At 64.1% G+C, this 56,747-nt stretch carries 53 protein-coding genes (2 of these 53 running past the window's edge); 26 read left to right on the top strand and 27 right to left on the bottom strand.

Annotation, left to right across the window (positions count from 1 at the left end):
- Positions 1-992, top strand: the 3' portion of a protein-coding gene (locus AC0L2L_RS18480; protein ID WP_473579999.1) for a tetratricopeptide repeat protein. Its footprint begins 694 nt before the window's first position; the window shows 992 of its 1,686 coding nt (coding positions 695-1,686); its start codon lies beyond the left edge, outside the window; the stop codon is at positions 990-992.
- A gap of 36 nt (positions 993-1,028) precedes the next feature.
- On the opposite strand, the gene AC0L2L_RS18475 is transcribed toward AC0L2L_RS18480, so the two are convergent.
- Both AC0L2L_RS18475 and AC0L2L_RS18470 read right to left on the bottom strand, forming a co-directional pair.
- Positions 1,029-1,886, bottom strand: coding sequence for a hypothetical protein (locus AC0L2L_RS18475; protein ID WP_473579998.1), 858 nt, complete (start codon positions 1,884-1,886; stop codon positions 1,029-1,031).
- Between the two features lie 23 nt (positions 1,887-1,909).
- Positions 1,910-2,692 (bottom strand): hypothetical protein, encoded by a 783-nt coding sequence (locus AC0L2L_RS18470; RefSeq protein WP_473579997.1) that lies wholly within the window; start codon positions 2,690-2,692, stop codon positions 1,910-1,912.
- Positions 2,693-2,841: 149 nt separating this feature from the next.
- Here AC0L2L_RS18470 and AC0L2L_RS18465 point away from each other — a divergent pair, with 149 nt between their 5' ends.
- Genes AC0L2L_RS18465 through AC0L2L_RS18430 form a run of 8 tightly spaced genes read left to right on the top strand, consistent with a single transcriptional unit; the run spans position 2,842 to position 9,652 of the window.
- Entirely contained in the window at positions 2,842-3,468 is a 627-nt protein-coding gene (locus AC0L2L_RS18465) for a DUF4129 domain-containing protein (protein ID WP_473579996.1), read from the top strand.
- Positions 3,465-4,679, top strand: coding sequence for a DUF4350 domain-containing protein (locus tag AC0L2L_RS18460; protein WP_473579995.1), 1,215 nt, complete (start codon positions 3,465-3,467; stop codon positions 4,677-4,679). Before AC0L2L_RS18465 ends, AC0L2L_RS18460 begins: the two co-directional genes overlap by 4 nt.
- Positions 4,666-5,622, top strand: a complete 957-nt coding sequence (locus AC0L2L_RS18455; RefSeq protein ID WP_473579994.1) for an AAA family ATPase — start codon at positions 4,666-4,668, stop codon at positions 5,620-5,622. Before AC0L2L_RS18460 ends, AC0L2L_RS18455 begins: the two co-directional genes overlap by 14 nt.
- Positions 5,619-6,923, top strand: coding sequence for a DUF58 domain-containing protein (locus tag AC0L2L_RS18450; protein WP_473579993.1), 1,305 nt, complete (start codon positions 5,619-5,621; stop codon positions 6,921-6,923). The genes AC0L2L_RS18455 and AC0L2L_RS18450 overlap by 4 nt, the downstream gene beginning before the upstream one ends.
- Positions 6,920-7,936, top strand: coding sequence for a stage II sporulation protein M (locus AC0L2L_RS18445; protein WP_473579992.1), 1,017 nt, complete (start codon positions 6,920-6,922; stop codon positions 7,934-7,936). The genes AC0L2L_RS18450 and AC0L2L_RS18445 overlap by 4 nt, the downstream gene beginning before the upstream one ends.
- Positions 7,937-7,964: 28 nt before the next feature.
- Positions 7,965-8,801: an RDD family protein gene (locus AC0L2L_RS18440; protein WP_473579991.1), complete on the top strand. Its 837-nt coding sequence runs from the start codon at positions 7,965-7,967 to the stop codon at positions 8,799-8,801.
- Positions 8,802-8,828: 27 nt separating this feature from the next.
- Complete coding sequence (locus AC0L2L_RS18435) at positions 8,829-9,263, top strand: hypothetical protein (protein ID WP_473579990.1); 435 nt, start codon at positions 8,829-8,831, stop codon at positions 9,261-9,263.
- Positions 9,264-9,298: 35 nt separating this feature from the next.
- Complete coding sequence (locus AC0L2L_RS18430) at positions 9,299-9,652, top strand: hypothetical protein (RefSeq protein ID WP_473579989.1); 354 nt, start codon at positions 9,299-9,301, stop codon at positions 9,650-9,652.
- 9 nt (positions 9,653-9,661) lie between these two features.
- Here AC0L2L_RS18430 and AC0L2L_RS18425 read toward each other — a convergent pair whose 3' ends face one another.
- Positions 9,662-10,348 (bottom strand): D-lyxose/D-mannose family sugar isomerase, encoded by a 687-nt coding sequence (locus tag AC0L2L_RS18425; RefSeq protein WP_473579988.1) that lies wholly within the window; start codon positions 10,346-10,348, stop codon positions 9,662-9,664.
- A 202-nt stretch (positions 10,349-10,550) separates the two neighbouring features.
- Here AC0L2L_RS18425 and AC0L2L_RS18420 point away from each other — a divergent pair, with 202 nt between their 5' ends.
- The gene (locus tag AC0L2L_RS18420; protein WP_473579987.1) at positions 10,551-11,621 is read left to right on the top strand and encodes a D-TA family PLP-dependent enzyme; all 1,071 of its coding nucleotides are present in this window, start codon (positions 10,551-10,553) and stop codon (positions 11,619-11,621) included.
- A gap of 3 nt (positions 11,622-11,624) precedes the next feature.
- Here AC0L2L_RS18420 and AC0L2L_RS18415 read toward each other — a convergent pair whose 3' ends face one another.
- The 8 genes from AC0L2L_RS18415 to hutI form a co-directional block, all read right to left on the bottom strand.
- Positions 11,625-12,383 (bottom strand): heme ABC transporter permease, encoded by a 759-nt coding sequence (locus tag AC0L2L_RS18415; RefSeq protein WP_473579986.1) that lies wholly within the window; start codon positions 12,381-12,383, stop codon positions 11,625-11,627.
- A 208-nt stretch (positions 12,384-12,591) separates the two neighbouring features.
- Entirely contained in the window at positions 12,592-14,361 is a 1,770-nt protein-coding gene (locus tag AC0L2L_RS18410) for a glucan ABC transporter ATP-binding protein/ permease (RefSeq protein ID WP_473579985.1), read from the bottom strand.
- A 375-nt stretch (positions 14,362-14,736) separates the two neighbouring features.
- Positions 14,737-23,319, bottom strand: a complete 8,583-nt coding sequence (locus AC0L2L_RS18405; protein ID WP_473579984.1) for a glycoside hydrolase family 94 protein — start codon at positions 23,317-23,319, stop codon at positions 14,737-14,739.
- Between the two features lie 270 nt (positions 23,320-23,589).
- Positions 23,590-24,177, bottom strand: a complete 588-nt coding sequence (locus AC0L2L_RS18400) for a HutD/Ves family protein (RefSeq protein ID WP_473579983.1) — start codon at positions 24,175-24,177, stop codon at positions 23,590-23,592.
- Positions 24,178-24,181: 4 nt separating this feature from the next.
- Positions 24,182-25,855, bottom strand: a complete 1,674-nt coding sequence (hutU, locus tag AC0L2L_RS18395; protein WP_473579982.1) for a urocanate hydratase — start codon at positions 25,853-25,855, stop codon at positions 24,182-24,184.
- A gap of 25 nt (positions 25,856-25,880) precedes the next feature.
- On the bottom strand, positions 25,881-26,702 hold the full coding sequence (gene hutG / locus AC0L2L_RS18390) for an N-formylglutamate deformylase (protein WP_473579981.1): 822 nt from the start codon (positions 26,700-26,702) through the stop codon (positions 25,881-25,883).
- The gene (gene hutH / locus AC0L2L_RS18385) at positions 26,699-28,240 is read right to left on the bottom strand and encodes a histidine ammonia-lyase (RefSeq protein ID WP_473579980.1); all 1,542 of its coding nucleotides are present in this window, start codon (positions 28,238-28,240) and stop codon (positions 26,699-26,701) included. The genes hutG and hutH overlap by 4 nt, the downstream gene beginning before the upstream one ends.
- Positions 28,237-29,466, bottom strand: coding sequence for an imidazolonepropionase (gene hutI, locus AC0L2L_RS18380; protein ID WP_473579979.1), 1,230 nt, complete (start codon positions 29,464-29,466; stop codon positions 28,237-28,239). The genes hutH and hutI overlap by 4 nt, the downstream gene beginning before the upstream one ends.
- A 97-nt stretch (positions 29,467-29,563) precedes the next feature.
- Here hutI and AC0L2L_RS18375 point away from each other — a divergent pair, with 97 nt between their 5' ends.
- Positions 29,564-30,919 (top strand): formimidoylglutamate deiminase, encoded by a 1,356-nt coding sequence (locus tag AC0L2L_RS18375; RefSeq protein ID WP_473579978.1) that lies wholly within the window; start codon positions 29,564-29,566, stop codon positions 30,917-30,919.
- Positions 30,920-30,932: 13 nt separating this feature from the next.
- A complete protein-coding gene (gene hutC, locus AC0L2L_RS18370; protein ID WP_473579977.1) occupies positions 30,933-31,679 on the top strand; it encodes a histidine utilization repressor in 747 nt (248 codons plus the stop codon).
- Between the two features lie 45 nt (positions 31,680-31,724).
- Here the strand turns inward: hutC and AC0L2L_RS18365 are convergent, their stop codons facing one another.
- Positions 31,725-32,069, bottom strand: coding sequence for a RidA family protein (locus AC0L2L_RS18365; protein ID WP_473579976.1), 345 nt, complete (start codon positions 32,067-32,069; stop codon positions 31,725-31,727).
- A gap of 222 nt (positions 32,070-32,291) precedes the next feature.
- Here AC0L2L_RS18365 and aztA point away from each other — a divergent pair, with 222 nt between their 5' ends.
- The 4 genes from aztA (at position 32,292) to AC0L2L_RS18345 (ending at position 35,440) form a co-directional block, all read left to right on the top strand.
- The gene (gene aztA / locus AC0L2L_RS18360) at positions 32,292-33,107 is read left to right on the top strand and encodes a zinc ABC transporter ATP-binding protein AztA (RefSeq protein ID WP_473579975.1); all 816 of its coding nucleotides are present in this window, start codon (positions 32,292-32,294) and stop codon (positions 33,105-33,107) included.
- Entirely contained in the window at positions 33,107-33,982 is an 876-nt protein-coding gene (aztB, locus tag AC0L2L_RS18355) for a zinc ABC transporter permease AztB (RefSeq protein WP_027168037.1), read from the top strand. The genes aztA and aztB overlap by 1 nt, the downstream gene beginning before the upstream one ends.
- A 29-nt stretch (positions 33,983-34,011) precedes the next feature.
- The gene (gene aztC, locus AC0L2L_RS18350; RefSeq protein ID WP_473579974.1) at positions 34,012-34,953 is read left to right on the top strand and encodes a zinc ABC transporter substrate-binding protein AztC; all 942 of its coding nucleotides are present in this window, start codon (positions 34,012-34,014) and stop codon (positions 34,951-34,953) included.
- A 148-nt stretch (positions 34,954-35,101) separates the two neighbouring features.
- The gene (locus AC0L2L_RS18345) at positions 35,102-35,440 is read left to right on the top strand and encodes a protein tyrosine phosphatase family protein (RefSeq protein ID WP_473579973.1); all 339 of its coding nucleotides are present in this window, start codon (positions 35,102-35,104) and stop codon (positions 35,438-35,440) included.
- Between the two features lie 85 nt (positions 35,441-35,525).
- Here the strand turns inward: AC0L2L_RS18345 and AC0L2L_RS18340 are convergent, their stop codons facing one another.
- Positions 35,526-35,993, bottom strand: coding sequence for an Lrp/AsnC family transcriptional regulator (locus AC0L2L_RS18340; RefSeq protein ID WP_473579972.1), 468 nt, complete (start codon positions 35,991-35,993; stop codon positions 35,526-35,528).
- A gap of 139 nt (positions 35,994-36,132) precedes the next feature.
- Between AC0L2L_RS18340 and hppD the strand changes: the two genes are divergently transcribed.
- The 3 genes from hppD to AC0L2L_RS18325 all read left to right on the top strand — a co-directional run bounded on the left by hppD (position 36,133) and on the right by AC0L2L_RS18325 (position 37,908).
- On the top strand, positions 36,133-37,248 hold the full coding sequence (hppD, locus tag AC0L2L_RS18335) for a 4-hydroxyphenylpyruvate dioxygenase (RefSeq protein ID WP_473579971.1): 1,116 nt from the start codon (positions 36,133-36,135) through the stop codon (positions 37,246-37,248).
- A gap of 61 nt (positions 37,249-37,309) precedes the next feature.
- On the top strand, positions 37,310-37,534 hold the full coding sequence (locus tag AC0L2L_RS18330; protein WP_292471605.1) for a type II toxin-antitoxin system Phd/YefM family antitoxin: 225 nt from the start codon (positions 37,310-37,312) through the stop codon (positions 37,532-37,534).
- A complete protein-coding gene (locus AC0L2L_RS18325; RefSeq protein WP_473579970.1) occupies positions 37,531-37,908 on the top strand; it encodes a type II toxin-antitoxin system VapC family toxin in 378 nt (125 codons plus the stop codon). Before AC0L2L_RS18330 ends, AC0L2L_RS18325 begins: the two co-directional genes overlap by 4 nt.
- A 16-nt stretch (positions 37,909-37,924) precedes the next feature.
- Here AC0L2L_RS18325 and AC0L2L_RS18320 read toward each other — a convergent pair whose 3' ends face one another.
- The 6 genes from AC0L2L_RS18320 to hmgA form a co-directional block, all read right to left on the bottom strand.
- Positions 37,925-38,251: a BrnA antitoxin family protein gene (locus AC0L2L_RS18320; RefSeq protein ID WP_473579969.1), complete on the bottom strand. Its 327-nt coding sequence runs from the start codon at positions 38,249-38,251 to the stop codon at positions 37,925-37,927.
- Entirely contained in the window at positions 38,238-38,369 is a 132-nt protein-coding gene (locus tag AC0L2L_RS18315) for a BrnT family toxin (protein ID WP_473579968.1), read from the bottom strand. Before AC0L2L_RS18315 ends, AC0L2L_RS18320 begins: the two co-directional genes overlap by 14 nt.
- A gap of 162 nt (positions 38,370-38,531) precedes the next feature.
- Positions 38,532-39,068 carry a DinB family protein gene (locus AC0L2L_RS18310; RefSeq protein ID WP_473579967.1) on the bottom strand — a complete coding sequence of 179 codons (537 nt, stop codon included), beginning with the start codon at positions 39,066-39,068 and terminating at the stop codon, positions 38,532-38,534.
- 16 nt (positions 39,069-39,084) lie between these two features.
- Complete coding sequence (locus AC0L2L_RS18305; protein WP_473579966.1) at positions 39,085-40,098, bottom strand: fumarylacetoacetate hydrolase family protein; 1,014 nt, start codon at positions 40,096-40,098, stop codon at positions 39,085-39,087.
- Positions 40,095-40,997, bottom strand: a complete 903-nt coding sequence (locus AC0L2L_RS18300) for an MBL fold metallo-hydrolase (RefSeq protein WP_473579965.1) — start codon at positions 40,995-40,997, stop codon at positions 40,095-40,097. Before AC0L2L_RS18300 ends, AC0L2L_RS18305 begins: the two co-directional genes overlap by 4 nt.
- The gene (hmgA, locus tag AC0L2L_RS18295; RefSeq protein WP_473579964.1) at positions 40,994-42,307 is read right to left on the bottom strand and encodes a homogentisate 1,2-dioxygenase; all 1,314 of its coding nucleotides are present in this window, start codon (positions 42,305-42,307) and stop codon (positions 40,994-40,996) included. Before hmgA ends, AC0L2L_RS18300 begins: the two co-directional genes overlap by 4 nt.
- A gap of 158 nt (positions 42,308-42,465) precedes the next feature.
- On the opposite strand from hmgA, the gene AC0L2L_RS18290 reads away from it, so the two are divergent.
- Positions 42,466-42,948: a MarR family winged helix-turn-helix transcriptional regulator gene (locus AC0L2L_RS18290; RefSeq protein ID WP_473579963.1), complete on the top strand. Its 483-nt coding sequence runs from the start codon at positions 42,466-42,468 to the stop codon at positions 42,946-42,948.
- Between the two features lie 113 nt (positions 42,949-43,061).
- Positions 43,062-43,568: a DUF2380 domain-containing protein gene (locus tag AC0L2L_RS18285; RefSeq protein WP_473579962.1), complete on the top strand. Its 507-nt coding sequence runs from the start codon at positions 43,062-43,064 to the stop codon at positions 43,566-43,568.
- Here AC0L2L_RS18285 and tdh read toward each other — a convergent pair whose 3' ends face one another.
- Entirely contained in the window at positions 43,569-44,603 is a 1,035-nt protein-coding gene (gene tdh, locus AC0L2L_RS18280; RefSeq protein WP_473579961.1) for an L-threonine 3-dehydrogenase, read from the bottom strand.
- A gap of 49 nt (positions 44,604-44,652) precedes the next feature.
- Positions 44,653-45,840: a glycine C-acetyltransferase gene (locus tag AC0L2L_RS18275; RefSeq protein ID WP_473579960.1), complete on the bottom strand. Its 1,188-nt coding sequence runs from the start codon at positions 45,838-45,840 to the stop codon at positions 44,653-44,655.
- A 297-nt stretch (positions 45,841-46,137) separates the two neighbouring features.
- Between AC0L2L_RS18275 and AC0L2L_RS18270 the strand changes: the two genes are divergently transcribed.
- The 3 genes from AC0L2L_RS18270 (at position 46,138) to AC0L2L_RS18260 (ending at position 49,874) form a co-directional block, all read left to right on the top strand.
- Entirely contained in the window at positions 46,138-48,207 is a 2,070-nt protein-coding gene (locus AC0L2L_RS18270) for a putative bifunctional diguanylate cyclase/phosphodiesterase (protein ID WP_473579959.1), read from the top strand.
- 526 nt (positions 48,208-48,733) lie between these two features.
- The gene (locus AC0L2L_RS18265) at positions 48,734-49,663 is read left to right on the top strand and encodes an acyltransferase family protein (RefSeq protein WP_473579958.1); all 930 of its coding nucleotides are present in this window, start codon (positions 48,734-48,736) and stop codon (positions 49,661-49,663) included.
- The gene (locus AC0L2L_RS18260) at positions 49,617-49,874 is read left to right on the top strand and encodes a hypothetical protein (protein ID WP_473579957.1); all 258 of its coding nucleotides are present in this window, start codon (positions 49,617-49,619) and stop codon (positions 49,872-49,874) included. The genes AC0L2L_RS18265 and AC0L2L_RS18260 overlap by 47 nt, the downstream gene beginning before the upstream one ends.
- 184 nt (positions 49,875-50,058) lie before the next feature.
- Here AC0L2L_RS18260 and AC0L2L_RS18255 read toward each other — a convergent pair whose 3' ends face one another.
- Positions 50,059-50,466, bottom strand: a complete 408-nt coding sequence (locus tag AC0L2L_RS18255) for a MarR family winged helix-turn-helix transcriptional regulator (RefSeq protein WP_473579956.1) — start codon at positions 50,464-50,466, stop codon at positions 50,059-50,061.
- A gap of 167 nt (positions 50,467-50,633) precedes the next feature.
- Here AC0L2L_RS18255 and AC0L2L_RS18250 point away from each other — a divergent pair, with 167 nt between their 5' ends.
- On the top strand, positions 50,634-51,041 hold the full coding sequence (locus AC0L2L_RS18250; protein ID WP_473579955.1) for a hypothetical protein: 408 nt from the start codon (positions 50,634-50,636) through the stop codon (positions 51,039-51,041).
- A 96-nt stretch (positions 51,042-51,137) separates the two neighbouring features.
- Here the strand turns inward: AC0L2L_RS18250 and AC0L2L_RS18245 are convergent, their stop codons facing one another.
- Positions 51,138-53,183 (bottom strand): oxidoreductase, encoded by a 2,046-nt coding sequence (locus tag AC0L2L_RS18245; RefSeq protein ID WP_473579954.1) that lies wholly within the window; start codon positions 53,181-53,183, stop codon positions 51,138-51,140.
- 207 nt (positions 53,184-53,390) lie between these two features.
- Here AC0L2L_RS18245 and queF point away from each other — a divergent pair, with 207 nt between their 5' ends.
- Entirely contained in the window at positions 53,391-53,852 is a 462-nt protein-coding gene (queF, locus tag AC0L2L_RS18240) for a preQ(1) synthase (protein WP_027168055.1), read from the top strand.
- Between the two features lie 11 nt (positions 53,853-53,863).
- Here the strand turns inward: queF and AC0L2L_RS18235 are convergent, their stop codons facing one another.
- The 4 genes from AC0L2L_RS18235 to AC0L2L_RS18220 form a co-directional block, all read right to left on the bottom strand.
- Positions 53,864-54,448, bottom strand: a complete 585-nt coding sequence (locus AC0L2L_RS18235; protein ID WP_473579952.1) for a YqhG/Tai3 family protein — start codon at positions 54,446-54,448, stop codon at positions 53,864-53,866.
- Positions 54,449-54,452: 4 nt separating this feature from the next.
- Positions 54,453-54,926 (bottom strand): DUF3828 domain-containing protein, encoded by a 474-nt coding sequence (locus AC0L2L_RS18230; protein ID WP_473579951.1) that lies wholly within the window; start codon positions 54,924-54,926, stop codon positions 54,453-54,455.
- A gap of 99 nt (positions 54,927-55,025) precedes the next feature.
- A complete protein-coding gene (locus AC0L2L_RS18225) occupies positions 55,026-56,675 on the bottom strand; it encodes an ABC transporter substrate-binding protein (RefSeq protein ID WP_473579950.1) in 1,650 nt (549 codons plus the stop codon).
- Between the two features lie 65 nt (positions 56,676-56,740).
- Positions 56,741-56,747: the final stretch of a trimethylamine methyltransferase family protein gene (locus AC0L2L_RS18220; protein WP_027168059.1), read on the bottom strand. Its footprint extends 1,544 nt past the window's final position; the window shows 7 of its 1,551 coding nt (coding positions 1,545-1,551); the start codon falls outside the window, past its right edge; it ends in the stop codon at positions 56,741-56,743.

Genomic DNA, 56,747 nt, shown 5'->3' with positions numbered 1-56,747 from the left:
CGATGTGTCCGGATGCCGGCCATATGAACCACATGCCGGGGCACATCCATGTGCTGTGCGGCGAATATGAGAAGGCGAAGATCGCGAGCGAGAAGGCGGTGCGCGCCAACGACCTCTACCTCGCCTATGCCGGCGAGCCGACCTATTACCTGCTCGGCTGCTGCCACGACCTGCACCTGATGATGTTCACCTGCATGCTTCTCGGCCAGTACCGCCCGGCGCTGTGGGCGGCGGACAAGGTGCGCAGCCTGGTGACGCGCAACGTCATCGGCATTCCCGAACGGCCAAAGCTGACGCAGACGGTCGAGGGTTATCACGCGATGAAGTCGCATGTGCAGGTGCGCTTCGGGCGCTGGCGCGAGATCATCGACGAGCCGATGAATGGCGAGCCCGGGCTCTATGTGGTGACCACTGCGCTGCAGCACTACGCCAAGGGCGTGGCGCATGCGACGCTGCGTGAATTCGCGGCAGCCGAGCGTGAACGCGATCTATTCAGCCGGCAAATCGATGGCATTGCACCGGAGCGCCGCTTCCTCAGCAACCCGACGAAAGCCTCGCTCGCGGTGGGCGCCGCGCTGCTCGACGGCGAGCTCGCCTACCACAGGGGCCGGCACGACGAGGCCTACGAGCATCTGCGCCGCGCGGTCGAGCTCGACGACAATCTATCCTACACCGAGCCATGGGCCTGGATGCATCCGCCACGCCACGCGCTGGCGGCGCTGCTGCTCGACCAGGGACATGCGGCGGAGGCCGAACAGGTCTATCGCGACGATCTGGGCTTGAGCGGCGCGGTGCAACGCTGCGCCCAGCACCCGGACAATGTCTGGGCGCTGCATGGGCTGGTCGAATGCCTGAAGCGACGCGGCGAGAAAGAGGAACTGCCGCGGCTGCAGGCGAAGTTGGCCGCGGCCTTGGCCAAGACGGACGTGCCGATCACCTCGTCCTGCCTGTGCCGGACGAGCGTGCAACCGGACCATTGCTGCAGTCATTGAGGCCGAGCTGCCGCCGTCCTCGGCACTGGATGATTGCTAGGAAAAGATATCCACCAATTCGTCAACGCCTCCGCCTTCCTTTGCCCGCCGCAGGTCGATGTATGTGGCTGTCGCGGCGATCGACGCCACCGTCCATATGATCGCCGTAACGACGGCGCTCGCGGTCGCGCCGACGATCGCTATGGAAGCCGGGGCGACCACAGGCACTGCAAGGCTGAACCCGAGAAAAAACGCCACTCGCAAGGCCAGCGCCAGCACGAAGACAATCAGAAACAGGCCGAGTATCGGCCAGCGATATCCCTTGGTCAGGGCGCGGCTGCGTGCCATCGAAGCTATCGCTGCAGGGCCTTCGCGCATCGCGACGGGGATAGCTGCCAGGGCAGCCAGCACCCACACGATGCAGGGCACGACCAGCAGCACGAACGCCGCACCGCCACCGAAAGACGGAAACAGCAATTCGGCGCCGATCATCGCTTGCTGCGCGAAAAACCACACCAGATAGATCGTGAACCCTATGCCGAGCACGGGAACGGCTCGGCGGAAGGCTGCTCCAATAGAGCCTGCGATCGACGGGCGACGGCCCTTGATGTCGTCCAGGACGGCTCCCGACAGCACCGCATGACCCAGGAACCCCGGCAGGGCACCCAGTAGCCCGGCAAGCAGGGAAAACCCCACGTAGACCGCGACGGCGAAAGGTTCGACGTTACCGCCGCCGACCAGATATACCGCCCTCTCCCGGTAGGCGAAGGTCAACAGGCCGATCAAAATCGACGGCAGGGCGAAGAAGAGCGCGGCGACCGCCAGCGTGAGAACTAGGTTCCGTCCAATGAACGAGGCCGTATCGCCCACCACCCGGCCCAGTCGGAATTTTCCGGCCGCGCCAGGATTGCCCATGCCTTGAAGTCGATCCCTATCGTCTACGAGAAGATCTCCGCCAGTTCGTCGATGCTTGCACCTTCCTTCGCCTGGCGCAGTTCGACGAAGCTCACCGCCACGGCGATCGCCAGCACCATCGACAGCACGGTCTGCACCAGCGCGGCTCCGATCTCGGCAATGATGCCGCCGAACAGCACGAGAACGAGCAGTAACCCCCACTGGATGATCATCCCGATGATGATGAGAATGAGGAACAGGCCGAAAAGCGACCAGCGACTGCCCTTGGTCAAAGCCCGGCTGCGCGACATCGAGCCGAACACGCCGCGCCGCTCCTGGATCAGGACCGGCACCGCCATCGACCAACCGAGCCAGAGAATGATGCCGGGGACGATCAACAGCATCAGGCCCAGACCCGCGCCGAGACCGACGAGAAGGCTAATGGCCAGCGTCGGCAGCAGAAAGCGGATCGCGATCTGAATGCAGTCGCCGAAGGACGGCCGCTTGCCGTTGAGGTCCTCGATGGTCGCACGCACCAGCGCCGATTGCAGCAGCAGCGTGCAGGCAAACGAGATCAGCCCGGCGATGATGGTGATGTAGGAATTGCGGAACATGGCGCTTGGGTCGGCCATGGCGGCCGGATCTTGATGCCGCATTGCTTCGATTTGCGGCTGGGTCAGCAGCCGGATAATGAACGCCGGCAGGCCTGCAAACAAAGCCGCCAGTCCCACGCAAAGCCCGATGTTGCGGCCGATCACGCCGAAGGTGTTGCTGAATACCCTGCCGATCTCGAATCGGCCTGGTCGTCCCAATGTTGCGGTGGTCATGATAATTTCCCCCGAGTCACCGCCGTGTCCAATCGGCGACTTCAAAGTAAATTTGCCAAGATTGAAGGGCTACGTCCAGTGCGCTTGCAATTGTCACGGTGTATTGCCAGTGTCGGCCGCGAACCGCAGGTTGCAGGGGGAACGAGCGGGTGACAGCCGCAGGGACGGAAGACGCCGGACGGCTGGCACAGTTGCACAAGCAACTGCTGGCGGACGATTCAATCCAGTTTGCCCTTCCCACCTATGTGCAACCCGAGCCGCCGGAGTGGCTGAAGCCGCTTCTGCACTACCTGGCAAAGCTCGGTCCCTACATGATCTATATGTTCTGGGGCGCGGTGATTATCGGCGTCGCGATCATCGCGCTGCTTCTGCTCCTTGAAGCGAAGGGTGTCGCCTGGCGCCTGCCCTGGCGGCGGCAACGCCACGAGGCCGAGGCGAAGGAGGAATGGCGCCCGGATGCCGGTACGGCCCAGGTGCTGCTCTCCGAGGCCGACGCACTGGCCGCGCGCGGCGAATATGACGAGGCGGTCCATCTTCTGTTGCGCCGCAGCGTCGCCGACATCGCCAGCCGGTTGCCCGATTTCTTGCGTCCGTCGCTGACGGCGCGCGACATCGCGGCGGCAGGCTCGATCCCCACCCGCCCCCGCGCCGCGTTCAGCGAGATCGCGCGCATCGTCGAGGCGGCGCTGTTCGCGCGGCGTCCTGTCGGAGCCGCGGGCTGGCAGCAGGCGCGTGGCGCCTATGAGCGTTTCGCCTTCCGGGATGCCTGGGCATGAGCGCACAGCCAGCCGAAACAGCCGATGCACCGTTCAGCCGCAGGACCCTGTTCTGGGGCATTTTTGCCAGCCTGCTGGCAGCGGCCGGCTTCTTCTTGCTGTCCACCTATGCGCCCGATTTCCGCGCGCCCGAAGGCGGCGCCACGCCGCTCTCGAAAGGCGGCACCGGCTATGCCGGGCTCGTCGAATGGCTGAAGCTGACCAACGGACAGGCGCCGCCGATGGAACGTGGCGAGAAGGACTTTGCCTCCCCGCTGGCATCGACTTTCCTGCTCGTCGTCACCGTCGCGCCGGGCAGCGACCCGGCAGCCCTCGACCGCCTGATCAAGCTGCGCTCGGGCAAGGACACGCTTTTCGTCCTGCCCAAATGGCAGACCATGCCATTGCTCGGCCATGATGGCTGGGAAACGAAGATCGAGCGGTTACCGAACACCGTCGTCAACGAATGGCTCGGCCGCATCGCCAAGGCGAAGCTCGGCGAGGCAAAGAGCACGGTCTCGCAGATCAATATCGCCGGCCGCATGGTGGCCGCGCCGGACGAGTTGCAATGGGTGGCGGACGATCATCCGCTGATCGCGGCGGGCGACGGCAGGGCTATCCTCACCGAACTCGACAACGAACCCTTCTACATCCTCACCGATCCCGATCTCATCAACAATTTCGCGCTGAAGAACCAGCAGACGGCGGCGGCCGCGCTCGACATGATCGCCATGCTGGAGCCCGCCAAGGGCGCGGTCATGTTCGATCTGAGCCTGCACGGCATCGGCCAGAACTATGATCTTGCGAAGCTGCTGGTCGAACCGCCCTTCCTGGCTTTGACGCTATCGGTGCTGGTGGCGGCCGCGCTTGCCTTCCTGCACGGGCTCGGCCGCTTCGGCCCGCCGCGCGCGGAAGGACGCGCCATCGCCTTCGGCAAGCGGGCGCTGGTCGACACCACGGCGATGCTGTTGAAACGCGCTGGACGGCTGGGAGGGCTTGGCGATCGCTATGCGACGCTGGTGCGGCAGCGCGCCGGCGCCTTGCTTGGCGCGCCGCATGGGCTGCAGGGCGAGGCGCTCGACCGCTGGCTCGATTCCCGCGACAAGGGCGAGGCGCACGGCTTCAGCCAGCGCTTCAAGGCCGCGAACGAATCCAACAATTTGGCCGCAATGCATGAAGCAGCCGAACGGCTGCATGACTGGACGGCAAGGAGGCTCGGTGAACGTCGATGAAGTGAAGGCCCTGGCGAACGCGATCAGGGAAGAAGTCGCGAAAGCGATCACCGGCCAGCGCGACACGGTCGACCTGATGCTGACGGCGCTTTTCGCCGGCGGGCACATCCTGCTCGAGGGGCCGCCCGGCACCGCCAAGACCATGACGGCGCGCTGCTTCGCGCAGGCGCTCGGCGTCGCCTATGGCCGCATCCAGTTCACCCCGGACCTGATGCCCGGCGATATCGTCGGCTCCAACATCTACAATTTCCAGACCGGGCAGTTCACGCTGACGCGCGGCCCGATCTTCTGCGACCTGCTGCTCGCCGACGAAATCAACCGGACGCCGCCGAAGACGCAGGCAGCGCTACTCGAAGCCATGCAGGAGCACGCCGTCACCTTCGACGGCACCACGCATCCGCTCGGCAGGAATTTCATGGTGGTGGCGACGCAGAACCCGATCGAGCATCAGGGCGTCTATCCGCTGCCCGAAGCGCAGCTCGACCGCTTCCTGTTCAAGCACAGGGTGAGCTATCCGGACCTCAAGGAGGAGCGCGCCATCATCGTCCATCACGGCGGCGGCTCGGCCTCGCACGATATCGAGCAATACGGCATCAAGGCGCGGACCGACCGCAAGGCGCTCGAAGCGGCACTTGCCACGGTTGGCGACGTCACGCTGGTCGACGATGTCGTCGGCTATATCGCGGCGCTGGTGCGCGGCACGCGCGAAAGCCCTGACCTCGAGGTGGGCGCCAGCCCGCGTGCGGGCGCCATGCTGGCGAGAGCCGCGCGCGCCAGGGCGGCGCTCGACGGCCGCAACTACGTCATCCCGGACGACGTCAAGGCGCTGGCCGTGCCGGCGCTGCGTCACCGCGTCGTTCTCTCGCCAGCGGCGCAGATCGACGGGCGACTGGTCGAGCAGATCGTCTCCGACCTCGTCGACCACACGGAAGCGCCGCGTTGATCTATCCGAGCGGCCGAGCGGTCTGGGCAGCGGCGGCGGGGGCGATCCCCGCCTTCCTTATCGCGCTTGCGCTGCCGCATGTCTGGTATCTCGGCCTGTTGTGGATCTGCCTGCTGCTGGCATTCCTGGCGGTGGACGCAGCCGCCGGGCGGGGCCGCGCCTCGCTCGACGCGACGCTGACAGCGCCGCCGCAGGTTGGCGTCGGCGGGCGTTTCACGCTGCACATCGCGGCCGGCCTCGACGTGAAGCTACGCCGCCTGCAGGCGCGTGTCGGGCATGACCAGCGGGTTGAACCGATCGCAGGCACCGGCGGAGCGTTGCCGCCCGGCGGCGGCACGCTCGACCTCGAATTCGAGGCCATCCGACGCGGCATAGCCAGCTTCGACCACCTCTGGCTGCGCTGGCAGGGCCCGTTCGGACTGGTATGGAACCAGGTTATATTGCCGGTCGACCGTAAGGTCGTGGTGCTGCCAAATGTCAACAGCGCGCGCGACGAGGCGATCACGCTCCTACAGCGTTCGGCGCTTGCCGACGGCCATGCGCAGAAGCGCGCCGGCCAGGGCCGCGAGTTCGAGTCTCTGAAGGATTACCAGCCCGGCATGGGCCGGCGCATGATCGACTGGAAGCGCAGCGCCCGCCACGGCAAGCTTTTGGCGCGCGAATTCCGCATCGAGGAAAACAACAACATCGTTTTAGCCATCGATAGCGGCCGGCTGATGTGCGAGCCAGTCGACGGCGTGCCGAAAGTCGACCGTGCGGTGACGGCGGCGCTTCTGTCGGCGTTCATCGCGCTCAAGAGCGGCGATCTCGTCAGCCTGTTTTCCTTCGATGCCAGGCCTCGCGTCTCCAGCGGCGCCGTGCGCGGCTCGCCGAGCTTCACCATGATCCAGAAGCGCGCCGCCGAGATCGACTATTCGACCGAGGAGACCAACTTCACCCTGGCGCTGACGACGCTGTCGGCCAGGCTCGACAGGCGCTCGCTGGTCATCGTCTTCACCGATTTCGTCGATCCGATCAGCGCCGAATTGATGCTGCGCACCGTCGGCCGCCTGACCGAACGGCATCTGGTGCTGTTCATGCTGATGCGGGACGTCGAACTCGAAACGCTGGCCGACATGGCGCCGGCAACCCCCGAGGATGTCGCCCGCTCCGTCACCGCCGGCGATCTACTGAGGCAGCGGCAAGTGGTGATCGGGCGGCTCAGGCTGCTCGGCGCGCATGTCATCGAGGCCGACCATCAGCGGCTCGGCCCTGCTTTGGTCGAGCGCTATATCCAGCTCAAGGAGGAGAACTTCCTATGACGCTGTCCGCCGGCACAGATGCGGTGCGCCAGTCGCTGGCAAGCTTCCGCCAGGAGCGCGAGGCCGACTGGAAAGCGTTCGAGGCGCTGCTGGCACGCGTCGAGAAGCGCGCGCCGCGGGCGCTGTCGGAAGGTGAACTCTTGTCGCTGCCGCTGCTCTACCGCTCGGCGCTGTCGTCGCTTTCGGTGGCGCGCGCGACCTCGCTCGACAGCGCGCTGATCGCCTATCTCGAGGCGCTGTGCCTGCGCGGCTATTTCTATCTCTATGGCGCGCGGCGGAGCTTGAGAACGCGCATCGGCGACTTCTTCCTGCACGACTGGCCGGCGGCGATCCGTGACCTTTGGCGCGAGGTATGGACATCAGTCGGGCTGACGGTGATCGGCGCGATAGCCGGCTATCGGCTGGTCGCCTCCGACAAGCGCTGGTACGACGCCATCATCGCGCCGAGCCTGGCCGGCGGGCGCAATCCAGATTCGTCGGCCGAAACATTGCGCAGCGTGCTTTACGACGGCGGCGATCACTTCCTCTCAGGTTTCGCCGCCTATCTCTTCACCCACAACACGCAGGTCTCGATCCTGGCCTTCGCGCTGGGCTTCGCCTTTGCCGTGCCCAGCGTGCTGATCATCCTGATGAACGGCTGTATGCTCGGCGCCATTTTCCAGATCTACTCCGCCAAGGGCCTCGGCTTCGAGCTCGGCGGCTGGCTTTCGATCCACGGCACGACGGAACTGTTCGCCATCGCCATCGCGGGCGCTGCCGGCATGCGCATCGGCACCAGCATCGCCTTTCCCGCCGAACTGACCCGCATGGCGGCCGCGGCACGGGCCGGGCGCGTGGCGGCAACCGCCATGGTCGGCGTCACCGTGATGCTGCTTTTTGCCGGGCTGCTGGAAGGCATCGGCCGGCAGACAATCACCGGCGACATCGCCCGCTATTCGATTGGCGGCGGCATGCTGGCCTTCTGGCTCTGTTATTTCTACCTGTTCCGTATGGTGCGCCATGGCGACCGCTAGGACAGCGAAGCCCAAGAACCCTGCTGCCATGGTCCGGCCCTTGGTCACGCCGGAGGGCGTGGACCTGCGGGTCAAGCTGGCGGATGCCGGCACCCGCGCTTCCGGGTTCCTGCTCGACGTGGTGATCATCATTGTCGCGGCCGTGGTCATCTCCCTGGTGATGATCTTCGGCCTTGCCGGCCTCGGCTTCCAGGATGCGCAGCCGCTGTTCATCGTCTGGGTCATCTTCATCTTCTTCCTGCGCAACGTCTATTTCATCGCCTTCGAGGCAGGCCGGCGGGCCGCGACACCGGGCAAGCGCATGGTTGGCGTCAGGGTCGCTTCGCGCAACGGCGCCGGTCTCACTCTCGACCAGGTCATCGCGCGCAATCTGATGCGCGAGATCGAGGTGTTCCTGCCGCTGTCGATCCTCGCCGCGCGCGCCAGCGCCGATGTCGCCGACACGCTGACGACCATCTTCGGACTGGTGTGGGCGCTGCTGTTCTCGCTGTTCCCGCTCTTCAACCGCGACCGGCTGAGGATCGGCGACCTGCTCGCCGGCACCTGGGTGGTCGAAGCGCCGAAAGTGGCGTTGGTCGAGGATCTTTCGCTGCGCAAGGATCCGGTCGCGGCCCGTTTCCAGTTCAGCGCCGCGCAACTCGATGCCTACGGCATCGCCGAGCTGCAGAAGCTGGAAGAGGTGCTGCGCCGCAACGATTATTCCGCGCTGAAGGCGGTCGCGGAAACGATCAGCCGCAAGATCGGCGCCAGGGTCGAGCCGATCGATTCAAAGGCTTTTCTCACCGCGTATTACGGTGAGCTCAGAGCACATCTGGAGCGCAAGCTGCTGCTGGGGAACCGCAAGGCGGATAAGTATGCGCGGTGAGCCGCGTCTCTCGGATAGAGCCAGCAAATGAAGCGTTGCTTCCTGAACATAGTAGGCGAAAGAATTTTCGTAATTCCTATGGTCACTACGCGCGATGGCTGGGAGATGTTTGCCGGTCCGGTCATCCTGGTTGGCGAGCTACCTTCAGTCTCCGACAAAGAGATGGGGGCGGCAACACTGAGCGCGCTCCGCGCTCATGTCAGTGGCGTGCCCGACGAGATTGTTGATACGATTCTGCTCGACAGATCGGCCTGGCGTTTTGGTTTCAGATCATACAAGTCCTTCCTTGGGAAATCCCGACAAATGTCGGTCGACCAGGAAAGGGAAGACAGATACAAACTTACCCCCTACGCCAAAGTGAACAGAGAGAGTGCCCTACCGCTGGACGCCATCTTGTATTCAACAGGCGCGCCCGGGAATCTCGGACGCGCTGTTCGGGATTGCATTGAACTGTGTCGCTAACGGCCCGCTATATCGCAAGCGGGAGGGTCAACGGCGTGAAGGTTAGGGTCAGCGAAGCAGAAGCAGCTAGAATCGAGCGCGTCATTCAGGCCGCCGTTTTGGGCTCATGGAACGAGTTCGCCTCACTCACCGACGAACCGTTTCCAAACGATGCATCGATGAAGGAGCAGTTCGAAGATTCCTCTCCCCGACTTCAGCAGGCCGGCGGAAATTGGGAAATGACCTCGGGCATAGGTATCGTGCCTGAAGATGGGACGCGCGTGATTACCGTCATGATCAAAGCGCCGCCCACCGTGGATATAGTCTTGACGCTGCATAGCACAAGCGATCAGGATGACAGCACCATCAGCATCTGGACATTCTTTCAGCAGCTGAACTGGGACGACTAGGCCCTCGCGCTACCCCACCCACTTCTCGTAGTCCGACACCAGCAGGTGCACCGGCGCCACATCCTCTTCGATGTTGGAGAAGCGGCCGATGGGGTCGCGGAAGACATTGTCGGTGAGGTCGTCATTGACGGTCGAGACCTCGCCGATCAGCACGTCCTTGCCCTCGGCCCAGAAGGCATGCCAGACGCCGGGCAGCAGCGTCACGCTCTGGCCGGGATCGAGCTTCAGGAGCCCGCCCGCCGGCAATCTGTGGATGGTACCGTCGACCGGCACCGACACTTCGGCCTTCGGGTCGATGCCGCCGTCGCGGTCATGCATGAACAATTCCAGCACCAGCTTGCCGCCGCCGCGGTTGATGATGTCCTCGGCCTTGATGTTGTGGCGGTGCATCGGCGAGAGCTGATCCTTGCGCGAGATCATGATTTTCTCGGCATAGAGCATGCCCATGCCGAGCTTCATGTCCTCGTAGCGGCCGTTGCGAACGGTGAATAGGAACAGGCCGAGCTCGTCGAACTTCTCCTGGCCGTAGTCGGTGATGTCCCAGCCGAGGCGCGAGCTGAAAATCGCCGAGGAGTCGCCCTTGTGCGCCTTCATCTCTTCCGGCGACCAGTAGGCGAAGGGCGGCATGATGTAGCCGAAGGAGCGGATGAAGGCATCGGCTTCACGGATGATGTCATTGATTTTTGAGCGCTTCATGGTTGTGTTTCCTTCCGGCCGCTGCTTGCTGAAAATCTGCCCATCCGAATAGCCCAATGCCGGTCCGCTGTCGACGCAATCTGACCGCCCTGGCCCCGTGACATCCGGTCGGATCGGGACCATAAACCCAACCAGTCTTTTTCGATTTTATGCATGTCTTTGTGCCGAAACCGGTTCCCACTTTCGGAAGACATGCTTTGAGATGGTGATTTTCATGCCAAACATAGACGACCTCGATACGCCGGCGATCCTGATCGACGCGGCCCGCGCCGAAGCCAACATCAAAAAGGCGCAGGCGCATGCCGACGCCCACGGGCTGAAGCTCCGCCCGCACATCAAGACGCACAAGCTACCCTACTGGGCGAAGAAGCAGGTCGCGGCGGGCGCGGTCGGCATCACCTGCCAGAAGATCGGCGAGGCCGAGGTGATGGCCGATGCCGGGCTGACCGATATATTTCTCCCGTACAACATCCTCGGGCGCGCCAAATTGGAGCGGCTGAAGGCGCTGCATGGCCGCGTCACGCTCTCGGTGACGGCGGACAGCCATGAGACGCTGGAGGGGCTTGCCGCCATCTTCACCGATGCCGGCCATCCGCTGTCCGTGCTGGTCGAGTGCGACACCGGCATGGGCCGTTGCGGCGCGCAGAGTGCCGACGATGCGCTGGCGCTGGCGAAGGTGATCGACCAGGCCAAGGGCCTCGCCTTCGGCGGGCTGATGACCTATCCGGCCGCCGGTCGCGCGGCCGAGGCGGATGCCTGGCTGAAGACTGCGCGCAACGCGCTCGCCGCGGCGGGGCTCGAATGCGAACGCATCTCCAGCGGCGGCACGCCGGACATGTGGCGTTCGGGCGAGGATAGCGTCGTCACCGAATACCGGCCCGGCACCTACATCTATCTTGACCGCTACCAGGTCGCCAAAGGCGTCGGCACGCTGGACGACTGCGCGCTGACAGTGCTTACCACCGTCGTCAGCCATCCGACGGCGACGCGCGCCATCCTCGACAGCGGCAGCAAGGCGCTGTCCTCCGATACGCTGGGGCTGCCCGAATTCGGCGAGCTGCTCGGTATCCCCGGCGCTCGCGTCACGGGCTTGAGCGAAGAGCATGGCACCATCACGCTTGCGGAAGGCGCCAGCCTTCGCATCGGCGAACGCGTGCGCGTCGTGCCCGACCATTGCTGCGTGGTGACGAACCTGTTCGACCAGGTGCATCTGATCGACGGCGACAAGGTGCTGGAAACGCTGCCGGTGGTGGCGCGCGGCAGGATGGGTTGACGCCTACTGCCCCTCGGCCTGCCGGGCGGCAACTCTGCGCATCGCAGTCACGCGGCGGCGGAATATTTCCGTGCGCATCGCCATAAAATGCAGCGCGAAGAACAGCACCGTGAAGCCGAGCGCCATGACGGCGAGCGGCCACAGCATCGAGGGGTCGATGGTCGGGCCGCCGAGCCGAAAGACCGAGGCCGGCTGGTGCAGCGTGTTCCACCAATCGACCGAGAATTTGATGATCGGGATGTTGATGAAGCCGACCAGCGTGATGATGGCGGCGGCCCAGGCGGCGCGGCCGGCGTCGTCCAGCGCGCGGGTCAGCGCGATGATGCCGAGATACATCAGGAAGAGCACGAAGACCGAGGTCAGCCGGGCGTCCCACACCCACCAGGTGCCCCACATCGGCTTGCCCCAGATGGAACCGGTGATCAGTGCCAGCGCGGTGAAGGTAGCGCCGATCGGTGCCGCCGATTTCAGCGCGACATCGGCCAGCGGATGGCGCCAGACCAGCGTGCCGAGCGCCGAGATCGCCATGATCGTGTAGCACATCATGGCGAGCCACGCGAAAGGCACGTGGATATACATGATGCGCACCGTGATGCCCTGCTGGAAATCCTCCGGCGCGGTGAAGCTCATATACAGCCCCACGGCGAGCAGGATCGCCGCAACCGCTGCCAGCCAGGGAACGAACTTGTCGGCCAGCCCGACGAAGCGCGTCGGGTTGGCGAGATCGGTCCAGCCGGCCAAGCGTGAGGTGGTGTCGCTCATGACGACCTAAATAGCCCGGCAAGCGGTCAGGGGCAATCGGACGGATGTCGCACTTTGCCTTCTCCCCTTGTGGGAGAAGGTGGATCGGCGCGTAGCGCCGAGACGGATGAGGGGTGTTCCAGCGGAGTGAGACGCTGGTGTTCCCTGGAACACCCCTCATCCGTCGCCTTCGGCGACACCTTCTCCCACAAGGGGAGAAGGGAAGAACCTACGCCGCTTCGTTGACCGGACGGCTGAGGCGGCGGACCTCTTCGTCGTTGAGCAGGCCGCCGGCGCGCAGCAGGCTGGCGAAGCGGCCGTTGCGCAGCGACAGCTCGGTGAAGCCGCCCATCTCGACCACCTTGCCCTTGTCCATGAAGACGACGAGGTCGGCGTCGCGGACCGTGGTCAGGCGGTGGGCGATGATGAAGGTCGTGCGGTCGCGGCGCAGCTCGTCGATCGCCTCCTTGACGCGGTCCTCGGTCTCGACGTCGAGCGCGCTGGTCGCCTCGTCGAGCACCAGGATCGGCGCGTCCTTCAGCACGGCGCGGGCAATGGCGATACGCTGGCGCTCGCCACCCGAGAGCTGGCCGCCGCGCTCGCCGACGACGGTGTCGTAGCCGCAGCTCTTGGCCAGGATGAAGTCCTGCGCGGCGGCGGCATTGGCGGCGGCGTGGATCTCGTCATTGCTCGCATCGGCGCGGCCGACGCGGATATTGTCCTCGATCGAGCGGTTGAGTAGGCCGGCGTCCTGGAAGACGGTCGCGATCGAGTGGCGCAACGACTTGCGGGTCACCGTCTTGGTGTCGACACCGTCGATCAGGATACGGCCGCTGGACGGCGTGAAGACCCGCTGCAACAGATTGATGAGCGTCGTCTTGCCAGCGCCGGTCGGGCCGACGATGGCAACCGTCTGGCCGGCCTGGACCTCGAACGAGACGTCCTCGATGCCGTGGCCGGAATTGGCGAACTCGAAGCCGACGTTCTCGAAGCGGACATGGCCGGTGACGTTGGTGAGCTCGCGCAGGCCGTCCGGCTCGGCGGTTTCGGCAGCCGAGTCCTCGAGGCGATAGAATTCCTCGAGCTTGGCGCGGGCCTCGGAAATCTGAGTGGTGAAGGCCGACATCTGGTCCAGACGGGCGATCAGCATCCCTGCAAAGCCGATGAAGGCGACGACATCACCGACGCGCAGCTCACCACGGGTGACGAGATAGGCGCCGATCGAGAGCACGATCATCATCGAGATGGTCGAGGACAGGCGGTTCAGCGCATTGGCGATCGCCCACCAGTCGAGCACCGGGTTCTGCGCGTCGAGCAGGTCCTTGACGTAACGCTTCAACGTCGCGGTCTCATGGCCGATGCGGTTGTAGCTCTGCAGCACGGCGACATTGCTGACGCTGTCGGTCACATGGGCAAACACGGTGTGGTAGTGGCGTTCCACGGCAGTCTGCCCTGACTTGGTCCGGCGCATGACGATACGGCCGATGCCAACGTAAAGGATGCCGAGGCCAAGCAGCACAATGGACATGCGGATGTCCATGGCAAGCGCGGTCGGCACCAGAAGCACCAGCGCGATGGCCGTCGAGAGGTGCACGCGCATGAATTCGAGCCACAGGCTGAACAGGGTCTCGACAGCGCGCAGCAGCGTGTGCAGCGAATTGGAGGCGCCGCGCTGGTGGTGCCAGGCAAGCGGCATGGTGATGACGCGCTCGAAGGACTGGCACAGCACTTCAGAGCGGCGGGCATGGGCAAAGCGATCGGCACCGCGCGCCACCAGGACGAAGGCGATGACGTTGAAGGCACCGAGGGCAGCCCAGACGGCGAGCGTTGAAAACACCGGGCCCTTTTCTGAAATGGCACCGATCACCCGACCCAACAGGATCGGCTCGAGGATTGCGATCGCCGCCAGCACGATGTTGGCGGCGCAGATCAGCGCGACGCGCTTCTTGTCCGCCGCCAGATAACCCAGCGCTCTAAAGTAGATCTGCAGAAGGGACACTTCAGCTACTCCGCCAAACTCTTGTTCCGTGCTCGATGCCGATATTGTGCACCGCACCATTTTCTGACACGTATCGGTTAATGTGTCGCGAAACAATGCGCCGTCTATCCCTTCCGTTCCCATTTAGCGAACAAAAGATGACGACGGTGCGAAATCTGGCGTGATCACCTAACGGTTTGAGATAAAAGGTGAAATGTCAGCCTTGCGGCAAAATAATGGCAGCTGTCCCGCGCTGCCACATTTTTAATCACAAGCTGCTTGCTTAGCGGGCCCTAAAGAGCGGACGGGACCTGGCGCGGCATCCGCGCCAAGTAAAAGGCCAAGCTTGGCCGCGCACCCAGAAGGGTGTCCAGCCAACAAGCCAAGTCTTTGATATTACGCAGGTATCTTGACGACGACCTCGGTCTTGCCACCCGCTTTCGGCTCAAAGGAGGTCGATTTTTTCTTCGAACCGTCGACTTCAAGCGAGATCGACTTGGTCTTTTTGTCGCGGATGACGCGAACCTTGATCTCGCCGTCGAACATCTTGAGCGTCGCAGCGTAGCCGTCCCAGTGCCCGGGCAGCTTCGGCCTAAACGTGATCTCCTTGCCGCGCCGCTCGATGCCGAGGATGCCTTCCACCGCCGCGCGATAAAGCCAGCCGGCCGAGCCCGTATACCAGGTCCAGCCGCCGCGGCCGCCCTTGCCCTCGCCGGCATAGATGTCGGCTGCCACGACATAGGGCTCGACACGGTAGTGTTCTGCCGCCGCTTCGTCCGAAGCGTGATTGACCGGGTTCAGCATCGAGAAGCAGCGATAGGCCTCATCGGTGCGGCCCATTTCGGCCAGCGCGATGACGAACCAGGTCGCGGCATGGGTGTACTGGCCGCCATTCTCGCGCACGCCCGGCGGGTAGCTCCTTATGTAGCCAGGGTCCTTCTCACTCTTGGAGAAGGGCGGCGTGAACAGCTTGACGATCTTGAGCTCGTCATCGACCAGCATCTTGGTCGCCTGCTGCATAGCCGTCGTCGAGCGCGCGGGATCGCCCTCGCCCGACAGCACGCTCCAGGACTGGGCGATGGAATCGATCTTGCACTCGTCGGAATCGTGCGAGCCGAGCGGCGTACCGTCGTCGAAGCTGCCGCGCCGGTACCACTGGCCGTCCCAGGCGGTGCTTTCCAGCGCCCTTTTCAGTGCGTCGGCATGCTTCACCCAGGCCTGTGCCCGCTTGGTATCGCCTTGCCCCTTGGCGACAGGCGCGAAGTCCGTGAGCGTCTTCAACAGGAACCATCCCAGCCAAACGCTCTCGCCCTTGCCGCCCTCGCCGACACGGTTCATGCCGTCGTTCCAGTCGCCGCCGAGGATGAGCGGCAGGCCGGCAGGACTGCTGCGCTTGATCGCGAGATCGAGCGCCCGCGCGCAATGGTCATAGAGCGGTGCGGTGTTCTTGGTGATCTCCGGCGTGAAGAAGGCGTCATGCTCGCCCTCGCCGAGCTGCTGTCCGTCGATGAACGGCAATGGCTCCTTGAGGATCGCGGCGTCGCCGGTCACCTCGATATAGCGGGCCGTCGCGTGCGCCAGCCAGACAACGTCGTCCGAGATCATGGTGCGCACCCCGGCATCGGTGCGCGGCAGCCACCAGTGCTGCACGTCGCCTTCCGGGAATTGCCGTCGCGCGGCGTTGAGGATCTGGTCGCGCGCCAGCTTTGGGTCATGCGCCAGAAGGGCGAGTGTGTCCTGCAGCTGGTCGCGGAAGCCGAAAGCGCCGCTCGCCTGATAGAAGGCAGAGCGGGCGCGGATGCGGCAGGCCAGGCTCTGGTAAGGCAGCCAGTGGTTGACCATGGCGTTCATCGCCACGTCGGGCGTCTCGACCTGGATGGTGTCGAGGAAGCCGCGCCAGGCCTTTTCGTTGTCGGCCAGCCGCCGATCGAAATCCTTGCCGCGATGGGCCTGCACCAGCGCGCTTGCCTCGGCGGGCGTGGACGCGTCGCCAAGCAGCCAGAGCAGCGTGACGTCGCCGCCAGCCGGAATGTCGATGTCGCTGGCGACGACCGCGCACGGATCGTCGCCCGCCTCGATGCGGCCGGAGAGCGCAACCCCGCCAAGCACGGCCTGCGGATACTCGGTCGTGCCATGCCTGCCGATGAACTCGCTGCGATCTGCCGTCACCGAATGGACGGTGTGGGCGGCCGCCAGGAAAGCAACCCGTTCGCCGAAGTCGAGGCCATAGGGGTTCTGCGCCAAGAGCGCGCCTGTCGCCTCGTCCCGCGTGGGCACGATGGTCGCCGCAGTGCGCGAGCGGTGGCCGCCCAGCACCCATTCGGCATAGGCATAGACGCGCAGCCGCGCCGGCATGGAGCCGGAGTTCTGGATGCGCAACCGGGTGATCTTCACCGGATCGGCGGGGTCGACCACCTGCGTGAGGTCCATCGACAGAGGACCTCGCCTCGAGCGGAAAGTCGAGAAGCCCTGGCCGTGCCAGGTCTCATAGGTCATCGACGGATCGCGAACCGTCGCAGCCATCGGCGAGAACGCCTTGCCGCTGGCGTGGTCGAAGACATAGAAGCCCTCGCCCGGCCGGTTCGACACCGGGTCGTTCGACCATGGCGTCAGCTGGTAGTCGCGGCTGTTGCGGCTCCAGGTGAAGCCGGCACCTTCCGCCGAGACGTGGAAGCCGAAGGAGGGGTTGGAGATCACGTTGATCCAGGGCTGCGGCGTCGAACGCCTCCCGGTCAATCGCGTCACATAGTGGCGGCCGTCGCCGTCAAAGCCGCCAAAACCGTTCCACAGGCTCAGCCCGCCGCCGTCGGCGGCGATGTCGGCTCCGCCCTTGCTTGCAGGCACCGGCAAGGGCAACGGCGCAATGGGGTCGCGCGGCGTGCCGCCTTCCGCCTGAAGCAAGGCATCGCGGGCCTGGAGGGCCGCGGTCTCGGCGCGTTCGAGCTGGTCGAAGATCGTGCCATTGCGCGTATGCAGCACGACGCGCGCCACCGACAGCAAGGTCTTGTAGGTCGGCTCGTCCATCAGGTCGCGGCGCACCGCGAAGATGTGCTGGCGGGGGCCTAGCTCGCGGCCGCGCAGGCGGCTGTTCTCGCACAGCGTCTCCACCGCGCGCTGCAGGTCCTGCACATAGGACGAGGCCTGCTCGTTGACGACGACGAAGTCGATCATCATGCCGCGGGCGCGCATGTATTCCTGGAAGCGGAGCGCCTGAGCGACGATCTCGAGGTCGGCGACATCGCCGATGCGCACGAGGAAGATCGGGTAATCGCCGGAGATGCTGGTCGGCCACAGGCTCGACTGACGGCCAAGACCGGAGGCGATGGATTCCGCCGGCAGGCGCAGGAACGGATCGGGATAGATCAGATAGCGCGCCAGCTTCTGCACATTGGCGGCGTCGGTGAGGCTCAGGCCCAGATGACGCGTCTGCACCTGGCTGCGCGTCCAGGCAAGCATGGCCTGGCGGGCAAAGCTCTCCTGGTGGTCAAGGCGGGCGATCGCCTCGTCGAGATCGCCGCGATTGGCGCCGACTGCCGTCCAGAAGGTCAGCGAGATCTTCTTGTTGGCCGGCACGCGCACCTGGCGGCGCAGCGCCGCCACCGGGTCGAGCGTGAAGCCCTGGCTGCCGGAAAGCCTGACGCCGGGGTCGAAGGCGACGGCATCGGCGATGGTGCGGCCACGGCCGATGAAGGCGCGCCGATCGGTCTCGGCCTCGGCGTCGCGCGACGGACCCGCGGGGTCGGTGACGAAATGCACCATGGTGAGATCGGGATCGTTGTTGTCGCGCTTGCGCCTTGTGGCGAAGATCGCGCCATTGTTCGGGGCGATCTCGGTCTCGATGAACATCTTGGAGAACGCCGGATGCGCGTTGTCCGAGGCCTCGTTGCCGAGCACCAGCTCGGCGAAGGAGGTCACCTCGATATGCCGGTCGGTGGCGCCGTCATTGTAGAGCGTGATGCGGCGGCCCTCGCCATTGCCTTCGGAGATCACAATGCATTCGACTTCGGAACGCAGCGAGCCCACCGTCTTGGTGAAGCTTGCCTTGTCGTCGGCAAACAGCGTCTGGACGCGTTCGCCCTCGGCGCGCTTCGGCTCGGCGGTGGCCGACCACCAGTCGCCCGTCGTGATGTCGCGCAGGAAGATGTAGGAGCCGAGGCGATCCTCGCTCGGATCCGGCTGCCAGCGGGTGACGGCAAGCTCGCCGAAGCGGCTGTAGCCGGAGCCGGTGGCGGTGACCATGACCGAATAGCGGCCGTTGGACATGACGTTGGTCGCCCGCAGCGCCTTGATCGGGTCGAGGACAACGCGGCTGTCGGGGCTCTCGGTCTCGGTCTCGTCCTTTGAACGCTCGTCGGCTTCTGTCCTGACGGTTGCTGTCGGAATGTCGCGGGGCGCCTTCTCCTGCAACAGAAGCTCGGCGGATTCGATCACCGGGTCGCTGTGGAAACGCTCGCGCAGCCGGCCCTCGAAAATAGCGTCGGCGACAGCGGCGATCGACATGCCGGAATGGTGCGCCATGTAGTTCTGCACCACGGCGTGGTCGGTGCCTTCGGGCACGCGCTGCGGCGTGAAGTCGACCGCGTCGTAGAAGCCGTGGCGGCCAAGCGCCCCGATCGAGCGCAGCCGCTGCAGGTTCTGCACCGCCTCGCGTGGGCTGAACTGCGCCGCCAGGATCGTCGCATAGGGCGCGATCACGGTGTTCTGGCCAAGGCCGCGCTTCAGGCCGAGGCCGGGCACGCCGAAATTGGTGTACTGATAGGTGAGCTCGCGGTCGCGGGCGTTGTAGGCCGCTTCCGAAATGCCCCAGGGCACGTTCTTGGAACGCGCATACTGGATCTGGCGCTTGATGATGAGCTTGCTGGTCTGGTTGAGGATCGAGCCCTGGGGCTCCTTCATCACCAACGGCGGCATCAGGTACTCGAACATCGAGCCCGACCAGGACATCAGCGCGCCCTGGAAGCCGATCTCGACGATCGGCCGGCCGAGACGGAACCAGTGCTCGGTCGGCAAGTCGCCCTTGGCGATGGCGAACAGGCTGGTGAGCCGCGCCTCGGAGGCGAGCAGGTCGTAGCAGCTCTCGTCGAGCTGGCGGTCCTCGACCCGGAAGCCGATCGACAGCAGCTTGCGCTCCTGCCGCATCATGAAGGAGAAATCCATCTCGAAGGCATAACGGCGGCAGCGCTCGCGCAAAGCGAGCAACTTGGCGCGCAATGCGGCGACCGCGCTCTCGTCATTATGCGAGTCATGCACATGCGCCTCGCAGGTCGCTTCCAGCCGTTCCGCCCAGTCGGCGATGACATCGCTCTTCGGCGAGGCCGCCTCGGTGTGGATGGCGGTGGCGAGCTTGCGTATCTCACCCGCCAGCACGGCAAGGTTGATGGTGCGGATCGACGCCATCTCGGGCTGCGCCTTGATGGTCGCCACGGCGCGACGCATGCCGTCGAGACGATCGGCAAGGCGCTGGCGCAGCGGCCGCAGCTGCCTGCGGTCGTCCGGCAATTCGTCCAGGCTCTCGTCGAGAATGCTGACGGTGTCGATGATGCCTTCGAAATCGCCCTGCAGATGGACCGACGGCGCTTCGGCCCATTCGGCGCAGGACGCCGCCACCGCGACCAGATGGCCGGCGAGATTGCCGCTGTCGACCGCCGAGATATAGAGCGGATAAAGCGGCTTCAGCGTCGTCGTGTCATACCAGTTGTAGAGATGGCCGCGGTCGCGCGGCATGTTCTCGATGGTGGTCATCGTGGCGTCGATGCGGGTGATGGCGTCCGACAAGCTGATCCAGCCGAAATCGCGCGCCGACACCACCGAGAGCAGATAGACGCCGATATTGGTCGGCGAGGTGCGCGGCGCCACAACCGGCGCCGGGCTTTCCTGGAAATTGTCCGGCGGAAGATGATGATGCTCGGGCGTGACGAAGGTCTCGAAATAATGCCAGGTGCGGCGCGCGAAGGTGCGCAGCGCATGGATGTCGGCCGCCGAGATGCGCAGCCTGTCCTCGGTCTCGGCCGAGCGGCTGATCCAGCAGGCGACGGCAGGCGAAGCGATCCAGAAGATGGCGAAGAAGAAGGCGACGAAGGCGCCGGTGGAGTCGGCCAGCACAGGAATTGCAAGGCCGACGACGCCGATGATCACCGCGCCATACATCATGCTGTAGTAGGCGCTGATATCGCTGCCGCCGCTCTTGTGTGCTTGCGAGGCGGTGCGCCATTCGAGCATGTTCTGCCGGCTGACGAAGAGACGGTAGATGGTGCGGACGATGGCATCGCCCATCATCCAGGCGAGATGCGCCATCAGGAGCACCTTGAGCGCCACCAGGGCGGTGCCGAACACGGTGTCGCGGGCCAAAGCGGAGAAATGGCCGCGCGGCGTCTGGTCGCCGCTCTTCGGCAGGATGCCGTTCACGATGTCGAAGGTCGGCGCCATGAACAGGCTGAGGATCAAGAGCGCCTGCCATTGCGCCGCCTGGGTGAAGGGCAGCAGCGTCCAGCCGGCGACGCAGGCCATGACCCAGAAGATCGGGGTGACCGAGCGGCGCAGGTTGTCGACCATCTTCCAGCGCGACATCGCCGGGACGCCGGAGCGCGGATCGAAGATATAGCCGAGCAACTGCCAGTCGCCGCGCGCCCAGCGGTGGTGGCGCGAGGCGTCGACCGAGTAGCGGGTCGGATAGTCCTCGACCAGCTCGACGTCGGTGACCAGCGCCGCGCGCGCCAGCGCGCCTTCGAGCAGATCGTGGCTGAGGATGGTGTTCTCGTCGATGCGGTCCTTCAGCGCCGCCTCGAAGGCATCGACATGGTAGAGGCCCTTGCCGGTGAAGGAACCGTCGCCAAAGACGTCCTGATAGACGTCGGAGACGGCGAAAACATACGGGTCGAGGCCGCGATTGGCGGAGAAGACGCGCTGGAAGAAGGAGGCATCGTCGCCGCTGGTGAGCGAAGCGGTGATGCGCGGCTGCAGGATGGTGTAGCCGGCGCTGACGACGCGCTTGACCGGATCGAAATGCGGACGGTTCAGCGGATGGGCGAGCTTGCCGACAAGGCTCGAAACAGCGTCGCGCGTGGTGCGCGTGTCGGCGTCGAGCGTCATCACGTAAACGACCGTTTCCGGCAGTGGCACGTCTAAAGGCAGGAAGGTGGTGTCGCTGTCGCCGCGCAGCAGAAGGTTCAGCTCATGCAGCTTGCCGCGCTTGCGCTCCCAGCCCATCCAGCAGCCCTGCGCCTGGTTGTAGAGCCGGCGCCGATGCAAGAGATAGAAGCGCGGCGAGCCTTCCGACGGATAGCGGGCATTGAGCCTGGCGATTTCGTCGCGGGCATATTGCAGGATCTCGATATCGGCGGCGTCGATCTCCGTCTTTGAATCCGGCCAGTCGGACAATAGAGCGAAACGGATCTCTGCCGCCGTATTGGCGAGGTGATGCACCTCGATGTTGCGGATATTTTCCTCGACATCGTCGCGCGAGCCGATCAGCGAGGGCACAACGACCAGCGTGCGCGCCTCGGCCGGAATGCCGTGCTTGTTGTAGTCGTAGCCGACAAGCCTGGTCGGTCTCAGGAACAGCGCGACCACGGTGTTGAAGAAGGCCAGCGCGCCTTCGCTGGCCGGCACCGCGAACAGCGCCAGCATCAGCGTGATCGATTCCACCGACAGGCCGAGATTGGCCAGCGCCCTTCCCGACAGAACCAGCAGCAGCGCCGTCAACAGGAAGACCGGCACGACGATGCCCAGCCAGCCGGCACTGGCGAAGCCGCGCTTGAAGGTCACATAGAAAGGCGGCCGGTAGCCGATCGCCTTTTCCAGTTCCTGCCGGCGCGGACCGACCAGGAAGAAGCCGACGTCGGTGTGCACGGCGGGGTCGGCGGTTTCGGGCACGCCGGACGCGTCGGTGAGGCCGGGCGTGTGGCCGGCAAGCTCGATGGCTTTCTCGGCCACCCGGTATTCGGACAGGTCGGAGCGGCGCGCCAGCTGCTCGATCGCCGTGCGGTACTGGTCGCGCGAGAAGAAATCGAGGTCGGCGAAATCGGTGCGCTCGCGCAGCAGCGTGTCGATGCGGCTGACGCCTTCGAACCAGACCGTCCAGTCGACGTCGTTGATGAGGCGCAGGCCGCGGATGATGTTGCCGGTGGTGACATTGCCGCTGGAGAGCGTCTGATGCTCGGAGATGATGATCTCCTCGGCGTCGGAGCCGGTCTTTTCCAGCTCGCCTTCCAGCCATTCCAGCGCGCGGCCGGCATTCTGGGACCCGTCGCGCAGGCGGTAGAGCAACTGGGTGGCGAAAGTGGTGTCCTGTGCATGCGCGCTGTAGGTCGACAGGATTCTTGTCCGGTCGGCATTGTCGTCGGTCGCCAGCACGCGGTCGGCGATCTCGTTGGCGATGTGTCGCATCTGCCTGGTGCGATCGACGCGCACGGCGATGCGGCGCAGGTTCTCGATCAGCACGAAACGCAGCAGCGACGGCAGCGCCCAGAGCTCGCCGATCTTCATCGGCTCGATCGACTGGAAGCCCTCGACGATGGCCTTGAACATGTTGGCCGAGACCGAGCTGTCGGAATGCTCGACATAGCTCCAGGCAACGACGAAGGCGCGTGGCAGCACCGTGCCGTCGCCGAGCGTGAGCGTCGGCAACTGCCGATAGAACCTGCGCGGCAGGTCGCGCTTGACCTGGAAGATGGTCTCTTCGACCAGGTAATTGTTGTCGAGCAGCCATTGCGCGGCCGGCGTGATGGTCTCGCCCTTGGCCTGGGCGGCATTGGTCGAGCGGTAGACTTCGAGGATCTTCTTGGCGCTGTCGCGGATGCGGGCCTGGAATTCGAACGGGGCGAGGCCGAACAATTCCTTGACCTCGCCCTTGGCCAACGCGACGCCCAAGGCGCGCAACCGGTCTTCAGGCAGGAAATTGGAGCGTATCGGGGCGTCCGTCGCCATCGGGAAGCCGGCGCTCGTCTGTTCGATCTTGTTGGGATTCGTCTGAATGTTCATTGAAAATTCCGTAAGGCGGGGCGCAATGCGGCGTCACCGCCACGGCAATGCCCCTAAAACCGGCTCAATTGCAATTGGTTGCATGACTGCTTGGCCGAAAGTTTGTCTTGCGCACCACGACAGGGGCGTGCCCTTTCGACAGCTTGTGGGCGAACGCCCCTCGCTCTCCGCCCCCGGTTGGATCAGGGCAAGGATTCGGGCTTTTTCGTGATACATGCAAGGGGCCGGGCGATAATTCGCCCGAGCAGCGATCATGTTTGGCAACAGCCGTTAATGGTTAGCGGCGAGGCGGTGCAGCTCGATCACGAAAAGCAGGCCCTGCCCCTTGGGTTGAAGCCGCAATTCCTGGCCGCCCCGATCGAGGATCAGCGTATCGAGCGGTCCGAGGCTCGGCGCATCGTCCGTGGACAGCGTGACGCCGCCGTCGACGGCAAAAACGAGCGTGATGTCGGCCTGCGGCGTAAGGCGAAACTCGCCGGAGAACACCCTGCGCTCGACCTTATGGGCCATGCGGCCACGGCGGGTCATGACGTTGAGGTCGGTGATCGGACCGCCGATCAGCGCCGCACCGGTCGGCACGTCGCCCGGAAAGGCGAGCGGCACTGAGGCCGCGGTCAGCCGCGCCGACGGCCGGCCGGCGATGTCGAGGACAATCCCCTCGCCTTCCAGCACCGACAGCGTGCGGTCGATGCCGGCGAAGCTGGAGAACGGCCCGCTGGTTTCGACGCGGGCCATCGAGACGCGCCATTCGAAATCTTCGAGCCCGGCGCCGTCGGGCGAGACGGCGATCTCGGTGGTCGTGCCGCCGCCATTCTTCCACGGCATGACGCGGTAGCCGGCGGCACGAAGGATGCGCATCGTTTTAGCCCAGAATGCCCGGCAGGTTGAGCTGGTGCTCTTTCGCGCAGTCAATCGCGATGTCGTAGCCGGCGTCGGCATGGCGCATGACGCCGGTCGCCGGATCGTTCCATAAGACGCGCTCCAGGCGCTTTGCCGCGTCAGCCGTGCCGTCGGCGACGATGACCATGCCGGCATGCTGCGAGAAGCCCATGCCGACGCCGCCGCCATGGTGCAGCGACACCCAGGTGGCGCCCGACGCGGTGTTGAGCAGCGCGTTGAGCAGCGGCCAGTCGGAAACGGCGTCGGAACCGTCCTTCATCGCCTCGGTCTCGCGGTTCGGCGAGGCGACCGAGCCGGAATCGAGATGGTCGCGGCCGATGACGACAGGCGCCTTGAGCTCGCCCTTGGCCACCATTTCGTTGAAGGCGAGGCCGAGCCGGTGGCGGTCGCCGAGGCCGACCCAGCAGATGCGCGCCGGCAGGCCCTGGAACGAGATGCGCTCGCGCGCCATGTCGAGCCAGTTGTGCAGATGGGTGTTGCCGGGGGTGAGCTCGCGCACCTTGGCGTCGGTCTTGTAGATGTCTTCCGGATCGCCGGAGAGTGCTGCCCAGCGGAACGGGCCGATGCCGCGGCAGAACAACGGCCGGATATAGGCCGGCACGAAACCCGGAAAGGCAAAGGCGTTCTCGAAGCCTTCGTCCTTGGCGACCTGGCGGATGTTGTTGCCGTAGTCGAGCGTCGGCACGCCGGCGTTCCAGAACGCCACCATCGCCTCGACATGCTCGCGCATCGAGGCGCGGGCAGCCTTTTCGACGGCCTTCGGATCCGAGCTGCGCTTCTCGCGCCACTCGGCCATGGTCCAGCCCTTGGGCAGATAGCCGTTGATGGGGTCGTGCGCCGAGGTCTGGTCGGTGACCATATCCGGGCGGATGCCGCGCCTGAACATCTCCGGCACGATCTCGGCCGCGTTGCCGAGCAGGCCGACCGACTTCGCCTCGCCGGCCTTGGTCCAGCGCTCGATCATTGCCATCGCCTCGTCGAGCGTCTCGGCCTTCTCGTCGAGATAGCGGGTGCGCAGGCGGAAATCGATCGAATCCGGGTTGCATTCGATGGCGAGGCAGCAAGCGCCGGCCATGACGGCGGCCAGAGGCTGGGCGCCGCCCATGCCGCCGAGGCCGCCGGTCAGGATCCACCTGCCCTTGAGGTTGCCGTGGTAGTGCTGGCGGCCCGCCTCGACGAAAGTCTCATAGGTGCCCTGAACGATGCCTTGCGTGCCGATGTAGATCCAGGAGCCGGCCGTCATCTGGCCGTACATCATCAGGCCCTTCTTATCGAGCTCGTTGAACTTCTCCCAGGTCGCCCAATGCGGCACGATGTTGGAGTTGGCGATGAGCACGCGCGGGGCGTTGGCATGGGTTTTGAAGACGCCGACCGGCTTGCCCGACTGCACCAGCAGCGTCTCGTCCTCGCCCAGCGTCTTCAGCGAAGCGACGATGCGGTCGAAATCGTTCCAGGTGCGCGCCGCCCTGCCGATGCCGCCATAGACGACCAGCTCGTTCGGGTTCTCGGCGACCTCCGGATCGAGGTTGTTCATCAGCATGCGCAGCGGCGCCTCTGTCGTCCAATAGCGGGCATTGAGCTTGTCGCCGCGGGGGCTGCGCACTTCGCGGATGTTGTGGCGGGGATCGTTCATCATTGTCCCTTTCGAATAGGGCGGCGCGTCAGCGCCCGGCCCATTCAATGGCGGTTTCGAGGATGGTCTTCAGCGTGGCGCGGATCGGCGCGGCATAGGTCTCGTCATAGGGCACCGGCCAGCTCTCGGGCGTGCCCTTCCCGGCCGGCTCGCGCATGTAACCGCGATTGGAGAGCTCCATCTGCAGCGCGTGGACGCCGTTCCCGGGTTGGCCGAAGCTGCGGGTGATCCAGCCGCCCTTGAAGCGGCCGTTGACCACCCAGGTCTCGCCGGTCGCGGCGAGGATCGTGGATACCTTCTCCTGCAGCACCGGATCGGTGCTCTTGCCGTCATTGGTGCCGAGGTTGAAGACCGGCAGCGTGCCTTCGAACAGGCGCGGCAGGACAGAGCGGATCGAATGGCAATCATAGAGCACGATCTTTTCGTGCATGCCGCGCAGCCGGTCGATCTCGGCCTGCAGGGCAGCGTGGTAGGGCACGAAATAGGTTTCGCGGCGCTGGTCGATCTCGGACGGCGTCGGCTCCTCGCCCATGCGGTAGAGCGGATCGCCGTCGAAAGTCTCGGTGGGGCAGAGACCGGTCGTGGTTTGACCGGGATAGAGCGAGACGCCGGACGGATCGCGGTTGACGTCGATGACGGTGCGCGAGATGGCGGTGTGCACGACGGTCGCGTCGAGCCCGGCGGCGAAATCATAGAGCTTGTCGATCCACCAGTCGCAGTCGCGGCGCCCCAGCCAGGTCGAGACCAACCGGGAGTCGAGGCCGGCAAGGTCGATGCCGGTGTGCGGGATCGAGACCAGCAAGGGGGCGGTGCCGCGGGTGACGGTGAGCCAGGATGGCGTGACCATCATGCCGCTCCCGCAATCGACGGCAACGCCACCGCACTCGCCGCCTTCACCGCGGCGCCGCTGCGCACCATGGCGATTGCCTTTTCCATGTCGGGATGGAAATGCCGATCGTTGTCGAGATGCGGCACCTCGGCCCGAACCAGCTTGCGCACGGCTTCCAGAGCTTCGCTGGACGCAAGCGGCTGGTGGAAATCGCAGCCTTGGGCCGCGGCCAGCAACTCGATGCCGATGACGGCGGTCGCATTCTCGATCATGCCGAGCAGCCGGCGCGCGCCGTGTGCCGCCATCGAGACATGGTCTTCCTGGTTGGCCGAAGTCGGGATCGAATCGACGCTCGCCGGGTAAGCCTTCTGCTTGTTTTCCGAAACGAGGGCCGCCGCCGTCACCTGGGGAATCATGAAGCCGGAATTCAGGCCGGGCTTCGGCGTCAGGAAGGCAGGCATGCCGGACAGCGCGGGATCGACCAGCATGGCGATGCGCCGTTCCGACAGCGAGCCGATCTCGCAGACCGCAAGCGCGATCATGTCGGCGGCGAAAGCCACCGGCTCGGCGTGGAAATTGCCGCCCGAAAGTGCTGAGTCGTCCTCGGCGAAGATCAGCGGATTGTCGGTGACGCCGTTGGCCTCGGTCTCGAGCGTATCGGCAGCCTTGCGCAGCACGTCGAGCGCCGCGCCCATCACCTGCGGCTGGCAGCGCAGGCAATACGGATCCTGCACGCGCTCGTCGCCGACGCGGTGCGATTCGCGGATGGCGCTGCCGGCCATCAGATTGCGCAGCGCGTCCGCCGTCTCGATCTGGCCGCGATGTTTCCTCAAAAGATGGATGCGCGGATCGAAGGGCGCGTCGGAGCCCTTGGCGGCGTCGGTCGACAGCGCGCCGGCAACCAGCGCCGACTGGTAGAGCACCTCGGCCTCGAACAGGCCGGCGAGCGCGAAGGCGGTCGAGAACTGGGTGCCGTTGAGCAGCGCCAAGCCTTCCTTGGCGCCGAGCGTCACCGGCTCAAGCCCATGCGAGACGAAGGCCACCTTGGCCGGGAAACGGCCATGCGGCGTGAAACACTCGCCGACGCCGATCATGACGGCCGTCATATGCGAAAGCGGCGCGAGGTCTCCGGAAGCGCCGACCGAACCTTGCGCCGGCACGACGGGGATGACGTCGTTGGCGAGCATGGCTTGCAGCAGTTCGATGGTCTGAGGCCGCACGCCGGACGCGCCCTGGGCGAGGCTGGCGAGCTTCAGCGCCATCATCAGCCGCACCACCGCGACCGGCATCGGCTCGCCGACGCCGGCGGCATGCGAAAGCACGATGTTGCGTTGAAGCGTTTCGAGATCGTCAGCCGGGATACGGACGCTGGCGAGCTTACCGAAGCCGGTGTTGATGCCATAGACCGGCTCGCCCTTGGCGACGATGCGGGCAACCGCTTCGGCACTCGCCTTGATCTTCGGCCGGCAGGCTTCGTCCAGCCTCGGCATGACGCCGCGATAGATGGCGCGCCAGTCGGCAAGCGTCGCGCTGCCGGGCTTCAGGGTAAGTTCGGTCATTGTCCTCTCCAGATACGGGCATGGAGCGGGTTGAAGCCCATGCGGTAGACGAGTTCGGCCGGGCGCTCGATGTCCCAGATGGCGAGGTCGGCCGATTTGCCGGCTTCCAGCGTGCCTGTGCTATCGAGCAGACCAAGCGCGCGCGCCGCTTCGCGGGTGACGCCGGCCAGGCATTCGTCGACAGTCATGCCAAAGAGCGTCGCGGCCATGTTCATGGTGAGCAGCAGCGAGGTGAGCGGCGAGGTGCCGGGATTGCTGTCGGTGGCGACAGCCATCTTCACGCCGTGGCGGCGGAACAGATCGACCGGCGGCTTCTTCGTCTCGCGGATGAAGTAATAGGCACCGGGCAGGATGGTCGCCACGGTGCCGGCCTTGGCCATCGCTTCGGCGCCTTCCTCGTCCGTGTATTCGAGATGGTCGGCCGACAGCGCGCCATAACGCGCGGCAAGTGCTGCGCCATGCAGATTGGAAAGCTGGTCGGCGTGGAGTTTTACGGGCAGACCCAGCGCTTTGGCCTTGTCGAAGACGCGCGCCATCTGTTCCGGCGAGAAGGCAATGCCCTCGCAAAAACCGTCGACAGCGTCGGCGAGCTTTTCGGCGGCGACCTGCGGCAGGATCGTGCCGGCGACGAGGTCGATGAACGCATCCTTGTCGCCCTTGGCTTCCGGCGGCAGGGCGTGGGCGGCCAGACAGGTGGCGCGGACCGTGACGGGACGCTCGGAGGCCAGACGGCGGGCGGCGCGCAGCGACTTCTTCTCATTGTCGGCATCGAGGCCGTAGCCCGATTTGACCTCGACGGTGGTGACGCCTTCAGCCATCAGCGCATCGAGACGTGGCAGCGTCTGGGCTACCAGCTCGTCTTCGCTGGCAGTGCGCAGCGACTTGACCGAGGACACGATGCCGCCCCCGGCGCGGGCCACTTCTTCGTAAGTAGCGCCGGCCAGCCGCATCTCGAATTCGTTGGCGCGGTTACCGGCATAGACAAGATGGGTATGGCAGTCGATCAGGCCGGGCGTGATCCAGCGGCCCGCGCAATCGACGACCTCGGCGCCCTGCCCGACTGAGGCCGGCATATCGGCCTCAGGACCGGCATAGGTAATGATCCCGTCGCGTGCGGCGACCGCGCCTTTCTCGACGATACCGAGACCGGCCGCGCCGTCGGCCATGGTCGCCAGACGCGCATTGCGCCAGACCCGAAGGCCGCTCTTCTTGCTTGCTCCACCCATCATCTTTTCCATTTGAAAGGATGACGATTATGTATATACATATTGAAACGCGACGCAAGTGCTATCGTCGCCCGCGCATCGAGATTTGGAGGGCCAAGTGACGGCGATCTTTGCGGAACAGGCGCTGCTGCCCGGCGGCTGGCAGGGCAATGTGAGGATCTCCTTCGATGGCGGCCGCATCGCCGCAGTAGAGGCCGGCGCTTCCGCGCAAGCCGGCGACGAGCGCCATGCCATCGTCGTGCCCGGCATGCCAAATCTGCACAGCCACGCCTTCCAGCGCGGCATGGCGGGCCTCGCCGAATTGCGCGGTCCTTCGGCGGACAGTTTCTGGAGCTGGCGCGAGGTGATGTACCGCTTCGCGCTGTCGATGACGCCCGACCAGGTCGAGGCGGTCGCGGCGCAGCTTTATGTCGAAATGCTGGAGGCCGGCTTCTCGCGCGTCGGCGAGTTCCACTATCTGCATCATGACCGCGACGGACAGCCTTACGCCAATATCGCCGAGATGGCCGAGCGGGTCGCGGCTGCCGCCGCCGACACCGGCATCGGCCTGACGCTGCTGCCGGTTTTTTACGCTCATTCGTCCTTCGGGGGTGCCGCGCCAAACGAAGGCCAGCGGCGATTCATCAATGATGTCGAGCGTTTCGGGCGCCTGCTTGAGAAAAGCCGCGAGGCTGTTCGTTCGCTGGAGCAGGCTGTCGTCGGCGTCGCGCCGCATAGCCTGCGCGCCGCAACGCCGGACGAACTCAATGCAGTCGCCGCTATGGCGCCGGACGGGCCGGTCCATATCCATGTCGCCGAGCAGGTAAAGGAAGTCGAGGACTGCGTCGCCTGGTCGGGCAAGCGTCCAGTCGAGTTCCTGCTTGGCCAGGCATCAGTGGATAAGCGCTGGTGCTTGATCCACGCCACGCACATGACCGAGGCCGAGACGACCGCCATGGCCCGGACCGGCGCGATCGCCGGGCTCTGCCCGATCACCGAGGCCAATCTTGGCGACGGCACTTTCGCGGCCCCCTTGTTCATCCAGCATGGCGGGCGCTTCGGCGTCGGCTCCGATTCAAATGTGCTGATCGGTCTGCCGGACGAGCTGAGGCAACTCGAATATTCGCAGCGCCTCGCCCACCGCGCCCGCAACGTCATGGCGCGCGCCGGCGGTTCGACGGGGCGCGCGCTGTTCGACGCTTCGCTCGACGGCGGCAGCCAGGCGCTCGGCGCCGGCCCGTCGCGGATTGCCGCAGGCGGTCCGGCCGATTTCGTCTCGCTCGACCAAAACCATCCCTCGCTGGCCGGCAAGACGGGCGATGCGATCCTCGACGCCTGGATTTTTGCCAATGGCAGCAGGGTCGATTGCGTCTGGGTGCATGGCAAGAGGCAGGTCAGCCGGGGCAGGCATGCCAAGCGCGAGGCGGTTGCCGCGCGGTTCCGTGAAGTCATGACCGCATTGTCGCAGGGCTGAACAGGAACATCCGATGAGCCTTGTCGAGGCAGATGACATCGAGGGCGGCGAGAGCGTCTCGCTGCACCAGCGGATCCTGTCCGACATCCGCGAAAAGATCCTGTCAGGCGCCTGGGCGCCGGGCCATCGCATTCCCTTCGAGCACGAACTGACGGCTCACTATAATTGCTCGCGCATGACGGTGAACAAGGCGCTTTCGCAGCTCGCCAAGGCCGGATTGATCGAGCGCCGCCGCCGTTCCGGCAGTTTCGTACGCCAGCCGCAATCGCAGGCGGCGGTGCTCGAACTGCATGACATCAGGATCGAGGTCGAGGCGCTCGGCCTGCCCTATCGCTATGAGCGGCTGGAGCGGCTGAGACGGCGCAGCAGCGCCGAGGATCGTTCGCTGCTCGGGCTTTCCGCACCGGGTCCGGTGCTCGCGCTCGAAGGCCTGCATTTTGCCGGCGAACGGCCATTCGCGCTCGAGCAGCGGCTGATCAACCTTTCAGCCGTGGCCGAGGCTGCCGAGGAAGAGTTTCTCGATATCGCTCCAGGCCCCTGGCTGATCGGCCGCGTGCCTTGGAGCGAGGCCGAGCACCGCATCCGCGCCATGGCCGCCGACGACACCATCGCCGATGCGCTCGACATCGACGCGAGCGCGCCCTGCCTGGTGGTCGAGCGCCGCACCTGGAGCGCCGAGCATCCGGTGACGCATGTGCGGTTTGTCTATCCGGCGGAAAGCCACACGCTGGTGGCGCGGTTCACGCCGTCGCAGGGATGAGTGATCTCCCCCCTTGTGGGGGAGATTGGCAGCTGCAACGCCGCCTTACAGCGCCGCCGTAACAATAATCTCGACCAGATATTCCGGGCCGGCGAGCTTGGCTTCGCCGGTGGCGCGGGCCGGGGTGTGGCCCTGCGGCACCCATTTGTCCCATTCCGAGTTCATCTCGGCGAAGGTGCCCATGTCGGCCAGCCAGATGATTGTCTGCACGATCTTGGTCTTGTCGGTGCCGGCCTTGGCCAGCAATTCGTCGATGGTCTTGAGAATGTCGCGCGTCTGCGAGGCGACGTTGCCGCCGGGCTCGCCGACCTGGCCGGCCAGATAGACGGTGTTGCCGTGGATGACGATCTGGCTCATGCGCGGGCCGACATCGATGCGACGAATGCTCATTCGAGAGGTTCCTTCTTTTCAGCGTCGCGCCTGTTTAGAGTCCATGCCGGCTTGGAGCAAGGCCGGCGGAGGTGAAACCAATTGAGCCAATCGTCTGATCCGCGCCCACCCGCATACACGGCGAGTTGAGCGGCGGTGACACAATTCCGCCGGACCGCCATGTTGACTAATGTAATAACATCACATATCGACGACACACTCGATTTCGCGGACCGACGCCTGATGACCAATGCCTGCCTGACCTTCCGCGACCTGACGCTTGGCTACAACAGCCATCCCGCCATCCATCACCTGAACGGCGTCGTCCGCAAAGGCTCGCTGACCGCGGTGGTCGGCGCCAACGGCTCGGGCAAGTCGACGTTGATGAAGGGCATTGTCGGGGTGCTCAAACCGATGGAAGGCGCGGTGGTCCGCATGCCTGGCGTGCGCGCTGCCTACCTGCCGCAGCAGTCGGAGCTCGACCGCAGCTTCCCGGCGCGGGTGGTCGACCTCGTCTCGCTCGGACTATGGCCGAAGCGCGGTATGCTCGGCCGCTACACCAGGGAAGACCGCGAGTCCGTCAGCAAGGCGCTGATGGCGGTCGGGCTGGGCGGCTTCGAGAAGCGGCCGATCGACACGCTGTCCGGCGGCCAGTTGCAGCGAACGCTGTTTGCCCGCGTGCTGCTGCAGGACGCCGACCTCATCCTGCTCGACGAGCCTTTCAATGCGGTCGACGCCAAGACGGTCGGCGACCTGATCCAATTGATCAAACGCTGGCATGGCGAGGAGCGCACGATCATGGTCGTGGTGCACGACCTCGATCTCGTGCGGCAGAATTTCCCGGAGACGCTGCTGCTTGCCCGCCAGCCGGTCGCCTGGGGAGACACAAAGGAAACGCTGCGGCCGGAAAACCTGCTCAAGGCGCGGCGCTTCCACGAGGCGTGGGAAGAGAACGCGCCATGGTGCGAGCCCGACGATCATGATCATGGCGACGGGCACGATCATGCTCACGATCACCACCACGACCATCAGCATGGCTCAGGACCGAGGGCGGCGTGATGGATTTCCTCTACGGCCTGTTCATCGCGCCCTTTGCCGACTTCGCTTTCATGCAGAGGGCACTGTTCGGCTCGCTGATGCTGTCGCTCGGCGCCTGCCCGGTCGGCGTCTTCCTGATGCTGCGGCGCATGAGCCTGTCGGGCGACGCCATGGCGCATGCCATCCTGCCGGGCGCCGCCGCCGGCTTCCTGCTCTATGGCCTCGAAATCCTGCCGATGACCGTCGGCGGGCTGATCGCCGGCATCATCGTGGCGCTCGGCGCGGGCGCCGTATCGCGCTTCACCATCCAGCGCGAGGACGCCTCGATGGCGGCCTTCTATCTCATCTCGCTTGCCGTTGGCGTGCTGATGGTGTCGATCCGCGGCTCCAGCGTCGATCTGATGCATGTGCTGTTCGGCACCGTGCTGGCGCTCAACAATGAGGCGCTCATCCTGATCGGCGGCATCGTGGTGGTGACACTCGCCAGCCTGGCCGTCTTCTGGCGCGCGCTGGTCGCCGAATGCCTCGATCCGCTGTTCCTGCGCTCGGTAAGCCGCATGGGCAGCCCGGTGCATTTCATCTTCCTCGGGCTGGTCGTGCTCAACCTCGTCGGCGGCTTCCAGGCGCTGGGCACGCTGCTCTCGGTCGGATTGATGATGCTGCCGGCGGCGGCCGCCCGCTTCTGGACGATGCGCGTCGAGCCGATGTGCGTGCTGGCGGTGCTGATCGGCTTTGCTTCCTGCATTGCGGGACTGCTTTTGTCCTATCATGCCTCGCTGCCCTCCGGCCCGGCCATCATCCTTTCGGCCGGCGTCGTCTATTTCTGCTCGATCCTGTTCGGCACGCGCGGCGTGCTGCGTGCCCGCATCGTGCATCACCGCCACCGGACCGCCTGATCCCCATCCCCAAGCAAGGAGACTGCCCAATGTTGAAATCCTTTCGTGCCGCCCTCGCAATGAGCGTTATAACATTAAGCGCCTTCGCGACATCATCGGCCTTCGCCGCGCCGCTGAAAGTGGTGGCGAGCTTCACCGTCATTGCCGACTTCGCGAAAAATGTCGGCGGCGACCGGGTCAACATCACCACCATCGTCGGGCCGGATGGCGACGCGCATGTCTATGAGCCGAGCCCGGCCGATGCCGTTGCGATGGCGGGTGCCGATATCGTGCTGGTCAACGGCCTGCATTTCGAAGGTTTTCTGCAGCGCCTGGTCGATGCCAGCGCCACCAAGGCATCGATCGTGACACTCACCAAGGGCGTGATGCCGATCGACTTCAAGCCGGAATTCGCCGATGCCGACGCGGCCGAGGGCGCGGATACCGCCGGCGGCAAGACGGTCACCGACCCGCATGCGTTCCAGTCGATCGCCAACGCCAAGATCTATGTGCAGAACATCGCCGACGCTTTTTGCACGGCCGACTCCGAAGGCTGCGACAGCTACAAGGCCAACGCCGCCGCCTACACCACCAAGCTCGATGCGCTGGAAGGCGAAGTGAAAGCGGCGATCCAGTCGATCCCCGAAGCCAAGCGCGTCGTCATCACCTCGCATGACGCCTTCGGCTATTTCGAGCACGCATACGGGCTGACGTTCCTGGCGCCGCAGGGCATCTCGACCGATTCCGAGCCATCGGCCGCCGACGTCGCCAAGCTGGTCGAGCAGGTCAAGCAGGACAAGGCGGCGGCGATCTTTGTCGAGAACATCACCAATCCGCGGCTGATCGAGCAGATCGCCGGCGAGACCGGCATTAAGGTCGGCGGCACGCTCTATTCGGATGCGCTGTCGCAGCCCGACGGCCCGGCCGCGACCTATATCGACATGATGCACAACAACATCACGCAGATCAAAGGCGCGATCCTGGGGAGCTGAGCGGTTCGGCATCCAACCGGGCCAGGATCGGCCCGGTTGGATTTTTCGATCGGAGATCGCTATTTGGCAGGGAATTCCTTCAATGCGGATTGCCGCCCCTCTTCCGGAGTGGCAAGACTGCCGCCAAAGAGATCGCGAGGACGACATCATGGAATACCGCCAGATCAGCGACGATTATTCGGTCTCCGGCCAGATCCAACCCGACGACATCGCCGCCATCAAGGACGCCGGCTTCAAAAGCGTGATCTGCAACAGGCCGAACGATGAGCAGCCGGGCCAACCCTCGGCCGAGAGCGTTCAGTCCGCAGCGGAAGCCGCAGGGCTTGCGTTTCGCTACATCCCGGTCATCAGCGGCCAGATCACCATGGACAATGTCGAGGACCAGGCCAAGGCACTCGATGAGCTCGAAGGCCCGGTGTTCGCCTATTGCCGGTCCGGCGCGCGCTGCACCAACCTTTATGGGCTGATCCAGCAGCAGAAGGGGTGACCGTTTTTAGGCTATGGAAGGCCATCAGTCGCGAATGCTGGTGTTCCTTCACACTCCTCCAGCATGTCCAAGAAATCCGCGAAAACTAAATCGGCAGCGCGCCGGTTTCCTTCAACGTCTCCAGCACGATCGCCGTCTTCACGTGCTGCACGGATTCGTGCGGCAGCAGAACACCGTTGACGAACTCCGACAGTGATTTGAGATCGGGCGTCACCACCTTCAGGATGTAGTCCATCTCGCCGGTCAGCGCATGCGCCTCCTGTACCTCGGGCAGGCGCGCCACCAGTTCGCCGAAGCGCCGCGCATTGTCGCGGTTGTGGGTGGCTAAAGTCACCGAGATGACGTTGACCAGCGAAAAGCCGAGACGATCGCGGTCGAGCACTGCTCGATAGCCTTTGATATAGCCGTCGTCCTCAAGCCGCTGGCGGCGGCGCGAGCATTGCGAGGGTGACAGGTTCACGCGCTCCGAAAGGTCGTTGTTGGTGTATCGCGCATCCTCCTGCAGAAGCGCCATTATCTTGCGGTCAAATTGGTCAACGCGCACGTCATTCATGGATTTTCCTCCATACCTGCACAACTTACGCACATCATGAGCATTTCAAGCGGTTGAATGCAAGCACCGTGCGATGCCCCCGCGCTATCATGGTGCAAGTTGGCCAGGCACGGCCGCAACAGCTTTTCGGAGGACTGCCATGGGCCCCTTCCCGCACGACGCACCGCCTGCGAAAATCAGCAAGCAAAACCCCGCCGGCACCGATGGTTTCGAGTTCGTTGAGTTCGCGCATTCGGAGCCCGAAAAACTCGCCGAACTCTTCACCCGCATGGGCTATGTCGCGGTGGCTAAGCACCGCAGCAAAGACATCACCGTCTGGCGGCAGGGCGACATCAACTATGTCGTCAATGCCGAGCCCGGCTCGCATGCGATGAAGTTCGTCGAAAAGCACGGCCCCTGCGCGGCCTCGATGGCCTGGCGCGTGGTCGATGCCAAGCACGCCTTCGACCATGCCGTGTCGAAAGGCGCCACGCCCTATGAAGGCACCGACAAGGCGCTCGACGTGCCGGCTATCGTCGGCATTGGCGGGTCGCTGCTCTATTTCATCGAAACCTATGGCGAGAAGGGCTCGGCCTATGACGCCGAGTTCGAGTGGCTGGGCGAGCGCGACCCAAAGCCCGAAGGCGTCGGCTTCTATTACCTCGACCACCTCACCCACAATGTCTATCGCGGCAACATGGACAAATGGTGGGATTTCTACCGCGACCTGTTCGGCTTCAAGCAGATCCATTTCTTCGACATCGACGGCAAGATCACCGGCCTGGTCAGCCGCGCCATCACCTCGCCCTGCGGCAAGATCCGCATTCCGCTGAACGAGTCCAAGGACGAGACCAGCCAGATCGCCGAGTATCTGAAGAAGTACAATGGCGAGGGCATCCAGCACATCGCCGTCGGTACCGACGCGATCTATGACGCCACCGACAAGCTCGCCGCCAACGGGCTGAAGTTCATGCCCGGCCCGCCCGACACTTATTATGAGATGTCGCACGAGCGCGTGAATGGCCACGACGAGCCGATCGAGCGCATGAAGAAGCACGGCATCCTCATCGACGGCGAAGGCGTCGTCGACGGCGGCACGACCAAGATCCTGCTGCAGATCTTTTCGAAGACTGTGATCGGGCCGATCTTCTTCGAGTTCATCCAGCGGAAGGGCGACGAAGGCTTTGGCGAAGGCAATTTCCGCGCGCTGTTCGAGTCGATCGAGCAGGACCAGATCAAGCGCGGCGTGATCAAGCTGGACGGCAAGGCGGCGTAACGCCGGGCCGGCTTGCGGCTCGATCAATTATGACCTAAATAATGGTCAGAAAGGTCGAACCATGAACATCTCTATCGCGGAAGCAAAAGCCAAACTTTCGGAACTCGTCAGTCGCGCGGAAGCCGGCGAGGAGATTGTGCTCACACGCCACGGCAAGATCGCCGCTAGGCTTGTGCCGCCGGCGAAGGAAGATCTCCTGCCTCGCATTGGCGCCTTGAAGGGCAAGATCTGGATTGCGGACGATTTTGACGAACTTGGCCCTGAATGGGACGAGTACGTGAAATGACAATCGGCCCATTTCTCGCCGATACACATATCATTCTTTGGTCTATTTCGGACGATCGACGTCTCAGCGAGCACTACCGCGCTATCTTGGCTTCAGAAGCAGTGGTGTTCGCAAGCGCGGCGAGCGTTTGGGAGATTGCGATCAAACGTTCAATTAGAAAACTTGAAGCGCCAGACGACCTTCCGGCATTGCTTCCAAGGATGCGATTTCAACCGCTGGCCGTTACCTTCCAGCACGCGCATGCAGTCGGCGACCTGCCAACCCACCACGGCGATCCCTTTGACCGGTTGCTGATTGCACAAGCGCAAATAGAAAACCTGACCATTCTGACATCGGACTCGCATTTTGCCCGATACGAGGTCGCGTTGGCCTGACAGCCATGCGATCGAGCTATTTTTGGAGGCCGGCGGCCTTACGCAGGATATCGTTGATCCGGCTCTGCCAGCCGGGCCCGCTGGCGCGGAAGCGAGCGATCACGTCGCTGTCGAGCCGCAGTGTCACTTGCTTCTTTGGATTGTCGAGCGCCGGGCGGCCGCGCGAGCGGCGAATGCTCTCGGCAAGGTCAGGGAAAACTTCGGTGAAAGGACGGGCGTTTCGGAAGTCCTCCTCGGTCCATTCGGGATTGTCGGAAACGGCGTCCCAATCTTCCTTGGCAAAGCCCTTGCCTGGCTTGAACTCCTTGTCAGGCTTGGTCGCGTTCAACTTAGCTTTCGTCATCGAAGAACCTCCTTTCCGTCTGGTTGGCCGGCCGCATCGAAACGATCGAAATGCCTTCGGTGCCGAGCCGAGCAAAGACCACGGCAACAATGCCGCCGACCGTGCGACCAATCGCCATGAAGCGACCGGCTTTGGCCGCGCGAACGGTTGCGGCAAGGAAGAACTCCGAAATCCAGCCCGTGCTTTTCGATGTTGGCCAGCCGCTCGGAATTTATGTACCTACAATAATTAAGTCAATAATTTTCGTAACTACGATAATTCCTGAGGCGTGCTCGCTCGCTCACAGCCCCAGCCGTTCCACTTCATCCTCTCTGAGCTTCACGTCGTAGTCGAGCAGGAATTCATCCAACTGCGGTGGCTTAACCGAGGTGCCGGAGAGCATGGCGTGGGCCTGGCCGCGATGGTGGATGTCATGCAGGAAGACATGCGCCAGGATGTCGCCGATGCGTTCCGGGACCATGCCGTCCTCGCGCCGGTCGGTGATGACGCGGCGGTCGAGGTCGGCCTCCGACAGACCGTCGCAGAAGGCGACAAGCCTGCGGTCGAAATCGGCCTGTGCCGCCGCCAGGCTTGCCACATCGTCGAACGGCATGAAGTCGTCATAGGCCGAGGCACCCAGGCCGCCATCGGTCAGAAAATCGAGATAGAGACGATCGACGGCCAGGATGTGGTTCAACGTCTCCTTGATCGACGGAAAGAAGCTGATGCGCCCTGCCTCGAACTCGCCGGATTGAAGCGCAAGCACTGCACGATAGAGCCGATCGTTCGACCACAGGCTGTTGCGCGCCATGCGGCGCAGATGCTCGAGCAGGGTCACCGTTCTGGCTCTTCCCTCACCCCTCGTATTTCTCGACCTTCTGCTCGATGGCGCCGAAGATCGTATGGCCCGATTTGTCCTTCATTTCGATGCGCACAGTGTCGCCAAAATGCAGGAAGGGCGTCTTCGGCTCGCCGGCCTCGATCGTTTCGATCATCCGCAATTCGGCGATACAGGAATAGCCGGCGCCGCCAGCCGCCACCGGCTTACCCGGTCCGCCATTCAGTTTGTTGGACACGGTGCCAGAGCCGATGATCGTGCCGGCGATGAGCGGCCGGGTCTTTGCGGCATGCGCGATCAGCGCCGGAAAATCGAAAGTCATGTCGATGCCGGCATTCGCCCGACCGAAGGGCCTGCCGTTGAGATCGACCAGCAGCGCAAGGTTGACCTTGCCGCCGTCCCAGGCATCTCCCAACTCATCCGGCGTCACCGCGACCGGGGAGAATGCGGATGACGGCTTGGACTGGAAGAAGCCGAAGCCTTTTGCCAGTTCCGGCCCGGTCATGGCGCGCAGCGTGACATCATTGACCAGCATGACGAGGCGGATCGCCTCTCTCGCCTCGTCGAGCCCGGCGCCCATCGGCACGTCGTCGACGATGACGGCCACCTCGGCCTCCATGTCGATGCCGAAGGCCTCGTCGGCCATGCGGATCGGATCGCGCGGTGCAATGAAGCTATCCGAGCCGCCCTGGTAGATCAGCGGATCGGTCCAGAAACTAGCCGGCATCTCGGCGCCGCGCGCTCTCCGCACCAGCTCGACATGGTTCACATAGGCCGAGCCGTCCGCCCATTGGTAGGCGCGCGGCAGCGGCGAATGCGCGTCATGTTCATGAAAGCGCGCCGAAGGCACGGCGTTTGTCTCAAGCGATTCCGCCATGGCCGCCAGATGCGGCGCGATGCGGCGCCAGTCGTCGAGCGCTGCCTGCAGCGTCGGCACCAGGAAGGAAGCGTCGGTGAACCGCGTCAGATCGCGCGAGACCACGACCAGTTTTCCGTCGCGCGTCCCGTTCTTCAATGTGGCAAGCTTCATGCGGTTTCCTCTCCTGACGCGGCCTGGTCGCCGGCTAATTCCACAACAAGGCCATCGCGGGCGATCGTCAAGTCACCGGCCCATGTTTTCCTGACGGCTGCGGTCCAGTCGGCGTCACCGATCGCGGGATCGTCGGCCGGAATGAGATGATTGAGCACCAGCCGCTTCGCGCCGGCCTGGCTGGCGATACAGCCGGCTTCTTCGGCCAGGCTGTGACTGGCGAAGAGATGTTCTCGGAGCCGCGCGCCGTTGCCTGTCCTGGCAACCAGCCTTTCGACGCCGGCCTCCAGCATGGCTTCGTGGACGAGGATGTCTGCCCCTTTGGCAAAGTCGGCCAGCGGCGGAAAGAACGCCGTGTCGGCGGAAAACACCACGCTCCGGCCGCCATGCTCGAATCGAAGCGCAAAACAGTCGGTCACCGGCGGATGGTCGACGCGCAGCGACGTCACCTTCAAGTGGCCGTCTTCCAGCACCAGCCCTTCGCCGAACTCCTCGACCGAGACCAGTTTGCGGATGTCCGGCCGGCCCTCGTCGACGATGCGGATCTCGATATCGAAATTCATCGCCCGGCAGAAGTGCTGCCAATAAAGGCCCGTGCCCGGCGGTCCATAGACAATCACCGGCGTCGCCAGCCCCGCCGTCCAGGCGGTGTGGATCAGCGGCCCGAGTTCCAGCACGTGGTCCGAGTGGAGATGCGTGATGAAGACCAGGTCGAGCGCCTTGAGGCCTATGCCGGTATCGGTGAGCGAACGGGTGATACCCAGCCCGCAATCGACGACGATCACCCGCCCAGCGATTTCAAGCAGCAAAGAACTCGGCCAAGGACCGCCAGGGCGGACCGCCGGGCCGCCCTTGGAGCCGAGAAGGACAAGGCGCTCGGACGTATCCCCGCCGCTCAAGACCAGTCGCCCTCGGGCGTGCCGTTGAAGCGCTTCTTCAGGTCCGACCAGCAGTCGATGTAGTTCTCCTGCAAGGTACCGAGCTCGGCGGCGTAGCGCGTCAGCATCTGCGGAAAACGCGTCTCGAACATGAAGGCCATGGTGTTGTCGAGCTTGACCGGCTTCAAATCGGCCCGCGTCGCTTTCTCGAAGCCGGACGCGTCCGGCCCATGCGCCAGCATCTGGTTGTGCAGGCTGATGCCGCCGGGCACGAATCCCTCTTCCTTGGCGTCGTACTGACCATGGATCAGGCCCATGAACTCGCTCATGATGTTGCGGTGGTACCAGGGCGGCCGAAAAGTGTTTTCCGCCACCAGCCAGCGCGGCGGGAAGATGACGAAATCGACATTGGCCGTGCCCTCCTCGCCGCTCGGCGCCGTCAGCACCGTGAAGATCGACGGATCGGGATGATCGAACAGGATCGCGCCGACCGGCGAAAATGTCGCCAGATCATATTTGTAGGGCGCATAGTTGCCGTGCCAGGCGACCACGTCGAGCGGCGAATGGCCGAGTTCGGTGACGTGGAAGGAGCCGCACCATTTGACGATCAGACGGCAGGGCGTCTCCTTCTCCTCGAACCATGCGCAGGGCGTCTTGAAGTCGCGCGGATTGGCGAGGCAGTTGGCGCCGATCGGACCGCGGTCCGGCATGGTGAATTTGGCGCCGTAGTTCTCGCAGACATAGCCGCGCGCCTCCTTGTCAGCCAACTCGACCTTGAAGACGAGGCCGCGCGGCAGCACCGCGATCTCGCCGGGGCGAAGCTCGATCACGCCCATCTCGGTGACGAAGCGCAGCGCGCCCACCTGCGGCACGATCATCAGCTCGCCGTCGGCATTGAAGAAATGGTCGTCGGTCATCGAGCGGTTGGCGACATAGACATGCGCGGCCATGCCGGATTGGCCGACCGCGTCCCCGGCCGTGGTGAAGGTGCGCATGCCGGAGATGAAGTCCGTCGGCTCGGAGGGCATCGGCGTCGGGTTCCAACGGTATTGGCCGAGCGCCAGCTCGTGGTCGCTGATATTAGGCCCGGTCTTCCACAAGGGGTAGCTCGCGCCCTTGAAGCGGCCGGTGTGCCTTACGCTGGGACGGATGCGGTAGAGCCAGGAACGTTCATTGGTGCCGCGCGGTGCGGTGAAGGGCGAGCCGGACAGTTGCTCGGCGTAGAGACCGTAGGCCGGCCGCTGCGGCGAGTTGCGGCCCTGCGGCAGCGAGCCGGGCAGCGTCTCGGTCTCGAAGTCGTTGCCGAAGCCCGGCATGTAGGCAAAGGCCATCGTTTCCTCCTGGCGCCAACATGAGCGGCGCTCCTTTCGTCCCGAAGCGTCCACTGCGCGCCCACAGAGACACGCGGCACTTTGGGAATTGACCAAACTGGTTTCATTTGTAACCATTGAAAATGTAACTATCAACCGCTGATGGCCGGGGGGAACCCATGGAACCGGAGGTCCTGGAACTCGAAACCTTCTTGCCGTACCGGCTCTATCGTCTTGCCGATGCCGTCAGCCGCGAGTTCTCGAAAATCTACAAGGAGCGTCACGGCCTGACACGACCGGAATGGCGCACGCTTTCCGGATTGGGCCAGCGCGGCACGATGACCGCCACCGAGCTCGGCGAGCAGTCGGCCATGCACAAGACCAAGGTGTCGCGCGCCGTCGCCGAGCTGGAGCGCAGGCGCTGGCTGACGCGCACGCCCGACGAAAACGACCGCCGGGTCGAGCATCTGACACTGACCAAAGCGGGGCTAGCCGCCTATCGCGAGATGGTGCCGTTGGCGAAGGCTTTCGAGAGCGGGTTGCTGGCTAAGCTTGGCGCGGCGGAGCGGGCGGCGATCGCGGAAGGATTGGCCGCACTCGCGGCCAGTCTGGCTTCAAGCAAGGGTCAAGGCCAGTCGCTCCGAACGATTGGGGTTGCGTGATGGCTCCATGTCCAGTCTAAGCTCGAATTTCCTCTCGGTCGTGATTTTGATGATCGATCGGTCTATAGTCATTGCCGCGTCGGCGGGAGGACTACATCGACGGGAGGACTATCATGCGCATTCGCACATTGACTCTCCTGACGACGCTGCTTGCAGGCACCTGCGTGTCCGCGCACGCCCAACAGGTAAAGCCGACGTCAATCGAGGTGTTCCCTTTCGAATTGGAAGACAAGAGCGCCGGGGCGGGGATAATTCCTCCGGATGAACGCGACAGGCGCTATCTGTCCGAGTCGGCGCAAGTCGCGAAGGACATGCTCTCCCAATCCGGTCGTTTTGCGGTAATTGATGAGCCGGTTGCGAATGTGCCGTCGACCGCGCCGCATGGACTGCGCAACTGCGGGGGCTGCGAAGGCAAGATTGCGAGGGAACACGGCGCGTCTCTTGCCCTGCTTGGCGTCGTAACGCGCGTCAACCGAACAGAGCATACCATGTTCATTCGCATCCTCGACGCTGAAACCGGAAAACCTGTTTCGCAAGGCTTTACCGATCTTCGCATGGGTGCGAACTACGCGTGGCCCCGCTCGGCGAAATGGCTGATGACAAATAGAATTCTGCGCTGACTACCAATCCATCACCACCTTGCCGGAACTGCCGCTCCGCATCGCATCGAAGCCTATCTGGAAATCGTCGATGCCGATACGATGCGTGATCAGTCCCGACACATCCAGCGGCCCCTGCACGAGCGCGATCATCTTGTACCAGGTCTCGAACATCTCGCGACCATAGATGCCCTTGAGGTGCAGCATCTTGAAGATGACCTTGTTCCAGTCGATCTCGAAGCCGGTGGGCGCAATGCCGAGGATGGCGATCTTGCCGCCATTGTTCATGGTGTCGATCATGTCGCGAAAGGCGGGCGCGGCGCCCGACATCTCCAGACCGACGTCGAAACCTTCGCTCATGCCGATTGAAGGCATCACGTCGCGCAGCTTCTCCTTCGAGGCGTCGACGACATGCTGGACACCGAGCTTGCGCGCCAGATCCAGGCGAACCGGGTTGATGTCGGTGATGACGACTTTGCGCGCGCCGACGCATTGCGCGACCAGCGCGCCCATGATGCCGATCGGACCGGCGCCGGTGACCAGCACGTCCTCGCCGACGAGATCGAAGGACAATGCGGTGTGAACCGCATTGCCTAACGGATCGAAGATGGCGGCGATCTCGTCGGGCACGTCGTCGGGGATCGGCACGACATTGTGCTGCGGGATCGCCAGATATTCGCCGAAGGCGCCTGGACGGTTGACGCCGACGCCGAGCGTGTTGCGGCAGAGATGGCCTCGCCCTGCGCGGCAGTTGCGGCAATGGCCGCAGACGATGTGGCCTTCGCCCGAAACGCGCTGACCGACCTTGTACTCGGTGACCGCCGCGCCGTAATCGGCAACCGTGCCGACGAACTCGTGGCCGGTCACCATCGGCACCGGCACCGTCTTTTGCGCCCACTGGTCCCAATTGTAGATGTGGACATCGGTGCCGCAGATCGCGGTCTTCCTGACCTTGATCAGCACGTCGTTGGGGCCGATCTCGGGCACCGGCACCTCTTCCATCCAGATGCCCGGCTCAGCCTTGGCCTTCACCAGCGCCTTCATCATGTTGGACATTTTGTTCCTCGAATCTATTGATCGGGCGCTGCTTTTCGATGCCGGCCGTTCATCCAATCACGCCTAGTTCCTTGCCGATCGCGCCGAACGCCTCGACCGCCCGGTCGATATCGGCAGTGGAATGTGCCGCCGACATCTGCGTACGGATGCGCGCCTGGCCTTTCGGCACCACCGGGAAAGAGAAGCCGATGACATAGATGCCGCGCTTCAGCATGCGCGCGGCCATCTCCTGCGCCAAAGCCGCATCGCCCAGCATCACGGGTATGATCGGGTGATCCGCGCCGGCCAGCGTGAAGCCGAGCTTGCCCATCTGCGACCGGAACCGATCCGCGTTGGCATATAGGCGCGAGCGCAGCGCGTCGCCATTGCGGATCAGGTCGAACACCTTGATCGAGGCGCTGGCGATCGCCGGCATCAGCGTGTTGGAGAAGAGGTAGGGTCGCGAGCGCTGGCGCAGCCAGTCGATCACCTGCCTCTTGCCCGACGTGTAGCCGCCGGAGGCCCCGCCCAGCGCCTTGCCGAGCGTGCCGGTGATGATGTCCACCCTGCCCTCGACGCCGCAATGCTCGGCCGAGCCGCGGCCGTTCCTGCCGACGAAGCCGACCGCATGGCTGTCGTCGACCATGACCATGGCGTCATATTTCTCGGCAAGGTCGCAGACGCCCTTGAGGTTGGCGATGATGCCGTCCATCGAGAACACCCCGTCGGTGGCGATCAGCCGGAAGCGGCAGTCCTTCGCTTCCTTCAGGCGGGCTTCGAGATCGGCCATGTCGTTGTTGGCGTAGCGGAAGCGCCTGGTCTTGGAGAGCCTGACCCCGTCGATGATCGAGGCATGGTTCAGCGCATCCGAGATGATGGCGTCCTCTTCGCCCAGCAGCGTCTCGAACAGGCCGCCATTGGCGTCGAAGCACGAGCCGTAGAGAATGGTGTCGTCCATGCCGAGGAAGGACGAGATCACCGCCTCGAGCTCTTTGTGCTCCTCCTGCGTGCCGCAGATGAAGCGCACCGAGGCCATGCCGTAGCCGTAGCGGTCGAGCGCGTGCTTTGCCGCGTCGCGCAGATCGGGGCTGTCGGCGAGGCCGAGATAGTTGTTGGCGCAAAAATTCAGCACCTTCTGGCCGGCAACTTCGATCTCGGCGGACTGCATCGAGGAAATCACCCGCTCGGACTTGTAGAGCCCGGCCGATTTCAGGCCCTCGAGCTCGCTGTCGATGTGGGAAAGGAATGCTTTGCTCATGGTCCGGCCCTATTCGGTTCGAGGCCGGACTGTCGCGCTACGGGCGCAAAAAATCCATCGCAAAAGCGACTGCCTCGGTGGCGTTGCGAAAGCTCGATCGCAATCCTTGGCGACGGTCCGACCACGATGCGATCAAAACAGGAGTGTGCGGGAAAGGACGTGATAACCATCTTGCGAGCTTTGCGGCGCCGCCATGACGGCCGCCAGCGCCCCTTGCCGACCTGTTAACTCTTTCAAGGCAAGCGTTTTTCCACGAATCCAGGGCAGGAATCCGTCGGTCGGAGGGGTCACCCAGTTATGTCGCAGCAGCCAGTGCACAGCGTTTCGCGCAAGCTGATCCTGCTCATCAAGACCGGCTACTGGCTGGCGCTGACGATCATTGCCGCCATGGTGGTGGCTTCCTTCATTCTTCTGCAGCAGCTGATGGCGCAGCAGCAGCACAATGATGCGCTGCTCGACATCGTCTCGACACAGAAGGCGCTGTCGCAGCGCATCGTTTTCCTGGCCAGCGCCACCGGTGCGGCCTCGCGCGACAAGCAGCCGGCGCTGGTTACTGCCCTCAAGGACGCGACAGGAGCGTTCGAGACCAACTACGACCGGCTGCTCAAGGAGACGGGGGCCGATCCGCTGTCGCCGGCGCGCAACGATCCGAAGTCGATCGAGTATGTGCTGTTCAGCAAGCCGTTCCACCTCGATTATTTCTCGGTCGGCCTCGTCGCCAATGGCGACAGGCTGATCTCGTCCTTCGCCTCGCAGCTCGGCATGCAGAGCGACGGCTACAAGGGCGGCGGCGAACGCGTCGGCCTCGACGCCTCCGTCGCCAACGCGACGATGTCCGGCTATGCCGCGCTCGGCCAGCGCATCAGCGCCTTCGCCGACGAAAAGTCCAGCAACATGCTCGACCTGCACCGCACGCTTTTTTTCGCCACCCTCGGCGTCATCGTGCTGGTGGCGCTGTTCATCTTCCGGCCGATGTCCAACGCCATCCTGCGCAAGACGCGCGAGCTGGTCGACGCGCGCAACTCGATGGCCTTCATCGCCGTGCATGACGGCCTGACCGGCCTGCACAACCGCACCTTCCTCACCGACCATTTCGAAACGCTGATCAAGGGGGCACACCGCCGCCGTGAACGCCTGGCGGTGATCCAGCTCGACCTCGACCGCTTCAAGCAGATCAACGATACGCTCGGCCACGCCGCCGGCGACTATGTGCTGGTGGTGACCGCGCAGCGCATGCGCGATTCCTGCCGGGCATCGGATCTCTGCGCCCGGCTCGGCGGCGACGAGTTCGTCATGATCCTCAACGGCGCCGGCAGCACCGAGGACATCCATGCGTTGGCCAAGCGCATCCTTGACGAGATCAACGAACCGATCACGTTCCAGGGCACAACCATCATGCCCGGCGCCAGCGCCGGCATCGCAGTCTATCCGGTCGACGCCGACAATGCGCAGGACCTGCTCGTCCATGCCGACCTCGCGCTCTATTCCGCCAAGAAGCTCGGCGGCGGCAACTTCTCCTTCTTCTCGGAGGAACTGCGCCGCGAGCTCGACTACCGCAAGCAACTCGAACAGGACATCCGCACGGCGATCGCCAACAAGAGCTTCGAGGTCTATTTCCAGCCGCAGGTATCGCTGACCAGCGGCAAGATCAGCGGCATCGAGGCATTGGTGCGCTGGAGGCACGCCGAGCGTGGCATGATCTCGCCCGGCGAATTCATTCCTGTCGCCGAAAAATGCGGCTTCATGCCGGAGATCGGCCGCATCGTCATTGCCAAAGCTATTGAAGAAGCCGCCGAATGGAACCGCGCCGGCATCGATTTCGGGCGCATCGCCGTCAATGTGTCGGGCACCGAGTTGCGCGAGCCCGATTTCGACGCCTTCCTGTTCGGCACGCTGGAGCGCGCCGGGCTGCCACCGCAGAAGCTGGCGCTGGAAATCGTCGAATCCGTCATCCTGGACGACGAGAAGACCGGCATTGCCGCCAAGCTCCGCCATATCCGCGCCGCCGGCGTGCATCTCGAGCTCGACGATTTCGGCACCGGCTATGCCTCGCTCAGCCACGTCAACCCGAACGAGATCGACCGGCTGAAGATCGACCGCCGCTTCGTCCAGAACATCAACGAGAACGGCGACAACAGCAAGATCGTGCGCGCTATCACCGAGCTTGCCCGGGGGCTGGGCATCTCGATCGTCGCCGAGGGCGCCGAGACCGAGGCCGAGCTCGACTCGCTGATGGCGATCGGCTGCGACCAGGTGCAGGGTTATTCGATCGCCTTCCCGATGCCGCAGGACAAGGCGCGCGAATGGCTGGTCGCTCGCAGCCCGAAGAAGACGAAGCTGAAGGTGCTGCAGGGCAGCCTGGCCTGAGATGCGCCGATATTCAAGTGAGGCCGGCCGGAAAGCCAGAAAACGGGCCGCGCAACTTCAGTTGGCACCAAAACCGACCGGCGGCGCGCGGCGGGCAAGATCAGTTGGCAGCGGATCAGCTGGGATCTGGGCCGACGAAACTCTCGACGATGCCCTTTGGAATGAGGCCGGCGAGCATGGCGAAGGCCGAGCTTGGTTGCGTTCAGCGTCTCGCTGGATTGGTCACCTTGGGGGACAGAGACTGCCACAATCTCGGCCGGTTCTCACGCCACATCCACGACGGGCGCACACGTCCATTGTAATGATCCACGGGCCAAGCTCTCGGGCGTCGTGAAGCGCTGTTACAGCAACGGTTTCCTGGATCGGCTGTTCGTCGGATCGACCAACCCGATCAATGCTCCACGGCCGGCAACATCACCGCTGGAAGCATCATTGTGCTGGGCCGGTGACAGGCTATTGTAGAGGCAGGGAATTGGGCCTGGAAGTGACACGCAACCCGGCATTAGACGGTCTGAGGGCGATAGCAGTGGCAGCGGTCGTTGCGTTTCACTGCGACCGCCTGCATTTTCCGGGTGGGTTTGTAGGCGTCGACATTTTCTTTGTCTTGTCCGGATTTCTCATCACATCGCTGCTGCTTGAGGAACGCGACAGCACCGGAACGATCCACTTGGGCCGGTTCTATCTTAGGCGGGCGATGCGTCTATGGCCGGCCTTGCTGCTGGTGCTCGGCTGCTACCTTGTCGTGGCACCTGTCGTCTTTCCCGACGATGCCGCCGGGCGAGATGCACTCTTGGCGGGCTTCTACCTCTCCGATTATTCGCGCGCCTTCTGGCACGTGCCGACGAGCGCGCTTATCCACACCTGGTCGCTGTCGGTCGAAGAGCATTTCTACCTCCTGTGGCCACTGGTCATGCTCGCGTTGCCGCGCTCGTCTGGCAGGGCAGCGTTCTATGTTCTGAGCGCGGTCTTTATCCTGGCAACGTCATGGCGGTTTTTCGACCTCTCTATGGGGCACGACTTCGGTCGCACCTTTTATCGGGCCGACACCAGAATGAGCGGCCTGGTCCTGGGCAGCGCGGTTGCCCTCATGCCGTGGCGGCCGGGCAAGTTTGCTTCAGACGGCCTGGGCGCTGTCGGCATGGCGGGGCTGGCGTGGGCGGCGTTGTCGTTGCAATGGCGCACGGCGACACCGTTGCTTCTCGGCGGCGTTGTTGTCGACCTCTCAGCCGCCTTGCTCGTCCTGTCCTTGGTCAGCCAAGGCTATCTGAACCGGATGCTATCGGTGCAGCCGCTCGTCTATGTCGGCACGATCTCCTATTCGCTCTATCTGTGGCACTACCCGATTATTGCCGGTCTGCCCGACGCCCACGTCGACCCTCCCGTTGTCAATATCCAGCGCCAGTCTGGCTTTGACCGGTTCATTCATAGCGGCGGTCCTCTCTTACGAGCTGGTTGAGAAGCCGATCAATGCCCTGCGCGCCAAGGTCAGACCCTTTGAAAGCCTGTTGAAAGGGACTTCAATCCGCTCTGTCGATCAGCGGCGAGCGGCGTTTCGGGGGAACATATTTGGCCGCAAGGCGGACATTGAGCGTGATGACGCCGCCAAGGCTCAAATGGATGGTGACCGTGCCGTCGCCGGCGTCGACCCGCTGGACCTCGGCCGTTAGCTCAACCTGGTCGCGGGGCTTGGCTTTGGCAGGCGTCGGGATCGAATGCGGGAAGTTGTAGCCGGAGATACTGATGCTCGCCCTGACGATCGGAACTCCAGGACGCTTTTGACGGCAAGGCGAAACTGACGGCGTTGATCGCAGCGCTCCGGCTGCGCCACTACGGTTTTGGCGCGATAGCGGGCTACGACTGAGGCGGCTCAGCGTTGCGCCTAAGCGCTGCAAGCACCTCGGCAAATTCGGCCAGCCTGTCGTCGGGAATTCCGGTCCGCAGCCGCTTGTCGAAGGCAAGCGCCGCCTTGCGCAGCCTTTCGAACATCGCCTCGCCGGCGTCGGTGAGCGCCACCTGGTGGACCCTGCGGTTTTCCGGATCGCGGCGCCGCGTCAGCAACCCTTGCGCCTCCATGGCGTTGAGGTGATGCGTCAGGGTCGCGCCCTGGATGCCGATCATACCGGCAAGCTCGCGCTGGTTGGCGAGTTCCTTCGACTTGACCGACAGCAAGGTCAGCCAGACCGGCAGCGTGCCGCCGGCCTCGACCATCGCGGCATCGAAAGCCTGCGCCACCAGCTTCGAGGTGCGGGCGAGATTCATGCCAACGGGCGGACGGTCAAACGGTGTCATGACCTGACAGTAGAGCATGCAATAGCAAGGTGGAACTCGGCTCCATGCATTGACATCTAATCATTAGATATCTAACTTTGTCTTATTGATGGCGTCGCGGGTGCGATGCGCGGCGGGCGGCAGAGAGGAGTGCAGTCATGCAATATGTCTACATCATCGTCATCGGCCTGCACGTCATGGCCGGCGTGTTCTGGGCCGGCACGACCATTGCGGTCGCCCGCGATCCGGAGATCAAGGCGGAGCGATTCATCCGGCCGCAGCTCGGCGCCTCCGGCCTGGTTTTCCTGACCGGCATACTGCTCTGGTATTTCTTCCATGAGGGCGCGTTCGGCTCGATGGAGAAGGTGCTGGCGCTGGGCATTCTAACGGCGCTGATCGCCGCCGGAGTGCAGGGCGCCCTTGTCGCCTCCGCCAGCAGGCAGCTGGCCGGCGCCGATCAAGCGACGCAGACCCAGTTGCGGGCGAAAATGACCAGAGGCGAGCGTATTGCGGGCGGGCTGCTGGTCATCACCGTGCTTTGCATGGCGACCGCCAAGCTATTTTGAAGTCGCACGGCCGGCGAAACCGACCGGGCGCGGCGCGCAACGGACCAAAGCGGCAGGTGGCTCTCCTTGCAAAGGTCCGTTGCGCGCCACCAAACATCAAATCCGGATGCCGAACCTGATGCCGTCATAGATGGCGGCGTGGATGTTGCGCGAGGCGACCGCGTCGCCGATGCGAAACAGCACGAAGCCGCCTTCGGCATTGCGCGCGGGGAAGATGTCGCCGCCGTTCACCAGCCGCTCATAGTCGACCGCGCCGCCATTCTTCGACAGCGGTTTCAGCGATAGATATAGGTCGTCGAGCGGCGCCGTGCCGTGCTCGACCACCACCTGGTCGACGCGCCGCTCGCCGCGCCAGCCGTCGGCGAAGTCCGAGGCGAGCTCGGCGACGAGCTGGTTGCCCTCGCGCCGCACCGAGCGCAAGCGGGTGTTGATGGTGACGGTGACGCCTTTCTCGTGAAAGGCGCGCATATAGGGCACGTGGTTCAGGCCGCCCATTTCCGGCGCGAAGAAGCGCTCGGGCGAGACCAGCTCCAGCTTCGAGCCGCTATTGGCGATGAGTTCGGCGGCGCCCATGCCCTGATGACCGCCATTGTCGTCGTAAAGCAGGACATTCTCAGCCGGCTTGACGCTGCCGGCCATGATGTCCCAGCTCGAGGTGACGAGATTGTCGCCTGCCGTCAGCGGCGGGTTCTGCGGCAGACCGCCGGTCGCCACGATCACCACATCCGGCGCCAGCGCCAGCACATCGTCCTTCTCGGCCCAGGTGTCGTAGCGCACCTCGACACCAAGGCGATCCAGTTCGGCCAATCGCCAGTCGATGATGCCGATCAATTCCTTGCGGCGCGGATTCTGCGTGGCGAGCCGAATTTGGCCGCCGGCCTGGCTCGAGGCTTCCAGCACCGTCACTTGATGGCCACGCTCGGCCGCAACGCGCGCCGCTTCGAGCCCGCCGGCGCCCGCGCCCACCACCACGACTTTCTTCCTCGGCCCTTCGCTCTTTGCGATGACGTGAGGAATGGTCGCCTCGCGGCCGGTGGCGGCGTTGTGGACGCAGAGCGCCTCGCCGCCTTCATAGATGCGGTCGAGGCAATAGGTGGCGCCGACGCAAGGGCGGATCTCGTGCTCGCGGCCTTCCATCACCTTGCGAATGATATGCGGGTCGGCGATGTGGGCGCGCGTCATACCGACCATGTCGAGCTTGCCGGTGGCGATGGCGTGGCGGGCCGTGGCGACGTCGGAAATGCGCGCCGCGTGGAAGGTCGGGAATTTCGTCGCCGCCCTCACCTCGCCGGCGAAATCGAGATGCGGCGAGGAACGCATGCCGGCCACCGGGATGACCTTGGTCAGCGACGCATCGGTTTCGATCGTGCCGCGGATGATGTTGAGGAAATCGACCTTGCCGGACTTGGCGAGCCGCCTGGCGATCTCGACGCCCACTTCTTTCGAGATGCCCTTTTCGAGATCCTCGTCGGCGACCATGCGGATGCCGACGATGAATTTTTCGCCGACGGCGGCGCGCACGGCGTCCAGCACCATGTCGGTGAAGCGCAGCCGGTTGTCGAGCGAGCCGCCGAACTCGTCGTCGCGATGGTTGGTCAAGGGCGACCAGAAGCCGTCCATCAGATGTCCGTAGGATTCGAATTCGATGCCGTCGAGGCCGGCCGCCTGGCAGCGCTGCGCGGCCGATGCATAGTCGGCGACGATGCGCTCGATGTCCCACTCCTCGATGGTCTTCGGGAAGGCGCGGTGCGCCGGCTCGCGCACCGGCGAGGCCGACAGAACCGGCAGCCAGTCGGCCTTGTTCCAGCCGGTGCGGCGGCCGAGATGGGTGATCTGGATCATCACCTTGCAGTCATGCTCGTGGCAGGCATCCGCCAGTTCGGCGAGCCACGGCACAATGCGATCGTCATAGACGTGCAGATTGCCGAAGGCGGCCGGGCTGTCGCGCGAGACGATCGCCGATCCCGCCGTCATGGTCAGAGCCATGCCGCCCTTGGCCTTCTCGACATGGTAGAGCCGATAGCGCTCCTTCGGCATGCCGTCCTCCGAATAGGCCGGCTCATGGCTGGTCGACATCACCCGGTTCTTCAGCGTCAGGTGCTTGAGCTGGTAAGGTTGGAGAAGCGGGTCGTTGCTGGTCATCTTCTTCCTGCCGTTTCAAATTGCACGGGAGCGTCGTGCCGCTCCCGCTTCCATTTCGCGCATCGGATTCGTCCGAAAACCGCTGCGCACTTTTCGGTCCGATGCTAATGAGCGGCCCAAACCCGCCGCGTCTGAAAGATTGCGGCGTAATTTCCGCTTTGTTTTGCCTGCCGCTCGGACCCTTGGGGCGGCAGCAAGGAGCCGCCCATGACCGACGCCAAGAACCTCACCCAGCTCGGCAAGCACGTCGAGACACCACAGAGCCCCGAACAGGCGGTCCTGGAGACCGTGCCGTTCCAGCGCGGCGACGGCCCGCCGGCGATCGTGCGCTTCACCTGCCCGGAATTCACCTCGCTCTGTCCGGTCACCGGCCAGCCGGACTTCGCCCACATCGTCATCGACTACGCACCCGACAAGACGCTGGTGGAATCGAAGTCGCTGAAGCTGTTCATGACCTCGTTCCGCAATCACGGCGCCTTTCATGAGGAATGCACGGTCATGATCGGCCGCCGCATCGTGGAGGCGACCAAGCCGCTCTGGCTGCGCGTCGGCGGTTACTGGTTCCCGCGCGGCGGCATCCCGATCGACGTCTTCTGGCAGACCGGCGCACCGCCCAAGGACGTGTGGCTGCCGGATACCGGCGTGGCACCCTATCGCGGAAGAGGTTGAGTCAGTCGCCATCATTCACACTGGTACTGGCTCAGCGCCCATTCGCCGGTCACCGACAGGAGGTCGGACACCTTCCAGTCGCCGCCGACCTTTTTCAGCTTCCACTCCAGCCGGTGCTGGTGGCCTTCGACGACGAAGGCGACGACCACCTTGGCCTGGTCGCCATTGACGGCCTCGATGGTGCGCAGACTCTGGCCGATGGCGAGCTTGTCATAGTCGGCATTGTCGAGCGCCATGTTGGGGTCGAGGCACTCGCCCTGCCCCGAGGCGCGCAGCGCGTCGCTCTTGTCGAGCACCGTTTTCGCCGGATCGACGAAGTTCTTGCGCTGGGCGGGATCCAATTCCAACCCAAGATGCTCATAGAAGGGCTTCACCACCGCTGTCGGCGAACCGGGCAGGACAGGCGCGGACGGCGGCGGCTCGGCCGGCTTGGTCTGCGTTTCGGCGGGCGGCGACTTGCCGTCCGCAGGCGCATTGTCGCCTGGGGACGCGTTCGGCGGCGGCGAGCCGAACAGCCCTTGCGCGCAGGCGCTGCCGTTCAGCCCCGCGGCCAGCATAGACAAGCTCGACAGCGCGAGGACGAGACGGCGCAGCACGGCATCACTCCGTCGAGGAGCCGCATTCCAGCGCGCTGAGCTTCCAGTCGCTGGTCTTGGAGGCGATGTCCGCGATCTTCCACTTGCCGTCCACTTTCTTCAGCGACCACACCATTTCGCGTTTGGAGTCATCGCCTTCCGGGAAAAGATTGAAGCTTGCCGTCACCTCGGCGGTGTCGCCATTGACGGCCTCGGCGAGCTTCAGCGTCTTCGACAGCGTCTTCTGATCGAAATCCTGGGCGTCGAGGCCGGGGTCGAAGTCGATGCAGGAGACCTCGTCGGGCTTGTCCTTCTGCGCCTTGTCGTTGGCCTCGAAAAGCCTGGTGACCGGGTCGGTGAAGCGGTCACGGTATTTCGCGTCCGCCTCGAACTTCACTTCAGGCACATAGAAGAACTTCACCGTGTTGGAAGCCGGCCCGGCGAGCGCGGCGCCGGGCAAGGCAATCGACATGGCGGCGGCAAGCACTATCGGCTTCATGCAGGAACTCCGGATGTTCGGCGCGTGGTGGCAGGATCACCACCACGCATCCTGCATATCGGCTTTTTAACGGCGCATGAAGTCCTTGCGCTACCCCTCTCAGGCATCCAGCCAGACGTTCTGGAAGTCCATTTCGTAGGTCTGGTGCATCGAATAGTTCTTCACCTTCTTGTTCATGTGGCAGTAGAGCTTCTGCCAGAAGGGCTGGATGATGACGCCGGAATCCTGCAGGATCTGCTCGACGTCCTTCATCACCTCCTTGCGCTTGGCGACGTCGATCTGCGACAGCGCCTCCTTGAGCTTGGCGTCGAAATCCGGATTGGAATAGGCCGTTTCGTTCCAGGCCTCGCCGGTGCGGTAGCCGAGCGCCAGCACCTGCACGCCGAGCGGGCGCATGTACCAGATGGTCATGGAATAAGGATATTTCGTCCAGTCGTTCCAGAAGGTCGAACCCGGCAGCACGGTGCGCTTCACCTTGATGCCGGCGTCGCGCAGCTGGCCGGCGATGGCGTCGCCGGTGTTCTTCTGCCATTCGTCCTCGACGGTGATCAGGTCATGCTCGAAGTCGGCCTGGCCTGCTTCCGCCATCAGCTTCTTGGCGCCGGCGGCGTCGCGCTCCTTCTTGGGCAGCGGGTAATATTCGGGATGGATCGGGCTGACGTGATGGTTTTCGCCGACCGTGCCAAGGCCATTGTAGCCAAGCTGCATCACCTGATTGTTGTCGACCGCCATCTGCAGGGCATTGCGCACGCGTTTGTCGTCATAGGGCTTGTGGGTGACGTTGGTGCGGGCAACGAGCGTGGTCGCCGTCGCAACCTCCGATTTCACCAGATCCATCTTATCCAGCGGACCGATGTAGTCGGCCGGCGTCTCGAAATCGAGGTCGATCTCGCCGGAATCGAAAGCATTCAGCGTGGCGTTGAAGTCGGTGCCGTAGTCGATGAATTCGACGCCGTCGAGCGGGGCTTCGCCACCCCACCACTTGCCGTTCTCGCGACGCTTGACGATCGCCTTCGATCCGACTGAATAGGAGACCAGCTCGAAAGCGCCGGTGCCGACCGGCTTCTTGATCGGATCGGCGCCGTCCTTGTCGAAGTCGCGGTGCACGACCAGCGCCGGATAATCAGTGAAGCCCGGTATGATGGCGATATCGGCTTCGTTGAGCTTCAGCTTGACCGTGTGGTCGTCGACCTTGGTGATCGCGCCATCCCTCGCCTTGCCGGTCTTGGTGTCGATCAGCGCGCCGACGCGGGCGGCCATGGAATTGCCGGAAGCGCCCTTCTCGCACCAGCGGTTCAGGTTGGCGACCACGTCGTCGGCGTTGAAGGCATCGCCATTGTTCCAGGTGACGCCTTTGCGCAGATGCAGCGTGTATTCGGTGGCGTCGTCATTGACGTCCCAGCTTTCGAGCAGGACAGGCTCGAAAGTGAACTGGTGCGTATAGCGCACCAGCGGCTCCAGCCAGGTGCGGGTGACGTTCGCCATCTCCGTCCAGTCATAGGTGCGCGGATCCTTCTGCGCCTTGACCGACATCGCGACATGCAGCGTTCCGCCCTTCTTCGGCTCGTCGGCGAGCGCCTTGGTCGGAGCGGCAAGACCGATCATGCCATAGGCGAAAGCCGTCGATGCACCGAAGGCGCTGGCCAAAGCCAGGAATTCGCGCCGGTCGACGCGGCCCGCGCGCGCCTCCTCGGCCATCGCCTCGATAGCGGCCGGGACCCGGTCGCCGTTGCTTCTGAAAAGTGTCATTCTCATTCTCCCATTGATCTGATCGGGTCTTCGCCCGTTTTGGCTTCACCTTAGGCTGCAGTTTATCAACTA

The organism is Mesorhizobium sp. WSM4832, from assembly GCF_055811115.1.
This window is presented reverse-complemented; position numbering and strand designations above follow the sequence as displayed.

Coding starts and splice junctions, on each gene's coding strand:
- hutU (WP_473579982.1), bottom strand. CDS start 25,855: ATGATGAACGATCCCCGCCACAACATCCGCGAAGTGCGCAGCCCCCGC.
- aztA (WP_473579975.1), top strand. CDS start 32,292: ATGACCAATGCCTGCCTGACCTTCCGCGACCTGACGCTTGGCTACAAC.
- AC0L2L_RS18270 (WP_473579959.1), top strand. CDS start 46,138: ATGTCGCAGCAGCCAGTGCACAGCGTTTCGCGCAAGCTGATCCTGCTC.
- AC0L2L_RS18445 (WP_473579992.1), top strand. CDS start 6,920: ATGACGCTGTCCGCCGGCACAGATGCGGTGCGCCAGTCGCTGGCAAGC.
- AC0L2L_RS18305 (WP_473579966.1), bottom strand. CDS start 40,098: ATGAAGCTTGCCACATTGAAGAACGGGACGCGCGACGGAAAACTGGTC.
- AC0L2L_RS18440 (WP_473579991.1), top strand. CDS start 7,965: ATGGTCCGGCCCTTGGTCACGCCGGAGGGCGTGGACCTGCGGGTCAAG.
- aztC (WP_473579974.1), top strand. CDS start 34,012: ATGTTGAAATCCTTTCGTGCCGCCCTCGCAATGAGCGTTATAACATTA.
- hutI (WP_473579979.1), bottom strand. CDS start 29,466: ATGGGTGGAGCAAGCAAGAAGAGCGGCCTTCGGGTCTGGCGCAATGCG.
- AC0L2L_RS18460 (WP_473579995.1), top strand. CDS start 3,465: ATGAGCGCACAGCCAGCCGAAACAGCCGATGCACCGTTCAGCCGCAGG.
- AC0L2L_RS18255 (WP_473579956.1), bottom strand. CDS start 50,466: ATGAATCTCGCCCGCACCTCGAAGCTGGTGGCGCAGGCTTTCGATGCC.
- AC0L2L_RS18250 (WP_473579955.1), top strand. CDS start 50,634: ATGCAATATGTCTACATCATCGTCATCGGCCTGCACGTCATGGCCGGC.
- AC0L2L_RS18405 (WP_473579984.1), bottom strand. CDS start 23,319: ATGAACATTCAGACGAATCCCAACAAGATCGAACAGACGAGCGCCGGC.
- AC0L2L_RS18325 (WP_473579970.1), top strand. CDS start 37,531: ATGACAATCGGCCCATTTCTCGCCGATACACATATCATTCTTTGGTCT.
- AC0L2L_RS18330 (WP_292471605.1), top strand. CDS start 37,310: ATGAACATCTCTATCGCGGAAGCAAAAGCCAAACTTTCGGAACTCGTC.
- AC0L2L_RS18475 (WP_473579998.1), bottom strand. CDS start 1,886: ATGGGCAATCCTGGCGCGGCCGGAAAATTCCGACTGGGCCGGGTGGTG.
- AC0L2L_RS18420 (WP_473579987.1), top strand. CDS start 10,551: ATGGTGATTTTCATGCCAAACATAGACGACCTCGATACGCCGGCGATC.
- aztB (WP_027168037.1), top strand. CDS start 33,107: ATGGATTTCCTCTACGGCCTGTTCATCGCGCCCTTTGCCGACTTCGCT.
- hmgA (WP_473579964.1), bottom strand. CDS start 42,307: ATGGCCTTTGCCTACATGCCGGGCTTCGGCAACGACTTCGAGACCGAG.
- AC0L2L_RS18275 (WP_473579960.1), bottom strand. CDS start 45,840: ATGAGCAAAGCATTCCTTTCCCACATCGACAGCGAGCTCGAGGGCCTG.
- AC0L2L_RS18225 (WP_473579950.1), bottom strand. CDS start 56,675: ATGACACTTTTCAGAAGCAACGGCGACCGGGTCCCGGCCGCTATCGAG.
- AC0L2L_RS18425 (WP_473579988.1), bottom strand. CDS start 10,348: ATGAAGCGCTCAAAAATCAATGACATCATCCGTGAAGCCGATGCCTTC.
- AC0L2L_RS18470 (WP_473579997.1), bottom strand. CDS start 2,692: ATGACCACCGCAACATTGGGACGACCAGGCCGATTCGAGATCGGCAGG.
- AC0L2L_RS18315 (WP_473579968.1), bottom strand. CDS start 38,369: ATGGCGATTGGTCGCACGGTCGGCGGCATTGTTGCCGTGGTCTTTGCT.
- tdh (WP_473579961.1), bottom strand. CDS start 44,603: ATGTCCAACATGATGAAGGCGCTGGTGAAGGCCAAGGCTGAGCCGGGC.
- AC0L2L_RS18320 (WP_473579969.1), bottom strand. CDS start 38,251: ATGACGAAAGCTAAGTTGAACGCGACCAAGCCTGACAAGGAGTTCAAG.
- AC0L2L_RS18290 (WP_473579963.1), top strand. CDS start 42,466: ATGGAACCGGAGGTCCTGGAACTCGAAACCTTCTTGCCGTACCGGCTC.
- hppD (WP_473579971.1), top strand. CDS start 36,133: ATGGGCCCCTTCCCGCACGACGCACCGCCTGCGAAAATCAGCAAGCAA.
- AC0L2L_RS18435 (WP_473579990.1), top strand. CDS start 8,829: ATGAAGCGTTGCTTCCTGAACATAGTAGGCGAAAGAATTTTCGTAATT.
- AC0L2L_RS18285 (WP_473579962.1), top strand. CDS start 43,062: ATGCGCATTCGCACATTGACTCTCCTGACGACGCTGCTTGCAGGCACC.
- AC0L2L_RS18245 (WP_473579954.1), bottom strand. CDS start 53,183: ATGACCAGCAACGACCCGCTTCTCCAACCTTACCAGCTCAAGCACCTG.
- AC0L2L_RS18365 (WP_473579976.1), bottom strand. CDS start 32,069: ATGAGCATTCGTCGCATCGATGTCGGCCCGCGCATGAGCCAGATCGTC.
- AC0L2L_RS18230 (WP_473579951.1), bottom strand. CDS start 54,926: ATGAAGCCGATAGTGCTTGCCGCCGCCATGTCGATTGCCTTGCCCGGC.
- hutC (WP_473579977.1), top strand. CDS start 30,933: ATGAGCCTTGTCGAGGCAGATGACATCGAGGGCGGCGAGAGCGTCTCG.
- AC0L2L_RS18415 (WP_473579986.1), bottom strand. CDS start 12,383: ATGAGCGACACCACCTCACGCTTGGCCGGCTGGACCGATCTCGCCAAC.
- hutG (WP_473579981.1), bottom strand. CDS start 26,702: ATGATGGTCACGCCATCCTGGCTCACCGTCACCCGCGGCACCGCCCCC.
- hutH (WP_473579980.1), bottom strand. CDS start 28,240: ATGACCGAACTTACCCTGAAGCCCGGCAGCGCGACGCTTGCCGACTGG.
- AC0L2L_RS18340 (WP_473579972.1), bottom strand. CDS start 35,993: ATGAATGACGTGCGCGTTGACCAATTTGACCGCAAGATAATGGCGCTT.
- queF (WP_027168055.1), top strand. CDS start 53,391: ATGACCGACGCCAAGAACCTCACCCAGCTCGGCAAGCACGTCGAGACA.
- AC0L2L_RS18345 (WP_473579973.1), top strand. CDS start 35,102: ATGGAATACCGCCAGATCAGCGACGATTATTCGGTCTCCGGCCAGATC.
- AC0L2L_RS18400 (WP_473579983.1), bottom strand. CDS start 24,177: ATGCGCATCCTTCGTGCCGCCGGCTACCGCGTCATGCCGTGGAAGAAT.